General features: G+C 41.5%; 39 protein-coding genes (2 of these 39 running past the window's edge). 17 read left to right on the forward strand and 22 right to left on the reverse strand.

Annotated features, from left to right (window positions below; all coding sequences use genetic code 11):
• Positions 1-1,055, reverse strand: partial view of a fibrinogen-like YCDxxxxGGGW domain-containing protein gene (locus tag J8M01_RS03985; RefSeq protein ID WP_211057091.1) — the 5' portion only. It extends 760 nt beyond the left edge of the window; only the first 1,055 of its 1,815 coding nucleotides appear in the window; its start codon is at positions 1,053-1,055; the stop codon falls past the left edge of the window.
• 300 nt (positions 1,056-1,355) lie between these two features.
• Here J8M01_RS03985 and J8M01_RS03990 point away from each other — a divergent pair, with 300 nt between their 5' ends.
• The 3 genes from J8M01_RS03990 (at position 1,356) to J8M01_RS04000 (ending at position 5,702) form a co-directional block, all read left to right on the forward strand.
• Positions 1,356-4,184, forward strand: a complete 2,829-nt coding sequence (locus J8M01_RS03990; protein WP_211057092.1) for a reprolysin-like metallopeptidase — start codon at positions 1,356-1,358, stop codon at positions 4,182-4,184.
• A gap of 49 nt (positions 4,185-4,233) precedes the next feature.
• A complete protein-coding gene (locus J8M01_RS03995) occupies positions 4,234-4,569 on the forward strand; it encodes a hypothetical protein (protein ID WP_211057093.1) in 336 nt (111 codons plus the stop codon).
• 158 nt (positions 4,570-4,727) lie between these two features.
• On the forward strand, positions 4,728-5,702 hold the full coding sequence (locus J8M01_RS04000; RefSeq protein WP_211057094.1) for a sensor domain-containing diguanylate cyclase: 975 nt from the start codon (positions 4,728-4,730) through the stop codon (positions 5,700-5,702).
• 47 nt (positions 5,703-5,749) lie between these two features.
• Here J8M01_RS04000 and J8M01_RS04005 read toward each other — a convergent pair whose 3' ends face one another.
• Positions 5,750-8,350, reverse strand: a complete 2,601-nt coding sequence (locus J8M01_RS04005; RefSeq protein WP_211057095.1) for a TonB-dependent receptor — start codon at positions 8,348-8,350, stop codon at positions 5,750-5,752.
• A 139-nt stretch (positions 8,351-8,489) separates the two neighbouring features.
• Here J8M01_RS04005 and J8M01_RS04010 point away from each other — a divergent pair, with 139 nt between their 5' ends.
• A complete protein-coding gene (locus tag J8M01_RS04010; RefSeq protein WP_211057096.1) occupies positions 8,490-10,613 on the forward strand; it encodes a winged helix-turn-helix domain-containing protein in 2,124 nt (707 codons plus the stop codon).
• On the opposite strand, the gene J8M01_RS04015 is transcribed toward J8M01_RS04010, so the two are convergent.
• The 3 genes from J8M01_RS04015 to J8M01_RS04025 all read right to left on the reverse strand — a co-directional run bounded on the left by J8M01_RS04015 (position 10,594) and on the right by J8M01_RS04025 (position 16,236).
• Entirely contained in the window at positions 10,594-11,940 is a 1,347-nt protein-coding gene (locus tag J8M01_RS04015) for a TonB family protein (RefSeq protein WP_211057097.1), read from the reverse strand. The two genes, J8M01_RS04010 and J8M01_RS04015, sit on opposite strands and share 20 nt — an antisense overlap.
• Before the next feature lie 216 nt (positions 11,941-12,156).
• Positions 12,157-14,715: a TonB-dependent receptor gene (locus J8M01_RS04020; protein WP_211050018.1), complete on the reverse strand. Its 2,559-nt coding sequence runs from the start codon at positions 14,713-14,715 to the stop codon at positions 12,157-12,159.
• A 294-nt stretch (positions 14,716-15,009) separates the two neighbouring features.
• Positions 15,010-16,236, reverse strand: coding sequence for a threonine/serine exporter family protein (locus tag J8M01_RS04025; RefSeq protein WP_210998139.1), 1,227 nt, complete (start codon positions 16,234-16,236; stop codon positions 15,010-15,012).
• 354 nt (positions 16,237-16,590) lie between these two features.
• Between J8M01_RS04025 and J8M01_RS04030 the strand changes: the two genes are divergently transcribed.
• Complete coding sequence (locus J8M01_RS04030) at positions 16,591-18,549, forward strand: methyl-accepting chemotaxis protein (protein WP_211057098.1); 1,959 nt, start codon at positions 16,591-16,593, stop codon at positions 18,547-18,549.
• A gap of 63 nt (positions 18,550-18,612) precedes the next feature.
• On the opposite strand, the gene J8M01_RS04035 is transcribed toward J8M01_RS04030, so the two are convergent.
• Both J8M01_RS04035 and J8M01_RS04040 read right to left on the reverse strand, forming a co-directional pair.
• A complete protein-coding gene (locus J8M01_RS04035) occupies positions 18,613-19,839 on the reverse strand; it encodes a glycosyltransferase (RefSeq protein WP_211057099.1) in 1,227 nt (408 codons plus the stop codon).
• Positions 19,836-20,846 carry a LacI family DNA-binding transcriptional regulator gene (locus J8M01_RS04040; protein WP_210998136.1) on the reverse strand — a complete coding sequence of 337 codons (1,011 nt, stop codon included), beginning with the start codon at positions 20,844-20,846 and terminating at the stop codon, positions 19,836-19,838. Before J8M01_RS04040 ends, J8M01_RS04035 begins: the two co-directional genes overlap by 4 nt.
• 178 nt (positions 20,847-21,024) lie before the next feature.
• Between J8M01_RS04040 and J8M01_RS04045 the strand changes: the two genes are divergently transcribed.
• From J8M01_RS04045 to J8M01_RS04055, 3 genes are all read left to right on the forward strand, one after another.
• On the forward strand, positions 21,025-23,517 hold the full coding sequence (locus J8M01_RS04045) for a prolyl oligopeptidase family serine peptidase (RefSeq protein WP_211057100.1): 2,493 nt from the start codon (positions 21,025-21,027) through the stop codon (positions 23,515-23,517).
• A gap of 115 nt (positions 23,518-23,632) precedes the next feature.
• Positions 23,633-24,043: a hypothetical protein gene (locus J8M01_RS04050; RefSeq protein WP_211057101.1), complete on the forward strand. Its 411-nt coding sequence runs from the start codon at positions 23,633-23,635 to the stop codon at positions 24,041-24,043.
• Between the two features lie 58 nt (positions 24,044-24,101).
• The gene (locus tag J8M01_RS04055; protein ID WP_211057102.1) at positions 24,102-25,082 is read left to right on the forward strand and encodes a S41 family peptidase; all 981 of its coding nucleotides are present in this window, start codon (positions 24,102-24,104) and stop codon (positions 25,080-25,082) included.
• 142 nt (positions 25,083-25,224) lie between these two features.
• On the opposite strand, the gene J8M01_RS04060 is transcribed toward J8M01_RS04055, so the two are convergent.
• The 3 genes from J8M01_RS04060 to J8M01_RS04070 all read right to left on the reverse strand — a co-directional run bounded on the left by J8M01_RS04060 (position 25,225) and on the right by J8M01_RS04070 (position 28,017).
• A complete protein-coding gene (locus J8M01_RS04060) occupies positions 25,225-26,079 on the reverse strand; it encodes a DMT family transporter (RefSeq protein ID WP_192509951.1) in 855 nt (284 codons plus the stop codon).
• 152 nt (positions 26,080-26,231) lie between these two features.
• Positions 26,232-27,041 carry a class I SAM-dependent methyltransferase gene (locus J8M01_RS04065; RefSeq protein ID WP_211057103.1) on the reverse strand — a complete coding sequence of 270 codons (810 nt, stop codon included), beginning with the start codon at positions 27,039-27,041 and terminating at the stop codon, positions 26,232-26,234.
• Positions 27,042-27,123: 82 nt separating this feature from the next.
• Positions 27,124-28,017 carry a LysR family transcriptional regulator gene (locus tag J8M01_RS04070; RefSeq protein ID WP_211057104.1) on the reverse strand — a complete coding sequence of 298 codons (894 nt, stop codon included), beginning with the start codon at positions 28,015-28,017 and terminating at the stop codon, positions 27,124-27,126.
• A 179-nt stretch (positions 28,018-28,196) separates the two neighbouring features.
• Here J8M01_RS04070 and J8M01_RS04075 point away from each other — a divergent pair, with 179 nt between their 5' ends.
• Positions 28,197-28,916 (forward strand): SDR family oxidoreductase, encoded by a 720-nt coding sequence (locus tag J8M01_RS04075; RefSeq protein WP_211057105.1) that lies wholly within the window; start codon positions 28,197-28,199, stop codon positions 28,914-28,916.
• A 465-nt stretch (positions 28,917-29,381) separates the two neighbouring features.
• Here the strand turns inward: J8M01_RS04075 and J8M01_RS04080 are convergent, their stop codons facing one another.
• The 3 genes from J8M01_RS04080 to J8M01_RS04090 all read right to left on the reverse strand — a co-directional run bounded on the left by J8M01_RS04080 (position 29,382) and on the right by J8M01_RS04090 (position 31,900).
• Positions 29,382-30,461: a methyl-accepting chemotaxis protein gene (locus tag J8M01_RS04080; RefSeq protein WP_192509955.1), complete on the reverse strand. Its 1,080-nt coding sequence runs from the start codon at positions 30,459-30,461 to the stop codon at positions 29,382-29,384.
• Positions 30,462-30,575: 114 nt separating this feature from the next.
• A complete protein-coding gene (locus J8M01_RS04085; RefSeq protein ID WP_211050034.1) occupies positions 30,576-31,418 on the reverse strand; it encodes a GGDEF domain-containing protein in 843 nt (280 codons plus the stop codon).
• A gap of 56 nt (positions 31,419-31,474) precedes the next feature.
• The gene (locus J8M01_RS04090; protein ID WP_192509957.1) at positions 31,475-31,900 is read right to left on the reverse strand and encodes a DUF3429 domain-containing protein; all 426 of its coding nucleotides are present in this window, start codon (positions 31,898-31,900) and stop codon (positions 31,475-31,477) included.
• 284 nt (positions 31,901-32,184) lie between these two features.
• Between J8M01_RS04090 and ahpC the strand changes: the two genes are divergently transcribed.
• Together ahpC and ahpF are read left to right on the forward strand one after the other, a co-directional pair.
• The gene (gene ahpC, locus J8M01_RS04095; RefSeq protein ID WP_211057106.1) at positions 32,185-32,754 is read left to right on the forward strand and encodes an alkyl hydroperoxide reductase subunit C; all 570 of its coding nucleotides are present in this window, start codon (positions 32,185-32,187) and stop codon (positions 32,752-32,754) included.
• A gap of 66 nt (positions 32,755-32,820) precedes the next feature.
• Positions 32,821-34,392 carry an alkyl hydroperoxide reductase subunit F gene (gene ahpF / locus J8M01_RS04100; protein ID WP_211057107.1) on the forward strand — a complete coding sequence of 524 codons (1,572 nt, stop codon included), beginning with the start codon at positions 32,821-32,823 and terminating at the stop codon, positions 34,390-34,392.
• A 79-nt stretch (positions 34,393-34,471) separates the two neighbouring features.
• Here the strand turns inward: ahpF and J8M01_RS04105 are convergent, their stop codons facing one another.
• Positions 34,472-34,975, reverse strand: a complete 504-nt coding sequence (locus J8M01_RS04105) for a DM13 domain-containing protein (protein WP_211057108.1) — start codon at positions 34,973-34,975, stop codon at positions 34,472-34,474.
• A 468-nt stretch (positions 34,976-35,443) separates the two neighbouring features.
• Here J8M01_RS04105 and J8M01_RS04110 point away from each other — a divergent pair, with 468 nt between their 5' ends.
• The 4 genes from J8M01_RS04110 to J8M01_RS04125 all read left to right on the forward strand — a co-directional run bounded on the left by J8M01_RS04110 (position 35,444) and on the right by J8M01_RS04125 (position 45,807).
• Positions 35,444-38,605 carry a glycosyl hydrolase family 18 protein gene (locus tag J8M01_RS04110; protein WP_211057109.1) on the forward strand — a complete coding sequence of 1,054 codons (3,162 nt, stop codon included), beginning with the start codon at positions 35,444-35,446 and terminating at the stop codon, positions 38,603-38,605.
• Positions 38,606-38,674: 69 nt separating this feature from the next.
• Complete coding sequence (locus tag J8M01_RS04115; protein WP_211057110.1) at positions 38,675-40,267, forward strand: lytic polysaccharide monooxygenase; 1,593 nt, start codon at positions 38,675-38,677, stop codon at positions 40,265-40,267.
• An 82-nt stretch (positions 40,268-40,349) separates the two neighbouring features.
• Positions 40,350-42,992 carry a glycosyl hydrolase family 18 protein gene (locus tag J8M01_RS04120; RefSeq protein ID WP_211057111.1) on the forward strand — a complete coding sequence of 881 codons (2,643 nt, stop codon included), beginning with the start codon at positions 40,350-40,352 and terminating at the stop codon, positions 42,990-42,992.
• 76 nt (positions 42,993-43,068) lie between these two features.
• A complete protein-coding gene (locus tag J8M01_RS04125) occupies positions 43,069-45,807 on the forward strand; it encodes an Ig-like domain-containing protein (protein WP_211057112.1) in 2,739 nt (912 codons plus the stop codon).
• A gap of 134 nt (positions 45,808-45,941) precedes the next feature.
• Here J8M01_RS04125 and J8M01_RS04130 read toward each other — a convergent pair whose 3' ends face one another.
• From J8M01_RS04130 to J8M01_RS04140, 3 genes are all read right to left on the reverse strand, one after another.
• Positions 45,942-47,945 (reverse strand): TonB-dependent receptor, encoded by a 2,004-nt coding sequence (locus J8M01_RS04130; RefSeq protein WP_211057113.1) that lies wholly within the window; start codon positions 47,943-47,945, stop codon positions 45,942-45,944.
• Between the two features lie 96 nt (positions 47,946-48,041).
• Positions 48,042-49,391, reverse strand: coding sequence for a sensor histidine kinase (locus tag J8M01_RS04135; protein ID WP_211057114.1), 1,350 nt, complete (start codon positions 49,389-49,391; stop codon positions 48,042-48,044).
• The gene (locus J8M01_RS04140; RefSeq protein WP_192509967.1) at positions 49,384-50,070 is read right to left on the reverse strand and encodes a response regulator transcription factor; all 687 of its coding nucleotides are present in this window, start codon (positions 50,068-50,070) and stop codon (positions 49,384-49,386) included. Before J8M01_RS04140 ends, J8M01_RS04135 begins: the two co-directional genes overlap by 8 nt.
• 174 nt (positions 50,071-50,244) lie before the next feature.
• On the opposite strand from J8M01_RS04140, the gene J8M01_RS04145 reads away from it, so the two are divergent.
• Positions 50,245-51,318, forward strand: coding sequence for an SGNH/GDSL hydrolase family protein (locus tag J8M01_RS04145; protein WP_211057115.1), 1,074 nt, complete (start codon positions 50,245-50,247; stop codon positions 51,316-51,318).
• Between the two features lie 127 nt (positions 51,319-51,445).
• Here J8M01_RS04145 and J8M01_RS04150 read toward each other — a convergent pair whose 3' ends face one another.
• The 5 genes from J8M01_RS04150 to J8M01_RS04170 all read right to left on the reverse strand — a co-directional run bounded on the left by J8M01_RS04150 (position 51,446) and on the right by J8M01_RS04170 (position 56,581).
• A complete protein-coding gene (locus J8M01_RS04150) occupies positions 51,446-51,901 on the reverse strand; it encodes an NfeD family protein (RefSeq protein ID WP_192509969.1) in 456 nt (151 codons plus the stop codon).
• Positions 51,902-51,906: 5 nt separating this feature from the next.
• Positions 51,907-52,860, reverse strand: a complete 954-nt coding sequence (locus tag J8M01_RS04155; protein WP_210998117.1) for a slipin family protein — start codon at positions 52,858-52,860, stop codon at positions 51,907-51,909.
• Between the two features lie 187 nt (positions 52,861-53,047).
• Complete coding sequence (locus tag J8M01_RS04160) at positions 53,048-53,233, reverse strand: hypothetical protein (protein WP_211050058.1); 186 nt, start codon at positions 53,231-53,233, stop codon at positions 53,048-53,050.
• A 69-nt stretch (positions 53,234-53,302) separates the two neighbouring features.
• Positions 53,303-53,752 (reverse strand): dihydroneopterin triphosphate diphosphatase, encoded by a 450-nt coding sequence (gene nudB, locus J8M01_RS04165; RefSeq protein ID WP_211057116.1) that lies wholly within the window; start codon positions 53,750-53,752, stop codon positions 53,303-53,305.
• A gap of 2,124 nt (positions 53,753-55,876) precedes the next feature.
• The gene (locus J8M01_RS04170) at positions 55,877-56,581 is read right to left on the reverse strand and encodes a hypothetical protein (protein ID WP_211057117.1); all 705 of its coding nucleotides are present in this window, start codon (positions 56,579-56,581) and stop codon (positions 55,877-55,879) included.
• Between the two features lie 561 nt (positions 56,582-57,142).
• Here J8M01_RS04170 and J8M01_RS04175 point away from each other — a divergent pair.
• On the forward strand, positions 57,143-57,671 hold the 5' portion of the coding sequence (locus J8M01_RS04175; RefSeq protein ID WP_211057118.1) for a hypothetical protein. 20 nt of this gene lie beyond the right edge of the window; 529 of the gene's 549 nt are visible here — the first part of the coding sequence; it begins with the start codon at positions 57,143-57,145; its stop codon lies beyond the right edge, outside the window.

Consider the following 57,671-nt stretch of genomic DNA (forward strand, 5'->3'; position numbering starts at 1 on the left):
GCTATCACGTTACCAACCACTTCTAATGGGACTGAAGGGGTAAGCGTGCCTATGCCTACGTTAACATGAGTGACAACGCTATTTGTGAGGTCTTGCCATGACGATGTTCCTGCGACTCCTTGTATCCCTTGAATTCCTTTATCGCCTTTAGCACCGGCATTACCGGTATCTCCTTTGTCTCCTTTGATACCAACGGCACCTACATCACCTTTGTCTCCTTTATCACCTTTATCGCCTTTATCACCTGCAGGTGCTGCGGCTACTTGCCACGATGCACCATCGCAAAATTGCAGTTCAGATAAGGCAATTTCATATTTTAAAATGCCAATACTAGCGTTATCACATGAGGTTGAAGTTACGACATGCGTTGATGTAGATGGTGTGCTACTAAACAAGCTTGGGTTTGATTGGCCGACGTATTCAGCATAGTTTGAGTAGCCATCTCCATCTAGGTCAGAATATTTATCATCATTACTGTATGCGTTAGTCGCATTGGTATTTTCCCAAGTGTTGGGAATACCGTCTGCATCACTATCAGTTTGCATTCCTGAAAGAGAAATATTATCGATAAATACAGTGGCATTATTTGAAGTGTTTTTTATTGAAAGTGAAGCTTGTTCATGCGTTGCAAGTAGGCTTTTAAGTGGTTCAGATACTGTTATTTGGGTATGAAATTGAGAGAAAAGGTTTGTTTCTTGTAAAGAAAGAGTGGATAGCAAGACATATTCATTATTGACGTGGAAACCAATTTGAAGATGTTGCGCTTGAATGTCCTGAACATGCAACTTAGCGTCAAACCTTAACCAGTACTGCTCATGAAATAGTTGTTTTGTTTCGATAGTTTGCGCCAATGAAGAATGTGGCGGTAATTCGGCAATATTACCAAACTTTTCATGTGCAGAGATCGAGACATTGTTGGTGAATATTGAGCTACTCCAGTGTTGGGATGCTTTTTCAAAGGCACCATTGTTCAGTAACTGTTGTGCATTTGCCACTGGAAAAAGGCAGCAGGTCATAGTTAGGGTAATTAAATTCAGTTTTAACTTTGAAGTCACTATAAAGTCCTTGATTTATTTACGTTAAATAGCAATTTTTGAGCGGTTTAATTGCGTATTATAATATATAAAAGTATGAATTAATTTATTTTATTTGAGTCTTTAGGCTGGTGTTGTGTTGAGTTTTGGGGAGGAGGTAATACTGCATTGTGAATCTATCAAATTGTTCTATATATACTTTTTATGTTTTTTTAAAAAGCTCAGGCAATTCACTTACAGGCTTCTATACTGATTAAGTTAAATAAAATGTTGGAATCAATAATGAACATAGTTGTGTACAGTCTAATAATAGGCGGCAGTATGTCTACCGCTTTAGCCAATGAGCAAAGTAACTGGTCATGGCAAGCAATAGACGGCAGTTTATCAAAAACTGCCATGCAAAAAGGTACTGTCAATCCGAGCGAGCGATATTTCTCAGCAGATATTCAAAAGGCACAGAAAGATTTGATGGCTGTGGCACTCAATGACAGCTCAATACGCATTAGTTTGCCAACGTTAAGCGGCAAATTTGTACAGTTTTCTATCTCACATGACTCAATAATGGCGCAGGCGCTGCAAGAAAAGTTTCCATCCATTCGCAGTTTTGCAGGTTACGAAGTAGGTAATTCAAGTAATAAAGGTCGATTTGATATCGGGCCAAATGGCGTGCATGGCGTTTATTACATTAATGGGGAGCGTCTATATTTAGATCCTGCGGACAGCGGTATTTTAAAGCTTTATAAAAAAACCGCTAGGCAGCAGGCGTGGAGCGATGAGGTGCTCACGCCTGAACTGGACGCATTAACACTTAAAAACACACAGTCGCGTGGACCCTTGATTGGTAATGGTGGCAACGTAGATTTTGTGACGTATCGTTTAGCGGTAACAACCAGTGATGAATATACTGCTTTTTTTGGTGGCAAAGTGGGAGCAATGAATGGCATTGTGACGACCATAAATAGAGTGAATCAGGTGTTTAAAACCGACCTTGCTGTTAAATTAGAGCTGATCGCGAACAATGATGCCCTTATTTTTGAAGCCAATGACCCGTATGATAATGGCAATGCAGACGACACTTTAGGCGTTGTTCAAACTCAAATAGATACCATAATTGGTACGGCGAATTATGATGTAGGCCATCTTATGGCCACAGCGGGGGCCGGTCTAGCTGGTTTAGGGGTTGTGTGTTCGGAAGGTGCAAAAGCATGGGGGATGACGGGGATTTCTACGCCTCAAGGTGATGCATACGATGTTGATTATGTAGCGCACGAAATTGGGCATCAGTTTGGCGCTAATCATACCTATAATGGTTCAAGCGGCTCTTGCAATACGCGAGTGGGTTCTGCGGCGTATGAGCCTGGCAGTGGCATAACCATAATGAGCTATGCAGGTATTTGTGGTGACGATAACTTGGCTCAAAATTCCATTGCCATGTTTCATTCACACAGTATTGATGAAATGAATACGCATTTAACGACGGGATCAGGCTCTACATGTGGTACACCTGTGGGAATTGGTAATAATGCGCCCATTTCAGACGCAAAGTTAGATTACACTATTCCAATCAATACGCCATTTATGCTATCGGGTTCTGCCACAGATCAAAACACTGCAAATACATTGAGTTATGCATGGGAGCAAATGGATTTGGGGGCCACAACTTTAGGGGCATCCCAGCTCATTGATAATGGTGAAGGACCATTGTTTAGGCCTTATTTACCTAGTAGTGGCGCGACACGTTATTTTCCAAAGCTTGAAGATGTGATGAATGGGACGACTACGAAAGGCGAAGCGTACCCAACAACAAATCGAACTATGAATTTTCGGTTAGTCGTTCGAGATGGAGAGGGTGGGGTAAATTATGACGCAATGACCGTTACCTCCACAACGTCTGCGGGTCCATTTGCAATAACATCTCCAACCTCTTCAACTATGTTAGAGGGAAGTAATTCAGTCAATGTGCAATGGAATGTTGCCAATACAGATCAGACGCCCGTTTCGTGTGCAAATGTTAACATTATGCAGTCGTCAGGCGACACATCATTCGAGCAAATGTTACTAGAAAATACACCGAATGATGGTTCTGAAACGGTTAGTTTAGCAGGCAGTGCCGATAATAAAGCCCGAGTAATGGTGAAATGTAGTACAGGGATCTTTTATGCATTATCTCAAGAGTTTCAACTGGGCAGTATTATTTCTATTACTGCACAAGACACATTGAGTATGAACGAAGACGCAAGTCTATTGTTGACGCCAGCGATGTTTACGGTCATTAATCAACAACCCGATTCGACATTATCCGTTACGGTTTCGACAGGCACAAACTATACAGTTAATGGTGAAACAATTACACCTACGTCCAATTTCTTTGGTGAATTAACCGTTCCCGTGAGTGTCAGCGATGGGAATAATTCCAGTGTTAACTTTTTAACCAAGATTAGCGTAGTCGCTGTGAATGACGCCCCCACAATTACAGGTCAACAAGATATAACGGTTAATGAAGATGCGTCGTTAACGTTAAGTTTAACGCATTTTAATATTGTGGATATCGACAGTACGAGCTTCACCTTGACCGCACAACAAGGAGATAATTACACGTTAGACGGTTTAAAAGTAACACCCTCCGCTAACTATAACGGTGCATTAACGATTCCTATTACTGTTGCTGATGAGTTAGGTGCTTTGGTTGATTTTAGTGCTCAAGTAACCGTCACAGCAATTAATGATGCGCCAGTGGCAACGGCTGATAGTGGTACGGTTGTTCAAGGTGAAACCGTGGAATTGAACGTGTTAAACAATGATACAGACATAGACAGTACTGAACTGAAAATAAGCATGGTTGATTATAGCGGGACAGGCACTGTAACTATTAGTGGGGCGGTGCTCATTTACCAGGCAAGTGCTGACTTTACAGGGCAAGAACAATTTAGCTATGAAGTCGACGATAATAATGGTGGAAAAGGAATAGGTACAGTTACTATTGATGTTACGGAAGCTATTGTTGAGCCAACGCCAGAACCAACACCCACAGTGCCAGTTACACCTGCGGAGCCTGTATCTGATTCAGGTGGTAGTAGTGGTACTTTGTTCTTCTCAGGGATCATTTTAATGCTTATTGCCTTCAGGCGGTTTATTTCATGGAGGTTTTAAGATGTTGAATTACAAGCATCTCATCTGGATTTGTTTACTAGGTGGTTGTGTGGCGACTAACTCAACAGATAAAAGTGCTACACCTGAGCTCGTTAATGAGCTCAGGGCGTTAGCGTGGTTTGGTGAGCAGCGTGTTGAAGAGGTGATCCAATTACACCAACAGCAAAAAGTATATGGCTTAATTGCGTTAAATAGACGGGGGTATTTTTATCCAAAAATTGGCATGTCTCGAAAACCACTTAAATTGAAAGCAGGCTGCATGACTTGGTTGTTATCTAGTTCATCTGATGTCATAACAAGTGATAGTAACAAGGAACTTAGGGTTTCACAGCAGAAGTTTTCAAGCCGTTTTAACGAAGCCATGGCGCCAAATTGCTTGGAATAAAGGTCTCTTTTAAACCATATAAAAGTGGTGTTGCACAATAGGTCAAACAGGGGACGTTTGGCCTTTTTTATTGAGAAAAAATATCTGATCATTGAGTGGGTCAACGCTGCTTTGTTGCCAAAGTTAGCTATAGTTACAGGAGTGCTTGAGGTAATAATATGATCGATATTAATAATTGTTTTGTGAAACACCCCCATCCTTTTTTCGATTGTCAAAAATGGCAGCAGCTGGTTAATACACTTGCAGAGCTATATGACGCGGCCAGTGGTACAGTTGTTCAGCTCAGAGAAGATGAGTTTAATGTTGTTGCGACCAGTTCTAATGATGATAATTTTTTAGCTCAAAATAGTAACTGGCCTTGGGAAATGCGCAGTTTTTGTCGACATATGATGGAAACAAAGCAATCATTGTATGTTGGTGATGCGGCTAATCATGCCATGTGGTGTCAAGTACAACCTGTGAGCGAAGGGCCTGTGCGCTCATACTTAGGTTTTCCACTGTTTTGGCCTGATGGTGAACTGTTTGGCTCGATTTGTGTTATCGATACTAAAGTGACGGATTACCCACCAATTTTGGTGCAGCTCCTTTCGCAATTTAAAACAATTATAGAGGGGGATTTACGGCAAATTGTTGATTATGAAAAAATAAAGTTACTTGCGTTAGAAGATGAACTCACCGGTATAAATAATTTACGTGGATTTAATGTACTCGCAAAACAAAGGCTAAAAGATGCGCATCGGTTTATGCAGCATGTTGCCATCGTCTATCTTGATATTGATAACTTAAAGCAAGTGAATGATGAATATGGCCACCAAAGCGGTGATCACTGTATTGTTGCATTAGCGACGCTATTGAAGAGTGCAAGTAGAGATGCTGATATTAAGGCACGGGTTGGTGGAGATGAGTTTGTAGTTATGTTGTTATCATCAAGCGACGCGTTTATTTCGCACTGGTGCAAGAGTATAATAGAAAAATATGCAGGGGTGTTGAAAGATAAGCCCTATACTCAACTTATAGGTGTAAGTGTAGGATACAGTATTTATGACCCCGTTGATAAAGTACCTTTAGAAGACATGGTTGAGCGAAGTGATAATGCTATGTATGCGAATAAACAAGCTAAAAAGCGTGCTTAACCTCATTTTCATGGGCATAACTGGGCCCTATTTGTATTCGTGATAATTTACAGTTGGTAACGAACGCCAATATAGAAACGTCTTCCATTGCTGTAAATTCCTGTTGGTGCAAACATATTTCTTTCGTAGCTATATAAAATTTCGTTGGTTAAATTAATAAAGTCGAACGTGACTTTGATTTTTGGGGTTACCGAAAGAGTGACGTTACCGTCGAGTTGACCATAATCATCAGTTATCGTTTCGCCAACACCGGTGGCAAATTCTGTCCGAAAGTTATAAGCAAGGCGCGTACTGATAAAGTGATCTTCATAATAGGCTGTGATATTAAAACTATGTTTTGAAGTGCCTGGTACTCGGTCTTTTTGCGAGGTGAGGTTTTGTACACGAGTGCCATCGACGTAAGTATAGTTGGTAATTATGCCAAACCCATAAGCGATGTATTGTTGATAACTTAGTTCGACTCCTCTGACACTTCCGCCGTTACCATTGATAGGTCGGTCAATTGACATTAAAATATTTTCATGGCGCTCTAACTCTCTTTTGAACTCGATAAAGGAGTCGACATTTTTATTGAAAACCGCTGCAGAAGTAAGACCTCCTTCTTGAAAGTACCATTCAATACTGGCGTCAAATTGTGTGGCGCGATAGGGGTCTAAATCAGGATTTCCTCCTTGGCCTTGTGCTTGGGTCACATTGTAGTTAGTTGATGGCATTAGGTGGTTAAATTGTGCTCGCGACATGACCCGAGCAAAAGAAAATCGAGATACAACATCATCTGCCAGTTCAATGTTGAGGTTGATACTGGGTAACAAATCTAAATAGGATTTTTTGTCGTTAACCCATTTAAGTTCAGTATTCACTGAATTAACTGGGAGCTGTTTAAGTGCTGCGGCATTTTGCCAAGTCGAAACGGCTCTAACACCTAAATTTAATCGATAAAAATCACTGTCTAAAGCTAATTTAAAATACCCAGCCAATGTTCGTTCTTCGATGTTAAATCGACTGGCTCGCTCCACGGTTTGTACAAAACCGAGTGACTCAAAGTCATTGTTTAATTGCGCAATATTGACAAAGCTATATTGTTTCAGTGTTTGTTCGTTGCCGATATCGTGTAGGAAATCATTCGCAACAGCTGCAGGGTAATTTGCTAACGTGGTGTTTAATTGTCCTGCAAGTCCATTTAAACCGCCATTGATTGACCGTAGGCGACGGAAATCTCGTTGATGTTCTCGATACTTAAGGCCAACTTGAATACTCGATATAACTGGGTGCTCAAGTTGATAAGTAGAGTCAATTTGTGCGAAGTGTGCTTTGTCATCACCATGCTGCGCATCTTTTCTTGCTTCGGTTAGGAACCAGCGCTGTGCATCGAGAGGGGAAATGTCATATTGGGCTATGATGTTTTGTTCTTGTCGTGTATCGACACTAAATTGGGTATTTGCAGAAAATTGTGATGTGCTGTCTTCGCTGGTTCCGCCTTGCGCGTGACTGAAACCTATTTGGTATTGAGTTTGCCACACTGGGCCTGAATATAATAAATCGAAATGAATGCTCTGTGTTCTTATTTTAGAATTACGCCAAATGGCCTCCATGCTGGTATTGAACATTTCATTCTCTAGTTGGCTATATTGTCCGTAAGTCAGTGTTTTTTTGTTGAGGACAGCCCCTTTTATCTTGCCACCTAAATCTAAAACTTTTGCGGGTTGCCATAAAAAGTTTTGATTTGTGTTGTCGGCTTGTAATTCTGAGTGAAGTAGGTGTGTGTTCAACTGCCAATGGTGGTTGAACTTATATGCGAAATTGGCTGAGACAGTTGATAAAATGCGCTCTTGATTAAATATTGCTGAGCCCCCTCCGCCTGGCGTCCAAATATTTGACAGGTTTTCATTTGCGGCTTTTTTAACTGGCACTAAATCATGGTTATTATCAAATTGGTAATTTCGCTCATGCCAGCCCCATGACTCTAAACCATCACGACGAAGCTGCCTTTTATTTTGAGTGGCCGTAAATAGTGCTGCGAAATCTTCATTGGGGTTTTTATAGTTAAAAATTACGGACAGTTGAGGGTCAAGTTCTTTTGATAAATCATTATACTGTAGCTGAGTATTTAGCACCAAAAAGCGGTTATCAGTGAGTAAAGGGTCTAACGTTTTGATATTGATAGCTCCGCCTAGAGAGCCCTCGTCTTGATCTGCTTGTGGGGTTTTATATACTTCGAGAGAAGCAATAATATCGGCAGGTAACAAAGTAAAGTTAAAGCCACGATTTGGCTGAGATGAAATCCACCAATCAGCAGATGCTAAGTATTGACCATTAAGGTAGGTTCTATTTTGTTCTGGCGTTGTGCCCCTAACGCCGACTCTTTCACCTTCACCTTGTATTCTAGATAAAGATATTCCGGTAATACGTTGTAAGGCTTCTGCGACATTTTTATCTGGAAACTTACCTATTTCTTGGGCGCTAATAGAGTCTGTTATTTGATCACTAAATCGCTTATTATTAAGAGACTTGACAACGCTGTCATGAAATCCCCTAATTTGTATTTTTTCAAGCGTGTTGTCACTCGTTTGCTGCGGTGTATTTGCTAATAGAAGTGTAGGAAAGAGCAATATTTTTAATAAGAATAATGAATAACGACGATGAACCATTTAGCTTCCCCATACAGCTTTGGGTAAATAAACCCGTTTTTGCGTATTGTACTATTGATAATCAGTGTATTATTAATGCCAAATATCATACTCTTTTATTACGGTTTTAACCATACCTTTACATTGTACTTAGGACACTATGCAGCAGAATAGGCCCAAAAAACTGTTAATTAATGATGTTGAATTAGACGTTGTTGGGTTACGCGTCAAAGTGGCTGAGCAATGGCGTACGATTGAAGTAAAGCAATTGGCACTGCTACAGCTATTGTTAGACAATGAAGGTAAAACAGTGTCGCGTGATACCATTATCACAACGTTATGGCCTGATATTATCGTCAGTGACAATTCAGTCAGTCAGTTGGTTGTTCAACTGCGTAAAACGCTCGGTGATGATAAAAGTAGGCCGCAATTTATAAAAACAGTTCCTAGGGTTGGTTATCAGTTAATTGCTGCCGTAAATGATGTGCCAGACATCGCCTCGAAACTCATCAGAGCACAAGAAAATAGACCTATCTACTGGCTTTTAGGGGGGCTGTTATTTGGGGCTGTAGGTTATAAGGTTACCGGGGCTCTGCTTACAACCCCCGCTCAAACTATTGACTATAAATATCAATCTAGGCTAACAGCCTCACCGGGGGCTGAAGTTTATTTACGCTATTCTCCCGATGGGCGTTATTTGGCATTTAGTCACGTGGGTAATAATCAAGAACAGTTTGATCTATCCGTCATTGATATGAAAACTCAGTCTTTACATAACTTAAAGAGTACAGGGTATAGCGAAGAAGCGCCGGTTTGGTCCGCAGATGGAAAGTGGCTTGCTTATTATCGGTATGATCCATTTTCATGTACTGTCCGCGTATTTTCTGTGGATAGTACAATAGAAATGTGGCGTTTGAGTCCTGAAACGACTTTATTTGAATGCGATCCAGCGCAAGGGCCTAACCCTTTATTTTGGCCAAAAGAAACTGCAATTTATGCGCAGCAGTGGCGCGACGATGATGTAAAAATTACGCGTTATCATATTGAATCTGAAAATAGCTTCATTATCACAAAAGAGACTGAATACTCAGATAGCCAAGGTATGCTACATGATGTAAATCCAAACAACCAAATGCTGCTATTCTCGCATGCTAAGCAGGGGAAAAACCAACTGCTATCAAAGCGTGAATTTCATGGTGATCTAAATAAAAGGTTGTTGAGTGCAGATGCCAAAGGCCCTGTTGTATGGGGAAGAGAACGTGGTACCTATTGGACAGGTGATGACTCATTAAGTCTTTCAGATATTGCTGGGAAGTCGCAAAAAATACATACGCCAAATGGCGTTATTACAGATATTGCGGTTGACTTTAATCATGGCCATGTCGCGCACTCAGAAGGGATTTCTCAGGTCAATTTGTATCATTTAGATAAATCGAATGAAAGTGACAGTTCTGATTTAATCGCGATTTCTTCTGCGGCGAAACTAGACATACTAGCGGAGGTTTCACATGATGGACACTGGTTTGCGTTTGCTTCTTATGATCAGCAAATAAAAAGCCAACGTGCGCAAGTTGAGATCTGGGTTAAGCATAGACAAAGGCCTACCGCGAGCTTACTTGCGTTGTTACCAAGCCAAGTATTTCCAAAACAGTTGCTTTTCTCACCAAAAGGGAACAACTTACTGATTGTTTCTAATCGTGGTGATACCTACTTAATTAATTTGTTTTCTAAGAAACTTGTCACCATCATTCAAGATTACAATAAAACACGGAATATGGTTTGGAGTGCTGACGGGCAATCAATCAATTATCAAGCGAGACATTCAGAGGGCACTTGGCAGTTATGGCAATACTCATTGAATGAAACGACAAATCGATTGCTGTCCAAGGATGTTCAATCTATGGATGTAGATGAGTTAGCATTGGCGTCTAAAAATCAGAGTTTTACAGGTTTTTTGGATGATGCTACGTCCTATTTGTTGAAATATACTGCACAAGATATCGACCCAAATCAGCTTCGTGCTTCGCTTCGTTTATATCAGCCAGCCTTATTTGAGAAAGGTATTTATTACGTATTACGTCAGGGTCATCAGCTGTATCTGTATTGCTATTACACTGACAGGCAAGAAAACGTGAGAGTCAGAGCGTTAGGTACGTATCTTTATGATATTAACGTTCCACTTTCGCTAAGTACTGACTGGCGAGGAGAGCATATACTTATTAATAAAGTGGATGGAATAGAAACGGACATTGTGCTGCATCACTTTACTCCAAAGACGCAATGAACGAATCAATCTCATGAGTGGACCATGCTCTAGAAAGAGCCGATTTTTTGGCCTTTAACGCGAGTGCTTTAGCTGCAGATTGAACTGGGGCTAGTTGCGCTTGATAAAGTAGTAGAGTGGGGTGGTCATTATCTAAAGCGCGTGCTTTGTTTATCCATTTATGTATCGTTTCACTTGCGGTGTTATTGCGTATCAGCTCCTTGATGAGTGTCAACTGAGCTCTGAGGTGTTGCTGTTGTGCTGCACGCTTAAGCCATTTAATGCCTTTATTTGGTGCATAATAACTTTCCGTTTTTTGTAAATAACTAAGTCCGAGCCTGAATTGCGCTGCCGCTAGATTATGGTCTGCGGCTTTATGTAGCCAATTTAGGCCAACCAGTTTATTCGGATGCGATGTTTCTGTGCTCATTAAGCTGGTGGCGAGTTTATATTGAGCTAAAGGATAATTATTCTTGGCTGCGGCTAATAATAAGGCTGCATCTGCATTATCATCTCGCCAGTGATATTTTAATAGCCTGCTTGCATTATACTTATCAGAGTTTAACCATTGAGAAATGTAATATTGTATTTTGCCGTTTCCTTGTTCCGCAGCATCAATGTGTCGTGTTATTTCTCGTTGATACTCTTTTCTTTGTGACCCCAAACTTTTGTCATATTGTTTACCTTTGAAAGTGGTGAAATGGTATGTCAAAGAACGATTGAATATCGGGGTTGTAACATCGTATTTCCAATGTGTTAAAGCATTCAGAATACTGGCTGTAAAGGTGTTCTTTGGGTGACTGTCAACAATAGATATATCTGTGACATTACCATTGTCGTCAATATCAAATTCGGCCCATACCCAACCTTCAAGTCCTAGTCGCCGAGCTTCATCTGGATATTTTGGGGGAACATAAGTTGTTCTAGACAGAGAGGGGGAGGGATTGGGCGTCAAAGCAGGAAAGAGCAGTTTAGAAATAACATCGTAAGAATAGAGCTTTTGTAATGTTTGGTACATATCGGTCATAGCATGAGGGTCATTATAACTTTGTAATACCAGCTGTGCCGTTTGTTGCGCATCGTGTGAGCCAAACTCACCAGCAAGCATGAACCATGCATAAGCACGAGGTTTACTTTGTGTGACCCCTTGACCATGTAAAGACATGACGGCCAAATTATACATCGCATCAGCATTACCTAACTGTGCCAATTGCTCGAATGAGTTATACGCAGAGCGGTAGTTTTTATTCTGGTAAGCGACAGTAGCACTATATAAATCTGCAAATACGACTTGGCTTTTAATTACTAAGCAGATGCTTAGTATGACAATCAGTCGGTTGAAATTCATAGTGCCTTATTGATTTATGATGAAAAGATAACAGGGCGGGTAACCCAATAATTTCCTTACAATCGATTGTACTGTTTTATTTTATAAATACCAGTTTCCGAGCCTATATCAGGTGGATAAAAGAAAAAGCTGATAGCAACTGCTATCAGCTTTTGCCCCGGGCAAGGAGCGTCCATCCATGGATAGTCGAATCTGTGTTAGCTAAACAATCTTCGACTAGAAGTTAAATCTAATACCAGCAACAAAGCGACGGCCATCGGCATACACACCCGTGAGAGCATGCTCGACGCCCTCTTCTTGGTAACTAAACGTATGCTCGTCTGTTAAGTTAACAGCTTCAAAAACAGCGGTAATATTTTCAGTAACGTTGTAACTCAGTGTTGCGTCAATTTGGCCATAGGCATCTTGATATCCTGGCCATGCTCTACCAGTATCATACCCTGTTCGGTAGTTGTATGAAATTCGACCGCTATATGTCTCTGTTTCATAATAAGTGCTAAAGTTGAACGTACTTTCAGATATGCCAGGAATAAGAATATCATTACCGTCAACATCTTTGGACTCGCCATCTACGTAGGTGTAATTGGCTGAGATACCGAACCCTTCAGATAGTTCAGTTTGAAAGCCTAATTCTAAGCCTTGCAAGGTGCCAGACGGACCGTTAATCGGACGACTAATCTCAATAGGCACACCGTCAAATATTTCTGTTTGCGTATTATTCCCAAGTGTTGATTGCAAATCCTTATAGAATATCGCCGCTGAGAATATGCCAGCTTCAGAGAAGTACCATTCATATCCAATATCAAATTGCGTGGCACGATATGGATCAATTTTTGAATTGCCACCAGTTCCAACACGCGTTTCAGTATTGTAAGTTGTGGCATTGGTCATTGCTGCATAGTCAGGGCGAGTCATAACTCTCGCTGCGCCAAAGCGCAGTAACATATCTTCATCAAGGTCAATGGCAAGGTTAATACTGGGTAAAATATCAAAATAGCTGGTGTCTTCTTCTTTCCAAACTTTAGCATCAGCCGGACCGACATAAGCACCGGTAGTCTGTTGTGTTTCTACCAACCTGACACCAAGGTTACCGCGCATACCTTCAACATCTATATCTGCTTTAATATAACCGGCCAAAATTTCTTCTTTGATAGCGAAGTTACTATCGTGAAGCAATCCGTATTGCCAATCTAGCGCATCGCCAGCCGCACGTGTTGTAGTGAGGTCTGTCATTGCATAATTTCGTAACGTGTCATTTGTACCAATGCCAGATAAAAAGTCACTGGGGGAGGCGAATGAATAGTCAGCTAAACTCCAGTTTAAGTCCGTTCGTGTTTGTGAACGTAAGCGAACATTTTCTCTTTTATGGTCTCGATACTTAGCACCTATCTTAATTTTGCTAAATACAGCTAAGTCAACCGGTCGTTCAAAATCAGTTTGAAGGTAGTATTCTTTATCCAATGCATCGTTGCTGTCATAACGTAAGAAGCCGAGGTCCCATTTACTGCCATCAGCAGGGTCATTGGCATAGCTGGTTCCAATGCTTTCTTTTTGTGATGCATTAAAACTATGAACGGCATTGCCTTCCCATCCCACACTCCGGTCTGTTTGTGTTCCACCAGAGCCTTCTGTGACACCTATGTGGTATGAAGAACTCCATAGTTCACCTTCATGATCTAATTTTAAGTCATATGATTTGGTTTTGAGCTTTGAATTACGAATTTTCGTTTCATCAAGAATATTATTGCCGTCAGGAGAAAGGCCCATTGTGCCCGCTTGTGCAAACTTCCCTACTTTGTCGTGTTCAACAACGTCTAAAGAGGTGTATTGAGAGTTACCATAGCCTGGAAGCCAGAGAAAGTTCTGGTTTGCATTGTTAGCCTCCATTGTTGAATCTAGCGCGTTGAAAGTAATATCTGTGTTGTCAGATGGACGATACTGAAGTGTTAAGTTGAACCCTGTTCTAATGCGTTCTTGAGTGAACATGGCTGAGCCACCACCACCAGGCGTATACACATTGTTTATTTCAGTACCATCTTCTAAGGTAATGTCACGATGTGACCAGCTCCATGCTTCGATACCATCACGTCGTAAGTTTCGTTCTTGCCTAAATACGGAAATTAAGGCTCCAAACTTTTCTTCACTGTCTTTCCAGCTATACAAACCCGCTACTTGAGGGTCTGTTTCGCCAGAAATTTCACTGTGCTGCATAAGAACTGAGCCCGCAATTTTATTGGCATCAAGATCGAGCGGTTTTCGAGTACGTACAATCACTGTACCACCAATAGACCCCTCATCGATATCGGCTTCTGGTGATTTGTATACCTCAAGGCCTGAAACAATTTCTGACGGCAACATGGTGTAGTTAAAGCCTCGGCTGGCTGACGAGTCGACCCACCAATCTGCAGAACCAACGGCTTGGCCATTTAATAGGGTTCTATTTTGATTCTCTGATGTACCTCGGATACTGATGCGCTCGCCTTCACCAAAGTTTCTACTCATTGATACACCGGTAATACGCTGTAGCGATTCGGCAACATTTTGGTCTGGAAACTTACCTATGTCTTCAGAAGTGACGGCATCGACGATAGAATTTGCGTAGCGCTTAGTATTGATTGATTTAACCACGCTGCCACGAATGCCTCGTACTTGAATTACTTCTACTTCATCTGTTTTTGCACCCGTTGCATGTGCAAATGAAGAAACTCCGGCTGTTGATGTCATTAACAGACTGCTAATGATTAAAGTGAGTTTGTTTTTCTTATTGGTGAGCATGTTTAGTCCCCTTGGTTGCATTTTATATATGTAATTGGTATTGCGACTAAGGCTATTAAACACGCTGTAAAAAATTAAATCTTGAATTGAAATGATTAATTATGAAAGATGGCTTTTTTGTTTTTAATATAATTAAAGTTAATAATATTAGTTATTTGTGTGAGTGTTATTTTTATTTTTTGCTTTTTGAGTAATATTACCCAGGAAAAAACAGTGCGCACGGTGGTTGCTTTCACAAGTAAAAATAGCGATAAGGAGGGTTTAGGCCGCTTAACGCTATTTCACATAAGTGAGTTAGAGACTCTTTTTAGGAGGAAGCGCGACATTGGCAAATATAAGTCCTGCCACTAACGACATGAATATGAGGAATGTCTGTTGTCCTATATGGTCTGCGTGTAAAAAGCTTTGTCCTTCAATAAGAGAGTTTAAACCGATATACGTCTTTGACCCAGGAACGAGTACAATGAGACCTTGCATTGCAACAATAGAAGCGGGTGCATTCACCATACGATTGAAGAAGTTACTAAACACACCGACGGCAAAGGCGCCCACAAAGGCACCGATTGAATAATCAAAATAAAGCGCTGCGCTGACACTGGCACCATAGGCTATAAAACCAGAAGCGATAGACCAACTAGCATGCTTTAATTTGGTTCGGAAGATCACGATGAGACTGGTACACAGAAGTAAAATGGCTAACCAAGCAGTCCATTTTGGTAACGGCTCAGGCTGAACAAAGTCGGTAATGCCAAAAAGAGCAAAGCCAAGACTCATTCCGAGGAATGCGCCAAAGTAGAGCTTGAACAATAGCATGAGGGCATCCATAACACGTGCTGTACCAGATACCAGATGTCTTGCTGACAGTTCAGCAAATGCGAGCGCGAGCGCTAAGCCTGGAATAAATACAATAATGGCCGAGAGCACCACGAGTCGGATATTAATGCTTGGGTCGATATAGCTACTGATGGCACATGCGCCTAATGCTGCAACAATTGCAACGAGCGGTTCTAACATATGCGTGACGCGTTTGGAGCGAGCAGACCACATTACAAAAATAAAGACTAGAATTGAGAATAACCCAGACCATAAAACGTCGTTCCAACTAGTGCCCATTAACATGGCAAAAGCAGCACCAGAAATAGAAAAAGCGGTACCAGTGAGGAGTTTACTGTATGGATTGAGCTGTTCATTAATATTGTCTAAACACGTATCAGCTTCATCAATTGATAGCTCACCAGCCAACATACGAGATACAATTTCGTCGGTATCAGCAAGACTACCTAAATCGTGGTCGCCCGGTTCTACTCGTGCGACGTGAGTGTATTCATCCTCATGGCCTTCAGACCAAATGACAAAGGTGACTGAAGTTGGAGACATAACAAAAGCCGACTTGAGATCTAAGTGGGTTGCGACTTCCATTAAATGTGCTTCAAGGCGATAAGCTGGCGTGCCATATTTATGAAGCATCTTGCCAAGTTTCACAATAAGCTTTCGTTTTTGGGTAAAGGTAGCTGTGTTCAACGGTGTTAAACCTAAAATGATAAAAAGACTACGCAATTCGTTGCGTCGCGATACCTTATATAGTTTAGTTAATTATAAAAATTAACTCTAATAATGGTAGATTTCTGCGCATTCTAATCGCTTTTATCGCAAAGTCTAGGTCATTTATCGAATTTAATTTGCATTTTTATAAGGTTGATAAATTACCCGGGTAAATATGCGCTTTCAACCTTAAAATATGCAGTTAATTTCATAAATTTTATTGTATTAACCATATGAAAATAATTGAATATTTTGCATTTATTTGATTTGGGTCCAATTTTATTCTCAATCTTCACTTATACTAGTTCTAATAGAATAGTCGTAGGGGCGAATATGTTAGGTATGATTGAAGGTATGGCGCTAGGTAAGCAGTTAAGATTGTCATTCTCATTGCTAATTATTTTGTTAGTGGTGGTCAGTGTGTCTGGCTATTACGGTTTAAGTTCGGCGCAAAGTGGCTTCACCAGTTATCGGGGCTTAGCGCTGGAAACGAATTTATCGGGCCGGATGCAAGCGAATTTACTTTATGCAAGAATTAGCGTGATAAAATATCTATCAGATAGTAGCCCTGCAATTGTTAAACAATATGACGAACGAATGGACAAGTTACAAGGTTTCTTCGTAGAAGCGCAAACGAAAGTGACCGATCGTCAGCGTCGTCAAATATTGGTAAAAAGCAGTGATTTGCTCACAGAATATGACCGCACATTCAAAGAAGTGCAAGGGCTCATCTCGCAACGTCATAATGTTGTCAATAATGAGCTAAACCCGCAAGGGAAAGACATTCGAGAGCAGTTTACACGATTACTAGATAAACTAAATAATGAACAACGTTCTCAAGAGTTATATGCCATAGCCAAAGCCGAAGAATTTTTACTTTTGGGGCGCTTGTATGTTGTTAAATACTTAGTGACGAATAGTGATTCTGATAGAAACCGTGCAGAAACTGAGCTCAAAGAAAAATTGATGCGGGCACTTGATAACACTGTGAGTCAATACCCTGAAATCTCACCTGAGCTGGCTCAAATTAAATCGTCTGTAAGAAGTTACCTCACGTCTTTTGACAAAGTTACCAGAATTATCTCAACAAGAAACGGTCTTATTTCTGCAAAACTGAATCCAATTGGTGCCGAAATTGCTGAGCAGTTAGAGGAGCTAAAACTGGGTGTCAAATCGAAGCAAGATGAAATAGGCCCAAAAGTAAAAGGTACAACGGAGTTTCTGTTGAGCTTAGTGAGTATTATTTCTGTTATAGCTGTGATTGGTGGCATATTCTTGGCCATTGTATTACCCAGAGTGATCCGTAAACCGATTGGTGGAGAACCAATTGAAATTGCGGCCGTAGCTCAGCGTATTGCTAATGGTGACTTTACGCAAAAGTTTGATGGAAAGTCTGAAAGTACCGGTATTTATGCGTCTATGGCGGCTATGTCAGATAATTTAAGCATGGCCATTTCAGGTGTGGTAAGCACGGGACACCGATTGACTGAACAAGCTCAGTTATCAGCGATGATCGCTGGTGAAACGCAAGATGTGGTGTCTCAGCAAAAAGATCGCAGCGCGCAAATTGCCACAGCTTTAAATGAAATGGCATATAGCATCCAGGAAGTCGTTAAGCTTTCAAGTAGCTCGGCATCCTCGGCGAATGAAGCAAAAGTTTCAGCTGAAGGCGGTTTATCATTGATTGAGCAAATGGTATCGGCGATTGAGCGATTATCTTCAACCATAGAAAACGCGATGCAGGATATAAAAACACTGGCCCAAAGCAGTCAAAATATTGGTGCTGTGGTAGAGGTTATTGGTAATATTTCAGAGCAAACGAATTTACTTGCATTGAACGCCGCAATTGAAGCAGCAAGAGCTGGAGAGCAAGGCCGAGGCTTTGCAGTGGTGGCAGATGAAGTAAGAAGTCTTGCTAAACGGACTCAAGATTCAACGACCGAAATTCAGACCATGATAGAGTCTTTGCAATCAGGTACTAATAAAGCGGTGGCGAGCATGAATGAAAGTTCAAGTGAAGCGTTGAATACCGTGGAGCTGTCGTCTGAAACAAAAGAATCACTGGATAAAATATTAGGTAAAATTAGTGTGATTAATGATATGAATAATCAAGTTGCAGTTGCCATTAATGAACAGTCGACAGTGTGTGAGGATATCAATCAAAACATTACATTTTTAACTGATTCAGCTGAATTGAGTGAGCAAACGAGCAATAAATCAGCGGCAGCCAGTGAGGAGCTCAAAGGGTTAGCAGGTCAGTTACAAGACATTGCTGGCAACTTTAAAGTGTAAGGTAGCACATTACTGAAGCATAACTCCACGTGTTAGGCTTCAGTAATACATATCTATGTATGATCAATGCTTGTTTTTGGCTTCGATCCATTGGGCCATATACTTGGTGCTTTGCATGGTGTGATGTTTGAGCATTTGACCGGTAAAGTTTTGGTTTCGGTGCTCGTTTAAGTGCGCAATAGTGCGTTGAATTTTTTCAAGTAATTGAGCTTCTAATTGCTGGCTATCATAGTGATGTTCGAGTAACTTGTTGCCGGCATTTTGAGCGTCATTGTAGCGTGTTGGTGATTGATACAAAGCAATGGCTTGTTGGGCAAACTCTTCTGCTGAATCAGCTATGGCGCCATGCCATGCTAGAGTTCCATGCATACCTTCGGCACCAATACTCGTCGTAACACAGGGGGTTTGCGTGATCATTGCTTCAAGCAGCTTGCCTTTAATACCTGCACCGAAACGAAGAGGAGACAAACACACTCTACTTTTTTGCATAACTTCCAGTGCGTTTTCAGCCCATCCTTTAACCAAAAAGCCCGTTTTAGTGTTGTTAAGGGCTGTGGCCTTTGGGGGAGGATAAGAGCCATAAATATGTAATTCAGCATTTGGCAGCGATTTTCTGATCAGAGGCCAGATCTCTTGTAAATACAGTACGGCATCCCAATTCGGCGCGTGACGAAAGTTGCCAATGGTCATAAAATGTTGACGCTGTTCAAAGCTTGGGACATTTTTATTTATTTTATCCAAATCGACCATAAAAGGTAAATGATGCAGTAATGTGTTATCCACTTTAAAAACAGACGCCAATAAGGTCATTTCATAGCTAGAAATAATCAAGCTCACGTCGCAGCGTAATATCGCGGCAATTTCTCGCTTCGCGAGTGAACTCATTAGGTCATTGTGTGTAAATGAGCGCTGAGCTTTATGGGCATCATGGCGTGCATTTCGTAAGCATTGTAAATCTTCAGTATCGAGGATTTTAAGCGCGTTAGGTGCATACTTATCAACTCGCCAGCCAAATTGCTCTTCCATCATAAACCGATCAAACATAACGATATCAGGTACGAACGATTGAATATACGCATCAAAGCTAGCACAATTAAGGGTAATACTCTTGGTGGTTATGTCTTCATATGATAAGTCAACCATATGCTCTGTTACTTGAGCTGGGCTGGCAAATTCAACCTGCCATTGTTGTTTTTTGAAAAACCGCAAAATAGACATCATATGACTACCTGCAGCTGATGAGTTAGGCTCTGGCCATACATAACCAATCACCAATACTTTTTTACTCATAGTGACGATTCACGTATTTGAACTGAAACATCAACAAGTGTCCTGACTGCTGGCTGCGCTTTATTAAGTATCTCACCCAGTGTCTGACAGGTTCTTTTTCCTATATCATTGGCATCAATACGCACAGATGATAATGCAGGCTGCATCAGACATGAATCTGCTAAATCATCAAACCCGACGACTTTCACGTCTTTTCCTGGGGTTAAATTGTGCTGACGCATAGCTTCGATAGCGCCATAGGCAATTACATCGCTGAAGCACACGATGGCTTTGGTATTTGGTGCTTGTGCAAACAAGGTATTAAACGCTTCTCTGCCACCTTGTCGGTTGGTAGGGGCTTCAATGATGCGCTTTTGGTCTGTGATACCTTTTAACTTTAAGGCGGAATTAAAGCCTGCAATTCGTTCATGGTAATCAGAAATATCAGCAATACCACCAAGAAACGCGATATCTGTAATACCTTGCTCTAATAAATGTGAGGTGGCTAAATGCGTACCTTTTTGGTTGTCGGGTAAAATGGTGGGCGCACTAGAGTAGGGGATTTCACGCATGATATTGATAACAGGAAATCCACTGTTGATTAAGTTATCTACCCATTCACGATCAGTACCAGGTGCAGGGCACATGACAAATGCTGCCACATTATATTCTTTTAAGGTGTTTACCACTTGTTGCTGGCGCGCGAAGCTTTCGCCTGTATTCACTAGCATAGGTACCATGCCAAGTGCATAAATGTGTTTTTCAAGCCCGACCGCTAATTGTGCTGAATAAGGGTTTGTTAAATCGTTGATCACAACAGCTACTAGATTTGAGCGTTTACTACGCAGCGCTGCGGCATCGCGGTTATAGACATATCCAAGTGTTTCAATGGCTTTTAGTACGCGCTCTTTACTCTTATCACTGACCTTATCACTTTGTGTTAATACTAAAGAAACAGTAGATTTGGAGACTTGTGCTTCTCTAGCTACATCGAAAATGGTTACTTTTTCTGGCTTATTATTTTTCATAAGAGACGGTATTTGCCTAAAGTAGGTGCTTGCTGTTGACGAAAATGCATTTTAGCGTAAATAAGAGCGTCAAAAAAGTAGTAGCGAACGTTAAAAATCCCTTATTTGGCTGCATTTTTCTATTATTCACGTATATTATGGCCAAGTTAGTCATTTTAAGTGCAGGGATTTTTACAAAATGAGAAATTGGTTGTTTTATTGCGTTATAGGGTGGTGGAGTATTACCGCTATTGCAGCAGAGCAAAGCGCAGGTTATCAAAGCCCTTCAGCAGAACTAATGAACATTGTCGATGCGCCGCTTATTCCAAAAAGTAAGTTAAGCGCTGATGGCCGCTGGTTAGCACTACTAAAACGCGAGCGAGTTGTCCCTTTAAATGAATTAAAATTACCTGAAAAAGCACTAGCAGGAGTTAAATTTAATCCCCTTACGTTTATGCGAAAATCATCGCGAGTGTATTCAGAAATAGAACTGAAACATGTAGAAACGGGTTCCATTGTCAGTCTTAAAGGACTTCCCAATGGAAAGTTAAGAGATGTAAGCTGGTCATCAAATAGTCAATATATTAGCTTTATTGTAGAACAAAAACACAGTGCTACTTTGTGGCTATATGACATTAAAACTCGTCAAACAAAACAAATGACAACAACATCTCTCAATGGTGTTGTTACTAAAAATGCATATAAATGGTTGCCTGATAGCAGCGGCTTTGTGGTGAACTTTGCGGTCAATCATGGAAAGCCGCTAATGTCTGAGAAAAGCCAAAAATTAGCGCCGATTGTACAACAAAGTAGCGGTGTGAAAGCGCCAATTCGTACTTATCAAAATTTGTTGAAAAACGCACAGGATGAAGCCGAATTCAAATTTTTTGCGCAAGGTCAACTTGCAAAATTGCGCTTGAATGGTCAAGCAAAAGTCATAGGTAAGCCAACTTACTTAAAGTCATTTTCGGTTTCTCCTGATTCGACCAATTTAATCGTGGGAATGATTGATACGCCTTTTTCTTACCAGCTACCGTACCAGCGCTTTGCATCAGTCTGGCAAGTGTGGGGAATGACGGGGTTTCCTCTTTATCAATTGGCGCTGCAGCCTTTGGCCGACAATATACCGCAAGGCTTTGATAGTGTACGCGTTGGCGCAAGAGATTTTCAGTGGCGCAAAGATAAAGGTGCAACGGTATTATGGGCTGAGGCTCAAGATGGTGGAGATATGAAAAATGCTGCTGAATATCATGACCATCTTTATACCATAAGTGCACCTTTTAAAAGAGAGCCAGAACTGTTTGCTAAGGTTAAAGACAGATTTTCCGGTATTCAGTGGGTGGATGATAATATTGCGATGCTTACAGAGTGGCAGTTTGCTAATCGTATGGTTCGTACATCTGTTATTTCCCCTCGCAATGCAGATGATAGACGAGTGGTTTTTTCAGAGCGTAGTTACAATGATGCGTATAAGCACCCAGGGCGATTTGTGACAGAGAAAAATGACTTAGGGGTTGATGTCTTAAAGCTGGTTGGAGGTCGCTATTTATTTTTGCGGGGTGATGGGGCAAGCAAAGAAGGTAATAAGCCATTTTTAGATAGATTTGATGTAAAAACCAATAGCACCACTCGGTTATGGCAGTCAGAAGCGCCGTATTATGAACGGGTACGCGCTTTATTAGATGACGAAGGAATGCGTTTTATTACGTTACGAGAGTCTAAATTGGAGCAACCAAACTTCTTTATTCGTGATCTTACATTTGATTCATTAACGCAGTTGACGCGTTTTCCTCATCCTTATCCCAAATTTAAAGGGGTAACTAAGGAGCAGCTTAAATACCAAAGAAGTGATGGTGTCGAGTTAACAGGGAATTTATATTTGCCACTTAATTATGATCCATCAGAAGGGCCTATCCCTGTACTCATGTGGGCATATCCACTGGAATACAAAAATAAAATAGTTGCTTCACAAGTAAGAGAGTCTCCATATGCATTTCCATACATTGGGTATTGGGGACCAATGCCTTATTTAGCGAAAGGAATAGCGGTGTTTGATGACCCCAAAATGCCAATTATTGGTGAAGGTACACAGCAACCCAATGACAGTTTTAGAACTCAACTCATTGCAAGTGCAAAAGCCGCTGTAGATATACTGGTTGATCAAGGTATCGCAGATCCTGACCGTATTGCGATTGCAGGGCATTCATATGGCGCATTTATGGTGGCAAACTTATTAGCACACTCTGATTTATTTGTGGCAGGTATTGCTCGCAGTGGGGCATATAACAGAAGCTTGACGCCATTTGGTTTTCAAGGAGAAGAACGTGACTTCTGGCAAGCACAAAATCAATACAACGACATGTCTCCTTTTTTTCACGTAGATAAAATTAACGAACCAATGTTAATGATCCATGGAAAAAAAGATCCAAACTCTGGCACGTTTCCTATGCAATCAGAGCGTATGTATGCTGCGATGAAAGGGCTGGGAAAAGAAGCGCGATTGGTTATGTTACCTTATGAAGGACATAGTTACCGAGCTCGAGAGAGTATTTTACACGTCCTATGGGAGCAAGAAAAGTGGATAGAAAAATACTTGTTACCGCTGCCTAAGGTGGACGAGATCAACAATATTGATTCAACTTTACTCAATGACATGGTAGATGCGGGTGAGACGGGCACTGACGTACTTTAAGTTACTCGCAGTTACGTGTGTGGTATAAGGCTATGTACGTGATTATAACGGTTGGCTTGAATTTATGGTAAGTGGCTGCATTATACTTAGTGGATGATCATGTTGGGTGTTAACGGTGCGTTTAACTTTATTTAAACATATGACTATATCAATCAATTGTGCTGTTTTGGTACTACTGATTGGACTGTTGTGTCTTAATATTGATAACAGTGCTGCCAGCAGGTTTTTAGCAGAGCCAATGATAGAGCAAACTCTATCAAATGTAGCATATGATCATCCCAGTATTGTTACTTCGAGCACAAATGCAGCCCTATTCATTCACGCTGTTCAACTATATGTTGAATTTTTCGTTATCCTATTATTGGGTGCGATGGGGTGTTTATGTAAACGTTATCACGTTTATGCACATTTAAAACATCCGCCATGGTATTTAAAGCTTGGGCTTCGGGCTGTGCATCGAGTGGGTATATGGCGAGATTCAAATGTATTAGAGAAGCAAACTAAGCATGGTTTACGGTCATTTTAATTTTTTGATTTAACACGTTTATAACGACATTCAATTAATTAATTAATAAAGGCATACCATGAATTATTTTTATCTTTTTTTACGCTTACTTGTTGTCATCCTGAGCATCTTTTTAGCGCATTATGCAGATGCCTGTGATGATCGGTTGACTATAGCACAACGTCAAAATGCCATTGAGGGTATTGGTCACGCCATGCGTGATACCTATGTTTTACCAAAAGTGGGCGAATCTGTTGCTCAGAAAATGGTTCAAAAACAGATCCAAGGTCAGTTTTCTCACATTAATACTAAACTTGATTTTATCAAAGAAGTCACTGAGCTGTTGCAAAGTTTAAGTGGAGACCGCCACTTGAGCGTTCAACTCGTTCCCAAAAGTGGTCGCGTATCACATGTGCTCAAAGAGGAGGATGAAAAACGAGTTAATAACTTTGCTTTTGAGCAAGTGCGGATATTAACAGGGAATGTAGGATACATTAAAATCCATAAGTTTCATCCTGACCATATGGCAAAACAAGTTGCTTCTGAGGCCTTCGCATTTTTATCTAGAAGTAATGCGTTAATTGTTGATTTACGAGACAGTGGTGGGGGGTCCCCTTCTTTAGTGCAGCATATAATAAGCCACTTTGTACCACAGGGCACCATTCTGTGGGATTTGCATGGAAAAGGTGGTGAGTTAGAAGCTCGAATTACCAGCTACTATATTGAAGGAACGAATTCTTTTAAAAATATTCCGCTGTACATTTTAACCAGTGATCGCGTTGCCAGCGCGCCTGAAATATTAAGTTATACGTTGAAACATTTAAAAAGAGCCATTGTGATAGGTGAGAAAACAGCGGGTCTGGCGCATTATACAGGGGCTCAAAAAATAAATGATTGGCTATTCATTCGCATTCCAATGGGTCGCCCGGTAAGCCCGATAACAAAAACAAATTGGGAACAAAAAGGGGTCAGCCCGCACTATAGAGTAGATGCAGACTCTGCACTAGATTGGACTATTAACTATCATTTATCGTCACCTAACAACAATGGCGCTGAGTAGGGTAATTAACTGCCTATTTTATGACCGTGAATATGGCGATAAACGTGCGGTACTTTGCACTTTTTAGACGTTGCTGTGAGTGGTTCATAATCACTAAAAGTATCATGGTCTATACTCCATGATACTTTTTATCAAACTAAGACTATGATGATTTTGAGCCTGACATAGAACTGCCCAACGAGGCTATTATTACCATGAATACCGCTGTCCATTGCAGGAGTGTGAGCATTTCTGCCAATATTAATAGTCCAGCCAGTGCGGCAATTGCGGGCTCTAAACTCATCATTATGCTAAAGCTCTGTGCCGACATATTTCGTAGTGCAACCATTTCTAAACTGTATGGAAGGGCGCTAGATAATAAACCAATCATGATACCAAGAGGGAGCAATTGCCAATCAAGTAATGCACTGCCTTGCAAAGCCACACCATAAGGGACGAGTACAATTGCAGCTACGGTCATACCGAGAGCAACTGTTGCGCCTCCTGAGCCTTGGTTACCTGTTTTTTTACCAAACAATATATATCCTGCCCAGAATGCACCCGCCACGAGTGCTAGAATAACGCCAACAGGATCAAGACCATCAGCACTGTTAATATCAGGCAGCAAAAGTACGATACCTAACATAGCAAATGCGACCCATAAATAATCGCGTTTACGTTTTGAGGAAAAAAGCGCGACAGCAAGCGGCCCAGTAAACTCTAATGCGACGCCAATACCAATGGGGATCCGTTCAATTGCATAATAAAATGTAATGTTCATCCCACCTAGGCATAGGCCATAAATAATAATGGGTTTCCAATTGCGAGGCAGGCGTCGCCACGGGCGAAAAATAAGGCAAAGAATGAGTGCTGAAAACCCTAAACGATAAGCTGTCGTGCCTTCTGGACCAACAAATGGGAATAGCTGTTTGGCGATTGATGCACCGGATTGAATAGTGATCATTGCACAAAGTAAACACGCAACTGCAAATAGCGCATCTTTGTTAATTGTTGGCATAAACGTACTCTAAGGACAAAGCGTAAAACAGGGCGCTAGTCTACTGTGAGATCAGCGACGCCTCAAGCATATTGTATACCTTGTTGTAAAGTTTAACTTTTGTTGTTCTGTGCATTTACAAGGTGAAACTTTTGGTTTTCTTTTTGTTTATTTTAAAGGGTTCGATTTTCATAAATTTCACTCAATCCTAGGTGTTTATACCAATCATTTTGATGACGCAACATAGCACGGTGCTTCTTAGAATTTAAGTGCGCCAGTTGATCTTTCGTGGTCATAAAAGGTCCAGCACGACAAAACGTGCAATGATTATCGGCTAAATAATAGGGTTTTGTGAGCTTGTATTTTAAGTACGGATTACATTTTCTAGACCAAACATACGTTGTGCCGCTGGTGTCTTTTACATGCTTATCTCTATCAACATTACGAATTTTATAACCATCGAACAGGGTAATATCAAATGGAGATTGCCCTAGGTATTTAATATCAAGGCCAATATTTAAGGAAGATTCTAAGTCCCACTCACAATAGGGTTTCACATCTTTAGAGGTGATGTAGCATAGCATTTCTCCATGAGGGTCTAACGCATAGCGGTCTGCAAACTGTAGAAAATATCGCAGTAGTCTGCGGTTTAACGTATTAACGGATAACGCTTGAGCATCAAATTCTCCTTTACTGGTAAAACCAGGGATCAGTGGAAACTGAAAAATCACGACATCAAAGCTTTGTTGTTTTATACGTTGCCAACTCTCAGGCTGAGTGACATCAAATTCGGTATACACTTCGATATGGTTTTCTTGAAGGACGTCGAGTGCATGAGATTGATATTTCTCTCTCAACTGCAATTCACTGTCGTATATGCTTGCCGTTAAATGCTGTGGGTGTAAATTGTTCAGTAAAGCCAGTGAAAAGCTTAAGTCGCCATCACCTACGGTTAATATCCGCCATTGCTTATTTAATATCATGAAATGCCATACTCAGTTTATTCCTAGCAAGTATATCATTTCCTTTATAGGCACGGTTCAATTTATCGGTGAACGGAGTGTATTAGGAATTTTTGAACCGATTGATGATAAACTCCTTAAAGACTCTCAGTCTTGCTGGTTGATGTTGGTCTTTAACATACATTAAATAGAATGGCGTAGAGTCTATATGCCAATCGTCGAATAATGGAACCAATAGTCCGCTATCGAGTTCGGCTTTACAGTATATTTTGGGCACTCTGATAACACCATTGCCAGCGACGGCAGAAGAGACCATAATTCTGCCATTTTTGCAGGTTAAACTACCATTAACGAACACATCTAATTTGCGGTTCGTTTTGCCATGGGTAAAGACCCAATTCTTAATACTTCCGATGATACACTTATGCTGTGTTAACTCTTTAGGTGAAGTAGGCTTGCCATACAAAGATAAATATTGTGGGCTTACATACGTATCGATTTTAATATCTGTCAGTTTTTGTGCGATAAGCGCTGAATCTTCAAGTTTCCCCATCCGAAACACAAAATCAAACTCACCGGATATGAGATCGACACGTTTACTTGAAAAATCAATTTCAATATTAATATGTGGATATGTGTTTATGAAATCGTTTATCAAAGGGGCGACAACATCTTCACCGATATAGCCGCCGATGCAATTGATCTTTATGCTCCCAGAGAGGGAGTGTGAGCTATCTACCACAGTGTCGATTGCACCAGAAATACCACTAAGTGCATTACTACATTGCGCAAAGAATATTTCACCTTGCGCTGTAAGGTGCTGAGTTCGAGTTGTTCTTATTAATAGGGTAACTCCCAGTGCAGACTCTAACTGAGCTAACTGTTTTGAAATGTACGACCGTGAGCAGGATAATTTCTCAGCGGCTTTTGTAAAGCTACCGACTTCGGCCAATACCACAAAAACGTTTATATCCGTCAAGTTTACTTGTTTGTTCATATAGACCTTATTGTTAATAAACCAAACCCGTGGTTAGTGTATGGAACTATAAGTGGTACGGTGGAGTTTATTGTCAACTAATAGGACTCAATGATGTGAATTCTAGGCTATATATCGTCAAATACAATGTCTTTATTATACTTCCCTGTAACACAAACAGTTTAATGAAAAGGTATAAGATGAAAGGTTTAGTCGTAATTACAGGTGCGAGTTCTGGTATTGGTGAGGCTTTGGCGAAGAAAATGAGTGAATTGGGTCATCCGCTTTTACTGATTGCAAGACGTGTTGAAAAGCTGCAGGCGCTCAAGCTACCCAATACACTATGTGCAAAGGTAGACGTAACGGACTGCACATCATTTCAAGAAGCCGTGAATTTAGCGGTACAAACATATGGGCCTGTGGATTTACTGGTCAATAACGCTGGTGTAATGTTACTTGGTCAGATCAACAATCAAAGTACAGCTGAATGGAAAACGATGTATGACGTTAACGTACTCGGATTACTCAATGGTATGCAAACAGTACTATCAGCAATGAAATCTCAAAATACGGGAACCATCGTTAACATTAGCTCGATAGCTGGGCGAAAAACGTTTGCTAATCACGCAGCATATTGTGGAACTAAATTTGCTGTTCACGCCATATCAGAAAACGTCAGAGAAGAAGTAGCAGAGAGTAATGTTAGAGTGATAACGGTGGCGCCGGGGGCGGTCGAGACTGAATTACTGTCGCACACGACATCGACTGATATTATTACGGGTTATGAATCATGGAAAGAAGATATGGGTGGTGCGCTGGAGCCTAATGATGTTGCCAATGCCATTTTATTTGCTTACTCGCAACCTCAGCATGTGTGCATTCGAGAAATAGTTTTGGCGGCAACGAAACAGCAGCCATAGTATGTAAGTTAAGTCGATTTGTTAAATGATATGAAGTGAATCGTTGTGTTTTCTAGATAACCTCAGGTTTGGATAAGGGTTTTGGAATAGAAAATGTTTTGAAAACAAACTTACGTACAATCCAATGATGATATTTTGTTCAATATCAAGGCGCTTTTATGCAGTAATAGCGGGCTATTACAAATGAAAGCAACGCTGAGAGTGAGAAAAATAGCTTTATTGGGCAAATTCGCTTATCCAGCGCTGAGGTTAGATAGCAAGTTACTTAATAGTAAGGTGTACGTTTGGTGTAAAGTTGCGCTACAGTCAGCATCTTGAACGGGGGCTATAGCGCTATTTAGCTCGAAAATAAGCGTGGTATTCTAGTAAGGCAAGTATTGTTTCGTATTCTATTTTGTAAAACTGACTTAGTTGATGAGACGACTAAGTCAGTTCACATTTGAACTGTAACGGCGAATAGGGGAATTATGTCAATTGGTCAAGCAAGGCCATCACTTCGTTACTCGCATTTTCCATTCTGTTGAGCTGCGCGATAGCAGCTTGTTTATCTCCGGACGAAAATAACATCATGGCTTCGACACCCGCTCGGTGCACTTCTTTATGTGGAGTATCAATACGTTTGAACGCGTTTGAGTTGCCGAATTTTTTGGCACCTTCACCTTTTAACCAACGGCCTAGACGACAGCTGGCATGGTCAGCAAAACTATCGATCGGTTGTTTATCAGCACCAATTAAGTGATTATATACATCGCCTTTCCATACAACGTGATCAAGTTTGACTGTTTGAATAAAGGTTTGTGTGGTCGCATTCATGATCGTATTTTTCATTGAACCACAGCTACTAACAATGTCTTTATATTCATCGTTTAAGTGTGAAATGCTGCCAGAAAGGTTCTGGTTTGAATCTTGAATAATGCTTACAGCATTCACGGTTAACTGTGTGGTATCAATAATTTTCTTAACTAAGTCAGATACCTCATTAGCAGATTCATTGGTATTATTGGCCAATGCACGAACTTCATCTGCGACGACGCTGAACCCGCGTCCTGCTTCACCAGCACGAGCTGCTTCTATCGCTGCATTTAAGGCCAGTAAGTTAGTTTGGTCAGATATTTTAGAAATGGTTGTCACGAACGTATTAATGTTATCAGCCATTTGTGACAAACCTGAAATATTATCTGTCATATCACCCATATTGCCAGCCAAGCTCTCCATACCTTGGAGAATATTCTTTAATGAATTCTCTGAGGTTTCAAACGACTTGTTTACTTGCGTGATAGATTGGCTTTCTTGATCAATATCAGTGAAGCTTTGCAAAACTGTTTCGCGGATCCCCTGGACTTGTGACAGTCCATGCATAGCACATTGGAGTAATTGGTTATCGGTATTATCGTTGAGTTGCGCTTGCGTTTGAACGAGCTTTTCAGTTAGGTCATCATTGTCGGCTTTGAGTTGCGTATTTTCACGAGTCAGCTCTTCGATTGAGCGCTCTAGATCTGCAATTTTTTGTTTTTGGTGTTTGTTACTAAATAGTTGATCTAACACGGCCGATATCCCTGATTAAACAATTTTCAATGCTGAGGGTATCAGTGAATTAGCTAAAGTGCTACAACAAGTCACTTAGTTATTGAGGTAAATCTATTTTGAGTTAACTAAAACTTAATTTTGGCGCGGTCGGGTTCGAACGATTTTACTGGCTTTATCAGAGTACATACTAGAATCTGCACGCTGGACTATAGTATCGGGTTGTTCTTGTGGGTTTGTTTCTGCTGTGCCTATACTCAATCCAACGCCATACTCAAAAATGTGCTCGAGTAATAAATCTCTTAAGGCTGAAACATCTAAATGGGTATTATCAGCAAAGGCAACGAATTCATCTCCTCCAATTCTAAAGCAAAATGCGTCTCCAAACTCTTTGACGAGTGAAGTAGAAAACGCCTTGAGTATATTGTCACCAACGTGATGGCCATATTTGTCATTTGCTTGCTTAAAGTCATCTAAGTCAAAATAGAACAACAGAGATTTTTTGTTACTCACGTCATTAAATGTTTCAAAACAGGCTTTTCGATTGCCAATCTGGGTAAGGGGATCATGATTGGCTTCGTAACGCAATTGTGCTTCCAGCTTTTGCCGTTGTTCGATTTCTTGGTTGAGTAAGCCAATGACACTGCGTTTGGTTAAGATCATAGCAAACATGCCATAGCAGGTAATTAAAAAACCAATATTCTTTAAGGAGGTATCGAGTACGAGTAATGGGAAGGTTGCATCACTGATAAAATCATCCGTTATATCAAGCAGCAATCCCGCGCAGTATAAAGCCCAGCCAAATAGCAGTAATTTATTTTTGAAGTGAGGCAGGCTAAGTGCAATTAAAGATGTGGTCAAGCCGAACCAGAAAATTTCCTCAAAGGTATCCCAATAAAAATCAGGCTGATTGAATTTCCACACAGTGAATAGTGCGACAATTAACCAGATCAGTACGAGGAGCCCTCTAACCACCATATGCATGCCTTTCAAATATCTTATTTATATGTATAGCAGATAATTTAAAAAATAGGCTATAACCGCGTTAACTCAACGCTTTGCGCTAACATAAATAAATGACACACAAATACCACAGAGGTTAGAACATACCGCATCTTGTGGTAATCCTTATGGTAATTTTGCCAAGTAGGCATACCACGTTCAAACACCAACAGCGTAGGATACGAAACAGCGAGGTAGCCCAGTACTGTCGGAGCATTAAAGAGTGCGAGCAAAGGAAACGGGATCACAACCAGCACAGCCATCACTGCGTGCGTGTAAGATTGTTCTCCCGCACGCCACAATGTCCCTGCCATAAACGCTAATATGCCTAAGCTGTAATAGATAAATGTGTCGATGGCTATGACCGATGTACCTAGCAACAATGGCCAAAACACGCAAGCCAAAAAGGGTAATAGGCCAAAGTAGCCAAGTTGGATATGGTTTATGAATGGGTGCATTGTTGACTCTTTATTATTTAAGGTATTCATGTTGTACGTGATCAGTATACCTTAGGCACAATGCTTACGGTACGTTTTGTCTACTTCATTGGTATTTTCGCACGAAAGGGTGACTGTTGTTTTATTTCATCCAAAATATCGATTGAGTTAATCTAAACAATCAATTTTATTTGTTACTCACAAAGCTCTATCTTAGTTACCAAGCAAAGCGAACAAGGTTAGTAACGCTAATTATTGTTCGCTAACACACTTGAATAACAGTAACTAAAAGAGAGAATTTAACTATGAGTACTTCTTTGATAAATACAACAATTAAGCCTTTCAATGCAACTGCTTACCACAATGGTGACTTTGTAGAGGTGAGCGAGCAAGACTTACTTGGGAAATGGTCAATTGTGTTTTTCTACCCTGCAGACTTCACATTTGTTTGCCCAACTGAATTAGGTGATGTTGCTGATTATTACGCTCAACTACAAGAAATGGGTGTAGAAGTTTTCTCAGTATCAACTGACACGCACTTTACACATAAAGCATGGCACGATACGTCTGACACGATTCAAAAAATTAAATTCCCAATGGTAGGTGACCCAACAGGACGTATTACGCGTAACTTCGGTGTGATGATTGAAGCAGAAGGGTTGGCACTTCGCGGTACATTCGTGATTAACCCTGAAGGTGAAATTAAAGTGATTGAAACGCATGACTTAGGCATTGGTCGCAGCGCAAAAGAGTTACTACGAAAAGTACAAGCGGCGCAATACATTGCAAGCCATGATGGTGAGGTATGCCCAGCATCTTGGCAGCCAGGTGAAGAGACACTTGCACCATCACTTGACTTAGTTGGAAAAATCTAACGAGTAAGCTGTTTATTGGGGTGGTCTCTTCACCCCTTTATTTTTATTGCTGTGAGGATCTCAAGCATGCTAGACCAAAATATTAAAAACCAATTAAAAAGCCATTTTAGCGCTATAAAAACACCAATTGAACTGGTTATAGCACTTGATGATAGTAAAAAATCACAAGAAATCAAAGTACTAAGCGATGATTTATCATCATTGAGTGACAAGATCTCTGTGATTGAAACTCACCAAAATGGTATACGTAAGCCGAGTATGGTTGTACGGTCACCGACGAAAAATACCCATATTGAATTCGCTGGGGTGCCTATGGGACATGAATTTACCTCATTGGTATTAGCACTATTGCAAACCGGAGGCCACCCAGCTAAAGCGTCAGATGATGAAATCGCACAGATACAAAGTTTAGATAGGCCACTCAATTTTGAAATATATATTTCTTTGAGCTGTCAAACTTGTCCGCAAGTTGTGCAAGCGCTGAATCTAATGGCGGCAATAAACCCAACAATATCAGCAACGATGATTGATGGGGCGTTATTTCAAGATGAAGTCAATGAGCGTAATGTATTAGCTGTCCCAGCAGTGTATTTGAATGGAAAGTTATTTTCACAAGGCGCTATTGGCTTAACGGATATTCTCAATAAAGTGGACAGTGGCGCACAACAGAAACAAGCAAAGAGGCTCAGTGAGAAAGCGGTGTTTGATGTCTTGGTTGTTGGTGGTGGTCCGGCAGGTGCATCGGCCGCAATATACTCAGCCCGAAAAGGACTGAATACCGGCGTTGTTGCTGACCGCTTTGGTGGCCAAGTATCAGACACGTTAGGCATAGAGAATTTCATCTCTGTTAAAGCAACAGAAGGTCCTAAGTTGGTAGCTCAATTAGAAGAGCATGTGACGCAATACGATGTTGATGTTATGAAAGGTCAGCGAGCAAAGCACATTACCCGAGATGATGTATTAACCATTGAACTTGAAAATGGTGGACAGTTAAAAGCTAAATCGATTGTTTTGGCGACAGGGGCTCGATGGCGCAGTATGAATGTGCCAGGTGAAGCTGAATATAAGGGCCGAGGTGTCGCATATTGTCCTCATTGTGATGGTCCATTGTTTAAAGGTAAACCTGTTGCAGTGATTGGCGGGGGAAATTCAGGCATTGAAGCGGCGATAGACCTGGCTAATATTGTCGAGCACGTAACGGTTTTAGAATTTGCGGATACCTTGCGAGCAGATGAAGTGTTGATAAGAAAAGCCAACAGCTTAGCGAATGTCACCATTATCAAAAGCGCTCAAACCACACAAGTTATTGGCGATGGTAAACGGGTAACTGGCTTGAATTATACAGACAGAAACTCGGGCAGCGAACATCAACTTCCATTGGCCGGAATTTTCGTTCAAATTGGGTTAGTACCCAACAGTGAGTGGTTGAAAGAGTCTGGTGTTCAGCTCAGTCAGTTTGGCGAAATAGAGATTGACTCTAAAGGGTCAACTTCACTGCCGGGCGTTTTTGCAGCCGGAGACGTAACAACCACACCATTTAAACAGATTATTATTGCCATGGGCGCAGGGGCAACCGCGAGCCTCGGCGCATTTGACTATCTTATTCGTTATGATAGCAATACAGAGCAAGCGGCTTAATGACTTAATTTTTACAGATCATTGCATGTCAGCTTGCTGACAACACCCAGCAATGCAAAGCCATTTGGTTTTTAATAAATTAAATGGCTTTTTTTACAACGGGTAGTGCGTTTGCTGACTGATATTGCGCGGCAGAAATAAATTGTCCAAAACTTTCACACCAAATAATGACAGTGTTAAATTCTTCAATATTAATTGCATCGGGAATGGGGACGATGAAAGAGTCGAATGTTTTAATGTCCCCAAGGTGCGCCATACTACCTTTGAATGTATGGAAGTCAGCTTCAGTTTCAATGAAGCGTTTCGCTAGATAGAGTTGGTAATCTGGACCTGGCGCAATATTGCCTTTAAAGGCTATATTATCATTGGAAACACTGACGTCACCTTTAGCAAAATGCAACAGGTCAGAATCTTTTAAAGTAGTGACAAACTGCCCTTTATATTTTGTATGTTGCGTCGCAGTCGCCAGTTCTAGCATACTGGGGCTGTTTGGTGCACTGATAATGGGTAAGGCATAAATACCACTTATGAACCCCAACACAAAAGTCAAAATAATGCATATTGACAGTTTAAATATCCGCATCTACTGATCGCCTTTCATCATAAATTTTATAGATTATAGCGTAAAGCACCTATCAAAGTGGTGCGTTTTATTTATGGCATCACTTCGGAAAAACAGATAAACCACCATAAATGATGGGTATTTTGTTTTTTTCTAGTGTTTTTATCATAGTTTAAACTGGTTTGATTAGTTTGTTTTGTAACGATTGAAATACATGGTTTTGTCAGTTGGTCGTGTGAAATTTGTGCTAATAGCAGGTTTTATTATTGTTATTATCTTGTTTTAATCAATAAAAACAATGGGTTTCGGTATATTTTATAGTTTGAGATTATTTTATTTCTAATCCTTTTTTGTGTGATTTTTAAATTAAACCAATCCCTTGTGGTTGGTTTTATCGAGTGTAGAATTCTGCGCCGTGTCTGGCTATCGGTACATATGTAATCTTTTAGTAGCGCAAATAACAAAAAACATACAAATTAGGAAGGGTTTATGTCGTATTTCTACGAAAATAGGCGTGTTTTTCAATTTAGTGCAATAACGGCTGCCATGTTAAGCAGCTCAGCGTTCGCAGTAATTGATTGTGCACCGCTGGATAAATGGCAACAAAACACCGTTTACACCAGTGGTGACCACGTTCAGCAGGACAAAGTTGCTTATAAAGCAAATTGGTGGAATAAAGCCTCACCAAAGCTTCGTTCAGGTCAGTGGCAAGAGTGGAGCAAATTGGGGGTATGCGCGTCTTCAGGGACGGCAAATAAAATTCCGAGCGTGCACTGGTTAAAGCCTGCAGCTGATATTGCTTTGGTTGAAAATGACAGCGTTATCATTGAGTTTTCAGCTACAGACTTGGATGGTTCTGTTAAGCAGGTAGCGGTATATCATGATGACGAGCTCGTACGAGTGTTAGACAGTGCGCCGTATTTGTTTACTTGGCAAGCAAAGGTCGGTGAGCATCAATTTCATGCGGTGGCATTGGATAATGAGGGTGATACGGGGCGTTCAATTAGTCGCAAAGTAACAGTAAACACGTTACCAAAAGACACTAATAAAGCACCGACTGTGCGTCTTGCAGCGCAATTGCCTTCAGAGTTGGAAGTTGGCGCGAGCATTGGCTTTACACTTCAAGCTAACGACTTAGATGAGGATACTCTCAAGCAAGTGTTGCGTCTTAATGGCGAGATACTGGTTGAAACGACTGAACTAACACATCAGTTTGATTGGCAAGCGAAAGCTGCAGGCCGTCAGGTATTTACGTTAAATGCTATAGATGAACATGGCGCTGAGTCAGAAGTGGTACAACGTGTATTTACTATAAAAGAAAAAGGCGACCAGCCAGATAGCCATGAAAACTGTCGTCCTGCCGGTTTGTATCAAACGCCTGATGTAACCCCTGCTTACTGCGATATTTACGACAGTGAAGGTCGCGAAAAAATGGGGGTGGATCATCCTCGTCGTGTTATTGGTTACTTTACGAGCTGGAGAACGGGTAAGAATGATCAACCGAGTTACCTCGTTAAAGATATCCCATGGGACAAAATCACCCACATTAACTATGCATTTGCTCATGTTAATGCCGAAAATGAAATCAGCATTGGTAACCCAAACGCCGAAAATAACGCGGCAACTAATATGACTTGGCCGGGGGTAACGGGTGCTGAGATGGATCCTGCGCTCCCTTATACGGGTCACTTTAACCTCCTAAATAAATACAAGCAGCAATATCCTCACGTAAAAACCATGATCTCTGTCGGTGGTTGGGCTGAGACTGGCGGCTTCTTTGATGAAACAGGAAAACGTGTTGCCAGTGGTGGCTTTTACACCATGACAACCAATGAAGATGGCAGCGTCAATCATACGGGTATTAACGCATTTGTTGCCAGTAGCGTTGAGTTTTTACGGACCTATGGCTTTGATGGCTTAGACGTAGATTACGAATACCCATCGTCAATGAAAGATTCAGGCCACCCTGAAGATTTTGAGATCAGCAACCAACGTCGTGCAGGGCTGAATAAATCTTATCAAGTACTGATGAAAGCATTACGTGAGGCCCTTGATAAAGCCGGTGAAACTGATGACAAGCATTATATGTTGACCATTGCTTCACCGTCATCAGGCTATTTATTACGTGGGATGGAGACTTTTCAAACTGCGCAATACTTAGACTTCGTGAATATTATGTCATACGACTTACACGGCGCATGGAACGACCATGTGGGGCATAACGCACCGCTATTCGACACGGGTAAAGATTCAGAGTTGAAGGTGTGGAATGTATATGGCACCAAAGAGTTTGGGGGTATTGGGTATTTGAATACCGACTGGGCGGTGAATTATTTCAGAGGCGCATTACCGTCAGGGCGAATTAATATTGGCTTACCCTATTACACCCGAGGCTTTCAAGGTGTTAATGGTGGGGAGAATGGCTTATGGGGTCGTGCACCGCTGCCAAATCAAAGCGATTGCCCTAAAGGCACTGGCATTGGCGACAAAAACAAATGTGGTAACGGCGCGATTGGCATCGATAACTTATGGCACGACCTTGAAAATGGTCAAGAAGTGGCCGCTGGTAGCAACCCGTTATGGCATGCTAAAAACTTGGAAAATGGCATAGTACCCAGTTACTTAGCTACCTATGGCCTGACGCCAGAGTCTGATCCTGATGATGTTATGACGGGCAAATATGAACGTCATTACGATGATGTGGCAGTTGCCCCTTGGCTGTGGAATTCGCAGAAAAAAGTGTTCTTATCAATAGAAGATACTGAGTCTATGAAGACAAAGTTAGATTACGTTATTGATAAAGACTTAGGCGGCGTGATGTTTTGGGAGCTTGCCGGTGACTATGCATTTGATGCCAATAAGGGCGAATACTTTATGGGCTCGACGATGACATCGTTGGCGTATGACACTTTTAATCAAAGTGGCAAAGCATATGGAGCGCACTTAGGGGACTCGCAGTTTACACCACCTGAAACGACGGTCGATGTGAGGTTTGTTGCAAAAGACTTCCCTGTGGGTGACCAAAACTATCCGATCAGACCTACTTTTGCTTTTACGAACCACTCAGAAATCGATTTAACAGGGGCAAAAATATCGTTCAACGTGCCAACGTCAACGTCTGCTATTTTCAAGTCAAATTGGAATGCACAGAAAAAGCTTGGGATGCAAGTTGAATTAGACAACTCAAATACCTCAGGTAACAACATTGGCGGATTTGAAAAAGAATTCCATCGCTTTTCAATCACCTTAAAAAACCAATGGGGTGGCCAGCTTGAGTCTTTCAAAAAAGGCGAAACAGTCAATGCGCAAGTGATGTACTACATGCCCATTACTGGGCCAGTAAATTTCGTTATTGAAAAAGGCGACAAAAAATATGCATTTGCTACCGAGTACCCAGCACTACCTATTGCCAGCAACGATACACCGGATCCCGGCGATGGCACCCCCCCATCAGACAAGCAATGTAATGGCATTGATGTATCAACGCTTAATACCTATCCAAACTGGCCGCGTACTAATTGGGCTGGTCAACCAAGTCACGCATTAGGTGGCGACCAAATCATTCACAACCAAGCTGTATTTAAGGCGAAGTGGTGGACCAATAGTGCGCCGTCAGACGGCGGTGCGTGGCAAAAAGTGTGTGATATTTAACCATCCTAGTTTAGCGAGCGAAAAACACACAGTCTAATTCAAGGGCCGCTGGCGGCCCTAGGGAAACTTATGAAAAAACAATTAACACTAACAGCGGTGGCGCTGGGGATCACTGTGGCTGCAATACCGCAGGTGCACGGCCACGGATATATGGATAGCCCGAAAGCACGGCAAACCATTTGCCAAGAGCAAGGGGGTTTTTGGTGGCCAAAAGATGGTAGCAATATTCCCAATGCGGCATGCAGAGCTGCCTTTGTGAAAAGCGATCATGTACAGTTTATTCAAAGGCATGAATTTGCAGCGAATGTGGCAGATTTTAATAATCAAACTGCGGTTGAATCGGCAGTGCCAAATGGCAAGTTATGCGCCGCTGGCGATGCCAATAAAGCCGGTATGAATATCGCATCTGCTGACTGGCAGCGCACGGTGGTTAAGCCAAATAGTAACGGCGATATAAAAGTCCGATATCGCGCCACTACACCCCATAACCCCAGCTTTTGGCAGTTTTATTTAACCAAACCAGGCACACCAATTAGCACAGAATCACTTCGCTGGGACCAGCTTGAGTTGGTGCAAGAGCATGGCAATGTGGCATTTTTTATGGCACCCGATGGCAAACGATATTATGAAATGACAGTTGCTATACCTGAAAAGTTTGACGGTGACGCAATTTTATATAGTCGTTGGCAGCGAGATGATGTGGTTGGTGAAGGGTTTTACAACTGCAGTGATATTACCATTGAACGCACAGATAGCACGCCTGATCCGGTGGTTTGGCACTCAGCTGGTTTTTACTTAAAGCAGGGGCAAGACGCATTAGCAGGTGACACTGTATGGCTGCGTTTGTTTGATGCAAACGGGCAGGAGCTAATTCAACAGCAATTTAAAGTAACAGAGCAGTCATTAGATTGGGCGATGCAATTGGCTCAGCAGGTTGTGCAAGATAACCCAGATTTACTTCAAATTGGTATTAAGTCAGCATCAGGTGATGTGACATTCGATCATCAAAACCTGTCGTCAAATCAAGTTTTTGTGAGTAATAAAGCGCATAGCTATAACTTAAGCGTGGTAAAAAAGCCCGTTAACACAGCACCGACAGTTCATACGCCAAAGCCATTAACAGTAGAAGAAAATACCAGTAAGCACTTGCATGTTCATGCTTTTGATGATGAGCAAAGCACGCTGACTTTTGATTGGCAGTTGCCCAATGCGCTGAGCTATACAGGGGCGGGTTCAACAATCTCAGTCAGCGCACCTGACGTGGCTGCAGACACTGAGTACACCGGGCAGGTTACGGTATCTGATGGCCTGTTAAGTAAAACGGTGCCACTTCATATCACTGTTACCAACAAGGTAACCCCGCCAACGCCACCCACACCGCCAGAGGGTGACACGTGGCAAGCAAATAAAGTTTATACCGCTGGTGATACTGCGGTTTATAACGGCAAAACCTATCGAGCTAAGTGGTGGGTAAAAGGCCAGCGACCAGATCAAAGCCAAGCGTGGCAATTAGTGACAACTGACGATAGCAGCAATGCGTGGAATACAAGTACGGCTTATCAAGGGGGCAGTATTGTGACCTTTCAAAACCATAAGTACAAGGCGCGCTGGTGGACTCGAGGCCAACAACCAGGCAGCAATGCGGTGTGGCAGAAACTATAACCACCTTATAAAAAATTAAATTTCATTGCTTTAAAAAAGCTTTAAATAATAACTATCAAAACAACATACTATAGGAAAAACTATGTTTAAATATTTACTCTCAGCGGTTGCTGTTGGGGCTGCGCTGGCAAGTGCAAGTACTGTAGCAGCACCATCAACACCCAGTATCACGTGGAAGCCACAAAATTACTCCTTTGTGGACGTGAATATTTATGGTCGTGGATCATACAAACAACTTATTCAAGCAAAAGACGAAGTAAACATTCAAATTGAGTGGAACGCTTGGTCTGGTAAAGGCGGTGATAGCTATCAGGTATATTTCGACAATGAACTCGTCAATGAAGGTCAGTTATCGCCTGGTTCTAAAAGTGGCGTGATCAGCTTCCCGTATAAAAAATCGGGTCGTCATCAACTGCAAATTGCACTGTGTGATGAAACAGGCTGTGTAAAAAGCGCCACTAAGCCGATTGTGATTGCCGATACTGACGGCGGGCATTTAGCGCCATTACCATTAAACGTTAACCCAAATAACAAACAGTTTGATACTGATCCTAATACGGTTGTTGGTGCATATTTTGTTGAATGGGGTATTTATGGTCGTAAGTTCGATGTGACGCAAATCCCAGCTGATAACTTAACCCATTTACTCTATGGTTTTATTCCAATTTGTGGTCCAAATGAGTCACTGGCTGAAATTGAAAACGGTAACAGCCTACGTGCATTAAATCTGGCATGTGGGGGATCCGAAGATTACGAAGTAGTGATTCACGACCCATGGGCAGCAGTACAAAAAGCACTGCCAGGTGTAAGCAGTAGTGATCCAATTCGTGGTACCTACGCACAGCTGATGGCGTTAAAGCAGCGTAATCCAGACTTAAAAATCTTACCTTCTGTCGGGGGCTGGACGTTATCAGATCCGTTCTTTGACTTTGACAATAAAGCCAACCGTGACACGTTCGTTAAGTCGATGCGCGAATTCTTAACCACTTGGAAGTTTTATGATGGGATTGATGTTGATTGGGAATTCCCTGGCGGAGATGGCGCTAATCCGAACTTAGGCAGTGACAAAGATGGTGAAGTTTATGTGACGCTGATGAAAGAGCTGCGCATTATGCTTGATGATCTTGAAGCGCAAACTGGCCGTGAATATGAACTAACCTCTGCGATTGGTTCTGGATGGGACAAAATTGAAGATGTTGATTATCAACAAGCTGCGCAATATATGGATTACATTTTTGCGATGACGTATGACTTTCATGGTGGTTGGAACAACGTAACTGGGCATCAAACAGGTATTTATTGCGGGTCGCATCTATCAGCAGATGAATGTAATGGCACAGGTGTAGATGAAAACGGTGAGCCGCGCAAAGGGCCTGCTTATACATTAGACAATGCGGTTAAGTTGTTGCTTGAACAAGGCGTGCCAAGCGAAAAGCTAGTAATAGGTGCTGCGATGTATGGCCGTGGTTGGGAAGGGGTGAAACCTGAAAATGCGACTATTGCAGGCAACCCTATGACGGCACCAGCTAACGGTAAACTACGTGGTTCAACGTCTCAGGGCGTGTGGGAAGTGGGCGTGATTGATTATAAGGGGCTCAAGTCTCATATGATTGGTGCAACCGAGCAGGGCGTGAATGGTTTTGAGGTTGGCTATGACGAGCAAGCACAAGCCGCATATGTGTGGAATCAGCAAAAAGGCACATTGGTTACGTACGATAGCCCACGCTCAGTGCAAGCAAAAGGCCGATATGTACGTGAGCACAATCTAGGTGGCTTATTTGCGTGGGAAATTGATGCAGACAACGGTGACATATTAAATGCGATGCATGAAGGTCTTGCTGGAAAATCAACGCCAGTTCCTCCTAAAAACCATGCGCCAACGCTTGAGTTAATTAACGAAGTAACGGTTGCATCAGGTGAGACGGTTCAACTTGTTGCGACAGCAACAGATCCAGAAGCAAAGCCTCTGACTTACCTTTGGCAGGGAGACAGTGCGTTAACTTTGACTGCTAATAATGAAACACTCGTTATTACAGCGCCAGAGACCACAAAAGATGCCGTCTATACCGTGAATTTAACGGTATCTGATGGAGTTAATGATGTAACTGCATCGGTCAAAGTAATGGTAAGTGCACCTGTCGTAGAAAATAAAGCGCCGAGTGTGGCAGAAGTTACAGACATTGTTGTGGATGAAAACAGTGAAGTTGCACTGAGCGTGGTGGCTTCTGACCCAGAAGGGAAAACATTGAGCTATAGCTGGCAAGTACCCGGTCATAGCATTGTCGGCTCTGGCAGTGAAGTGGTATTGACCACCTCAGAAGTAGAACAAGATCAACGTGTAACAGGCGCTGTTTCAGTCTCTGATGGGGTGAATACGGTTGAGCGTAAGTTTAGCGTGACGGTGAAAAATACAGAAACTACGCCAGATCCTACACCGGAGCCAGATAAAACAACATGGAATGCAAACACCGTGTATGTGGGTGGCAACATCGTTTGGTATAACGGCGTGCAATATAAAGCGCGTTGGTGGACCAAAGGCGCTGTGCCAGGTAATGGCGGTGTATGGCAAGAGATCATTCCTGATGACGGCACGGTTCGAGATTGGCGCAGTGACTTAGTCTATACCGGTGGCGACCAAGTTAGCCACAATGGCATTAAATACCAAGCACGTTGGTGGACACGAGGTCAAACACCGGGCAGCAATGCTGTTTGGCGCAAGCTATAACCTAAAGTCTATTTAACTAACACACGATTGGGGCAAGGAGGCCCTTTTTACAAAAACAAAAATTATAGAGATCATTATGTTCAAACTAACCCCAATCGCGCTACTGGTTGCTGCCAGTAGTTTCCCGCTTTATGCCACTCAAGCTACGCAGATACATACAAATGTAGAATTAAAGCAAAAGCTTATGGATGTTTTTTCACCTCAGCAAAGCCAGTTCTCTGCTCAGGGTAATAATGAAACGTCGTTACAATTTAAAGCGCATCAGCGCTCAGCAGATGGCAAACACATCCGCCGCAGTCAACATTATCGCGGCGTGCGTGTGTACGGTGGTGAAGTTGTCACTCATCATGACGCTGAAAACTATGTAGGCGCATTAAATCATCGCCAAGGTACAATTAAGTCAGTGAGTGGCAGCGTGGTTGAAAATGTCTATGTTGACGTGACTGCTCCGAGCTTTGACGAGTCGCAGGCCATTGAGTATGGTCGTCAAAATGTGGCGAATATACAATTTACCAATGATGAACACGCAGAGCTGGTGATCTATCCGTACCAAGAGAGCTTCCGTCTTGCCTATATTGTTACATTTTATGCAGAAACGCTTGAGTATCCGACTCGTCCCGAGCTGGTGATTGACGCGCAAACAGGTGAAGTGTTAAGCCAAAAAGAAATGCTAGCCCATGCAAAAATCGGTATGGGACCAGGCGGTAACGAAAAAACCGGTAAATATTATTTTGGTGAGTCAAAAGCCAAATTTAACGCGACCGACTTAGGTAATGGTCACTGTGCAATGAAAGATCGCGATATCCGCGTTATCGATATGGAGCACGGTACAACGAATACCCATACTTTTGAATTCCCTTGCTTTGAAAATACCCACAAAACCATCAATGGCGCATATTCACCACTCAATGATGCGGTATTTTATGGTCAAGCAACCCTAGATATGTTTCATGAATGGTTCGATAGTCGCGCGTTGAGTAGCGATTTGGTGATGCGTATTCATTATCGTCAAGACTACCTAAACGCTTTTTGGAATGGCAAAGAAGTCACGTTTGGCGATGGCGATCATCGTGTATATCCATTTACGTCCTTAGGTGTTATTGCCCATGAGGTTGCGCATGGTGTGACACATCAAAACTCAAAACTTGTATATAGTGCACAATCTGGTGGCGTTAACGAATCGTTTTCAGATATGACATCTGAAGCGTTGGAATGTTATCTGAGTGAGCAAGCTGATGGCAGCTGTGTAGTTGATTGGAAAATTGGCGCACGTATTTTTAAAAACCTTGATGCGATGCGTTATTTAGATATGCCAAGTAAAGATGGTCGCTCTATTGATCATGCCAGTGAATATAAAAATGGATTAGACGTCCATTATAGTTCAGGGGTGTTTAATCGTGCTTTTTACTTGCTTTCTACGACTGAGAATTGGGGCGTAAAAAAAGCGTATGAAGTGATGCTTCATGCTAATAAAAATTATTGGGTTTATAACGGTAATTACGAGTCGCTAGCGTGCGGTGTTACCGCTGCAGCAAAAGACTTTGGTTATGATATCCAAGCGGTAGGGGATGCGTTTAGTAAAGTGGGTGTATTTGCTTGTACCGACAATAAAGCGCCAACCATTGATATTACCAGCCCAGTTAACAACAGCCGCCATATTGTGGGCACGAATATCGAGTTAAAAGCACTCGCAGAAGATGAATATGGCGAAGTATCAAAAGTGGTATTTAGCGTAAATGGTCAGGTTTATAAAACACTGACGTCAGCACCTTACACAACACAATTTCAAAGTAACACGAAAGGTGAGTATGTCGTCACAGCAACCGTCACCGATAATGAAGGACTAACAGTTAATGCACCTACTGTGCTATTTAACTTAATTAACCCAAGTGATTGCGATACGGCGCAGTGGCGAGCTGGTCAAGTGTATACACAGGGCAATAAAGTGGCCTTTGAAGGGTTTGAATATACCGCCAAATGGTGGAACCGTGATCAAAGCCCAGCCACAAATGCGAATGCATGGGGGGTGTGGAAAAAAGGATTAGAGTGTGGCTCAGATTCAGAACAACCGAATCAAGCACCGAGTGTACGGTTTATAAGCCCAAACACGACTAATAGTACCGTAACGATGGGCGACAATGTGACCGTAAACCTAGCTGCAAATGATATCGATGGCCAAGTGGAACACGTTAAAATTAGCGTTAATGGCGTCCTAATGACGAACTTAAATACAGTACCTTATCGTTTTAACTGGCAACCTGATGCAGTCGGTACTTATCGTATAAGCGCTGAAGCAATGGATGATAAACAGACTAAATCAGACATTGCAGCTGTGACTGTGGTTGTTAAAGAGGCTGACTCAACGCCAACTGCACCCAGTGTTACTTTACTCTCCCCTAGTAATGGCAGTGTGTTTGAGCAAGGCAGTATTGTACCTCTGCAAGTAAGTGCAACTGACAAAGATGGGGACTTAAAACAGGTGATTTACTATGTTAATGGGGTTGAAGTGGTGAGTCATGAAGGTCCATATTGGGCGAATATTACACTTGATAGCAATGGGCAATATCAGGTCTATGCGATTGCAACAGATGCCCTTGGGTTAGCCTCTCAGTCGCAAACACATCAATTTAGTGTGGTGGCAAAACCAACTGATTGTGAGCTTGATAGTTGGCGAGCGGCCACAGTTTATACTGCGGGTAAAAAGGTCAGTCACGAGGGCTTTATTTATGAAGCAAAGTGGTGGACGCGCAATCAAAACCCAGCCAATTATTCATCTCAGTGGAGCGTGTGGAAAAAGCTAAATAGCTGTAAATAGAAGCAGGTTATGAGTAGAAATAATTAGTAGGAATGTAAAAAAGCGCAGTGTTTAAACACTGCGCTTTTTATCGTTACAACAAGTAGCATCGGTAAATATGACACTAATGTTGCTATTTAGTTCAAATTGAAATATTAAAACTTCCAAACAAGTGTTAGACGGGCATCTCTGCCTGGCTCAGCTAAGCCAGAATCAACTGGGCCAAGTGCTGCATAGGTCGCGTGGTCATAGTAAAACTTATCAAAGATATTTTTGACTGCGGCTTCAACTACCAGCTCTTCGCTACCCATGACATACCAAGTTGCCTGTAAGTCATGTGCAGCATAGCCTGCTTTTTCAGGGAGAGCTTGGTTGCTCCACACATTCACCCCAGAATTGGTTAAACGTTGCACAAAACGGCTATTCCAGCTCACCTCTAAATCATCCGACACGGTGTAATTAATACCAGCAGTTAAAGTATTACCAGAGCTAGTGCCAATTGACCAATCTTGGTCACTAATTGCAGTGCCACTGAGTGCCGGGTTAACGTGGTTTTCCCATTTAGGCTTACTGTGGTTATAGTTTACATTAATGCTTGTATCGTCAAAGCGGTAACGTGCTTGCAAATTATAACCACTATTTTCTATATCACCCACATTGGTAAGCAGCGTGTGCTCAATTGAATCGTTATTTTTAACCGTTGAAACAGCATCTTTAATGGTTGAATCAAACACATTACCCGTGACGGTTAAGCGATCGCCTAAATATTTAAAACCAACTTCGAAGTTGTTAGCTTGCTCTTCTTTTAAATTGATATCGTTGTCATAATAACCAAGTACAAACAGTTCTTTTACTTTTTGACCGCGTAGCGCTTGAGCAAAGCCTGCATTGAGGGAGAAAGCATTGGTAATGGCGTAGCTCATGTTGATGTTAGGGCTAAAACCGTTGGAATTCATTGTCACACCATTATCGTCAACCAGCTCGTAATTGTCGTAACGTACACCTGTGCTAATTTGAAATTGCTCTGTGATATCAATGTAGTTTTGCACATATAATCCAAAAACTTTACCTTTTTCAAGGCCTTCTGTTGCAGCGTTGGTACCTATGTTCTGTAGTTTCGCCTCATCTGAACGATAATCAACTCCTGCAACAATTTTTGTATTGCTCAGCTGTGCGGTATTACGTAAGTCAAAACCAGTTGAGTCATACACTGCGTGATAGGTGTTTTGAACCCCTTTATGTAGTGGATGAGCGTGCGTAATGAAGTTTTCAGTATCAAATACATTGAGGTGTAAATTGATCAGCGCGTCATTTGGGTTGTATGTATAGTTAATTGTGCTGGTTGTACGCTCACTTTCTTGTGGTAGGGCGTAATTTTTTCTGCTCGGATGCCAATGTGCACGCAACAAACGTGTACCATTGTCTTGGCGCATGTCATAACTGGCTGAAATAGTTTGTGTATTGCTCAGTTCACCGGTGATTTTTGCGAATCCAACTTCTTGCTCTGACGCTGTGTAAGCAATGGTGTTGCCTTTGCCATCTTCCATGTCTTTAGTATCGCGTTTTAGCACAGTTACTAAGCCAGACCAATTGTCATTAATATGACCATAGGCGGTCAGGCTGGCTTTAAAACCTTCGCTGTTGCCATAGTAGCCAAGCTTAATATTACCACCAAACTGCTCATCACCAGAGAGTAAGTCGCTGGCATCTTTGGTTAAAAAGCGGATCGCGCCCCCTAATGCACCTGAGCCAGACGTCGCATCACCAGCACCTGCAACGATATCTACTTGCTTAAGTAGTTCAGGCTCGATAGTTAATCGGCCTTGATGGTGAAATAAATAACCCGCTTGCAAAGCACCGTCAATAGACACATTTAGCATGGTGTCTTCTAAACCACGTACATAAATCTTTTGTGCAATAGGATTTGAACCACCCACTGAAACTTCGGCTTGGCTTCTAAATATGTCGCCTAAGTCATTGGCTTGAAGTTGTGCCATTTGAGCTTGACCGATGATCTGATCAGCATCAGATACTTTGCCATGAACTTCAATGATTTCCATTTTATCTGACTGTTCATCGGCCAGTACTGGGGTGCTAACAAGAGCGGCAGTGGATAAAGCTGCCATTGCGATATAAAGAGGAGAGCGAGAGAACTGCATGTGAAATTGCCTATTTTGTAAATGCGAATAATTATCAATGTCGTGTATTATTCATTGTTTATAAGGGAACCGAAAGGACTTTTACAACTGTTACATTTACGGTGACAGTTTATTGAGCGATATCGAAATGGTTAAGCCACCTGCATCTTGATTATGAGCCGAAATATGACCACCTAGGTGGTGTATGTGACGTTTACACAGTGCTAATCCAAGCCCAAAACCATTGCTCTTTTGTGCTGAAGTTACGCGATAAAATGGCTTAAATATATCGTCTAATGCATCGTTTGGAACGCCGCACCCATTATCTGTAATGTGTATTTCATGCGGGTTGGGCATGGTTACCGTGATGTGGTTTTTTGCATAGCGGCTGGCGTTTCTTAACAGGTTTTCGATAACTTGGCCCAAAATGCGACTATTACTGTGTATTTTTAAGCTGCTCGCACAGTGTGTGAAAAATTTTATGTGGGGTGCTTCAAATTGCACATCTTCAATAATGCTATCAATGAGGTCGATTAAATCAAAAGTATCCAGATCAATATCTTGACGCATTGTGGCTGATTCATTTTCTAACCAAGTGAGTGTCAATGTATCTTCGGCGAGTGTACGCATGGCTGTGCAGTCTTTGCGAATTCGGGCTAACATATTCTGTGTTTCTATAGCATGCTCCGCACAATTCAAAGCGGTTTCGACTCTCGCAATGGGGGTACGGATTTCATGGGAGAAATCAGCAATAAACTGCCTTTGAGATTCGATGGTATGTTCAATACAGTCAGCCATTTGATCAAATGTTGCGGCTATTTTCTTAAATTCACTGTCGGTAGTTGAAATTTTATCACTGATACGTGTACCGAGTTTACCCGCAGCAAAGTCTTGCGTGGCATGTTCTAGTTGTTTTAAAGGCACCATAATTGCGCGATATATGAGGATGCAAAATCCGGCTAAAAAGATCATGGGCAAAATAAACTGCAAGGTTAAGTATGCGAGCTTCCAATAGTCTCCCGGTCGCATATGGGCTGGGAGTTGAATAAGAAAGTGTGTTTTTTTATCGGCAAAAGGCACGTCCATAATGGGATTGTAGTTAAAGTATAAGTGTATTTTCCAAGAGACATCGCGGCCAAGAGAAATATGGTCGCTAAATAAGGGAGTAAGCGTGCTGTTTGCCACGGGCGTGACTTGTTTTTGCACCACGGCAGCCCATGTATTTTCATTTTGCTCAATTGTGTCTACGTACTGTTTCAGTGTTTCTAAGTCACCAGCCAAATATAGCTTTTCGGCATGCTGACCATAATGTCGTAGCGTGTTTTGATGGCGCATTTCAAGTTGACTCATTTTAATTTCAGTGTAACTGGCCAGTACGTCGATGAGCCAAAAAAGAGAAACCGCGCCGGCAATAATGAGCAGACACAGTTTTGTAAAAAAAGAATGTGTTTTTAACGGATTACGCATTAAAAGAGTAACCCCGGCCATGTAATGTGGTGATTGATTCAGCACTCATACCGACGGCAATGAGCTTTTTTCTAAGCCGACTAAGGTGCATATCGAGACTGCGGTCATAGCGACTGAACTGACGTTCTAACACTTGTTGGTATAAGTAAGGCTTACTGAGCGCTTCACCGGCATGTTCAGCGAGGTGCCAAAGCAGCTTAAATTGTATGGCGGTCATTTCAATGTGTACGTCGTTAAATTGGGCATGAAGCTGACGTTTGTTCAGTGATAGCCCATTTGTTTTAAGAACATAATTATTGGGGTTTTTTTCTGTGTGTTGCGAGCGACGTAAAATTGCTTCAACACGCAGTATTAACTCTTCAATATTGAAGGGTTTAGGTAAGTAATCATCAGCACCCATACTTAGGCCTTTAATTCTATCTTGTTCAGCCCCGCATGCTGATAAAATCAGTACTGGGGTTTGTTTACATTTACGCAATTGTGACAGTACCTCATAGCCCTCTATGATGGGGAGTCTAATATCGAGAATGATGAGTTCATAATCATGTGCTAATGCTTGCGTTAAACCCTGTTCTCCATCGTGGACACAGGTTACGTTAAATCCTCGTTTTTCGAGTAATGCACACACTTGCTGATTTAATAAAGGATCATCTTCAATAACCAAAATAGGGGCTGACACGATACAATTGCCTATCTAAATAATAATGATTGTATTTTACGTGTATTGTTCGGGTGCAATCAACAGTCGGTTTCAGATAATTGAAATTCAATAAAAATCAAGTTGGTAAGGCTTGCGAATTGTTCATGTAAAAACTAAGTTAACTAGTTCCGAATGCAATAAAGGAACAACAACATGTATAAGGTAATTTCTAGTTTATTAGCGCTGGGTATTGCGGCGACCGTACAAGCTCAGTCATTACAAGCAACCCATTATGCAGTTCAGTATGAAGGGCGTATTGTTAAAAGTTATGACAGTGGACAAGTCCAATTTAATTGGCCTGGTAGTTATTTTAAAACCAAGTTAATAGGTCGCAGTATCGACATTGAATTGACGGGTTATGGCGATCAATTTGATATATTGGTTAATGGTCGTTTTCATAAAAAAATAGTGACAGACTATTCAGGTCAACCACAGTCTTTTGAGTTATTTAGTCAAGAAACTGCCAGTGAAGTGTTGGTTGAGGTGGTAAAAAGAACTGAAAATTATGAAGAGTTTGCCACAATTCATGGTTTTAATGTTGACGGCCGTTTAGAGGGCGTGTGGCAAAACCAAAAGCATATTCTCTATATTGGAGATTCAATCAGTGCGGGGTTTGGCAGTGAATCAAATAAACGCCAATGTACTTGGAGTGAAGTGGTTGAAACCAGCAATGCCCGTCTGGCGTTTCCTTATGTTACATCGAAGGCGTTGAATACCAGTTTTACTCAAGTCTCTTTTTCTGGTTTAGGCCTTATTCGTAATTGGGCCGGCAACCAAACTCACCATGATTTAGCGTATTATTATGACCGAGCGGGTGGCGTATACGGCACGAATAAACTCTATCAAGATACATATCCTGACTTGATAGTTGTAGAAGTGGGTACTAATGACTTTAGCACAGACCCTCAACCTCATGAACCATGGGATGATATAACGCAGGTGCAACAAGCATGGGTTGATGAAATGGTGAGCTTTGTAGGTACGTTGCGTAGTCGTTATCCAGATCGAACAATTGTATTTATGCCACGTCCTGCCTATCCATATGATGTGATTATTTCATCTACAGAACAAGCCATTAAACGGTTGCAGCAGCAAGGGGAGTCGAATCTATATTCTCATAGCTTTAATTCTCAACTGAGTGGCTGTATTTGGCATCCAACAAAAGCCGAACATCAACAAATAGCGTCTGAGTTAGTAAAGTTTATTCATGACAAAGAGTTACTGTAGGTTTTTTTGTTCACAAGGTTAGCTGTGGCATAGCATCGAGTGCTATATAACAGATGCGGCAAGCATGTACGTCCCTTTTTCGTACACGCGCCGCATTTTTACTTATCGGGGAATGAGCACATTTAAATTAAGGTTTTGGTTCTACCCACAATACACCCACTTCTTTTTTAGTTACTCGCACCGCAGTCCCTTTTGAAATGGGGTTTTCAGATTTTAGCTGCCACTGAATACCTGAATAAGCGTGCTGTACGTTAGCTTCATGGTTTAATTCATGCTCTAACGTGAATTCAATATCAGCAAAATCACTGTTAACTTGCTTACTGTCAACATTCTCTTGCATACGCTTTAGCGGTTTCCACAATAACAGTGCAAAACCAAAAGTCAGTATGGCGTTAACCCACAACGCATTAAGCCAGTTGGGTTCGAGTAAACCTGCATACATCATACCGCCAGAAAACACCAAAGAGAGCCCCAGAAACAGCAATACAAAAGTGGCAAAACCCAGTACAGCTACTTCGATGATCAAAGCCAGAATTCCTAGAATGACTAATGCTTGTGCAGTATTCTCAATAAAGTAGCTCATACAACTTACCCCTTTTGTTTGCTATTAAGGCTATTGATGATCGACATGCCTTGAGCAACAAGTGAACTGGCATCAGTGCCGTTTTCTGGTAGCAATACCACAGAAGACTCTTTAGCAATGGCTTCTTTTGCAGCAATGGCTTTGGTCGCCAAGTCGAGCTGTATGGCTTTTTGACCTTGTTCTGTATCTGCGGCTTCACCTACTTTACGTAACGCAGCGGCTTGTGCATCGGCAACGGCAATAATAGCTTGAGCTTCACCTTCAGCGGTGAGGATTTGCTCCGTTTTATCAGCTTCAGCTGCTAAAACTTGTGCTTGCTTTTTACCTTCAGCGACGTTGATGGCAGATTGTCTATCACCTTCAGATTCTAATATTTGTGCACGTTTGACACGTTCAGCTTTCATTTGCGCTTCCATTGCTTCCATAACTGATTGAGGTGGGACAATGTCTTTTATTTCATAACGTAGTACCTGAATTCCCCAAGGCTCTGATGCTGAGTTAATGGCTGACACAATATTGGTATTGAGTAAATCTCGTTCTTCAAATGTTTTGTCTAGCTCCATTTTACCTAACTCACTACGCATCGTTGTTTGCGCAAGTTGCGTGACGGCAAAAATGTAGTCGTCTACCCCGTAAGTTGCTTTATATGGGTCTAATACGCGAAAGTAGAGCACACCATCCACAATAAGAGAAATATTGTCTTTGGTTATTGCTGATTGAGAAGGTACGTCGACGGCTTGTTCTTTTAAACTTCTATCTGCAGAAATGCGGTCAATAAATGGCACGATAAAGTTAAGCCCTGCTTCTTTTGTTGATTGATATTTACCAAATCGTTCAACGACCCATGCTTTATTTTGAGGAACGAATTTTATACCGCTTTTTAAAACGATGATGACAAAAATAAGTAGTGCAACTTCTATATTGAAAAGAAGATTAAATATTTGCGAGACTGGATCCATAATGTTCCCTTATATGTTATCGAGTGTATGTTCAGTTGAAAATTATAGAATGACTGAACGTGAGTAATACCGAGAGTTTACGTTACCATTGGCAGTTTGAAACGCCAACTTTAGTTGTGTGTTGGGTCGTGGTAGCAGAGCATGTAAATAGAATAGGGCATTATCAGTATAAATGCCCTATGAGTTTTTAGTTATGTGTATTAGCTGTACAGTTTGACGGGCGAGAGTTAACGGCATTTAAGCCAATTGCAGTACATAAAGTTGGACCCGAATGTTTACCTGCGCCGGCAATCAGCATGGTTGCTTCTTGTGGTAATAGTGTCTTATCGTTTGTGAGTGTTTTTATATTTTTTTTATTTAAAGATAATTTCATCGTTCAGTCCTTTATATCGGTATAGAGCTTATATTGATAACGTAATTTATTTATGAAAACAAGGATTATTTAGCTTTTAGGGTTAAAGGTAATCGCTAAAATTTCTTGTTTGTTACTGTCGGACCAAGCCAGTTCAGCGGCGTTTGATTGTGGCAGCCATTGATAAGCGGTATGTTCGTTTGGGTCGAGTACAACAGGGGTTGCTATGGGCACACAGATGCTAAATACGTACTCTGTATTTATTGTGGCATTGCTAATATAGCGATGTCTCCAGCACTGTCTTATTTCGTAATTATTTGTTTTATTATGGTTATAAATATCTATTCCGAGTTTTAGCGCATCAATGCCTGTTTCTTCTTTGAGCTCTCTATACGCAGTTTGTGTTGGTGTTTCATGTTCATCAATTCCTCCAGTTACAGATTGCCAAAAAGTAGGGTCGTCGGTACGGCGGATCAATAAAAATTCGTTGTTTGTATTGTAGATCACGACTAAAACAGAATAAGGCTTGCGAAGCGTCATTATTGAGGACCATGCAGAGATTTAGCTCAGTTTACCTTAAAAATATCTAAGAAGGGTAAACTTTACATGATTGTTGGAGAGCAAGATAACGGCTTTCTTTAAGTGAACTGGGTAAAAAAAAGGCAGGCCATAGGCCTGCCAAACATAACTACACCCTTTAAAGTGTGCTAAGGAAGATAAAAACCAGCCAACGTCCTTGTTGACTAAAACTCTACTCATTGAAGTTCACTAAGTGCCTAGAGAAATATGCCCTTAATGTGGGACACATGCTAAATTAATGATGATTAGTTGTAAACAAAAATAATCAATTATTTTAATTGTGTGTTTATTTGTTAACCTATTGTGCTGTTTTTTGTACTGTTAATTATCATGAAATTGCTTTTTGCTTGTTTTAAGTACAGCTAACCATATGTTTTTCTAACTTTTAAAGGTTTTTTTCAAACATCTTGGAAAATTCGTTGATGTGTAAATGTAAATTACTTGTATTAATGCATGAACTTGGAAACATATCGAAAATATTTAGTTGGTTTTGGATACTGTTTTTACGATAAACATCGTGTTCTTCATGATTGTTCCATAATTTATTACTACAGTGGCGGCTGTAACGTAGCAACACTCATTATGAGAGTAAGCGCATTACTTTTCCTATAGTATGTAGGCTCATGGATGGGCCTTTTTATTGTTTTGTGACTTTAGCGCACTTAATGGAAGTTAAGTGGAAGCAGCGTGTCAATGTGTTTATTCCCTCCAACTCGACTCAAGATCAACACTCATTCGTCCCACACAAGTTCGACACTCATTCGTTTCACACAAGTTCAACAATTCTTCGTCGCCCTGACGTAGGTCAGGGTCCATGTGTATATTGGAACTGATGTGTGCGGATCCTGAACCAAGTTCAGGAAGACGAAGTGGGTTATACTAGGCTTTGGCATGCCTTTTATTGTTGAAACATTCAAGTTTAGCATCTACTCGTCTCGCACAAGCTCAACGCTTCTTCGTCGCCCTGACGTAGGTCAGGGTCCATGTGTATATTGGAACTGATGTGCGTGGATCCTGAACCAAGTTCAGGAAGACGAAGTGGGTGAACTAGGCTTTGGCATGTCCTTTATTGTTGAAACATTCAAGTTTAGCATCTACTCGTCTCGCACAAGTTCGACACTCTTATCGTTTCACACAAGCTCAACACTTCTTCGTCGCCCTGACGTAGGTCAGGGTCCATGCGTATATTGGAGTAGATGCGTGGATCCTGAACCAAGTTCAGGAAGACGAAGTGGGTGAACTAGGCTTTGGCATGTCCTTTATTGTTGAAACATTCAAGTTCAGCATCTACTCGTCTCGCACAAGCTCAACACTTCTTCGTCTCGCACAAGCTCAACACTTCTTCGTCGTACACAAGTTCACACTCATTTGTCGCACACAAGCTCAACACTTCTTCGTCGCCCTGACGTAGGTCAGGGTCCATGTGTATATTGGAGTAGAAGTGTGGATCCTGAACCAAGTTCAGAAAGACGACGTGGGTTATACTAGGCTTAGGGAGGCTTTTTATTGTTGAAACATTCAAGTTCGACACTCATTCGTCTTCCAGAAGTTCACACTCATTCGTCGCACACAAGCTCAACGCTTCTTCGTCGCCCTGACGTAGGTCAGGGTCCATGCGTATATTGGAGCAGATGTGTGGATCCTGAACCAAGTTCAGGAAGACGACGTGGGTGAACTAAGCTTAGGGAGGCTTTCTATTGTGGGTCCTGAACCAAGTTCAGGAAGACGACGTGGGTGAACTAGGCTTAGCGAGGCTTTTTATTGTTGAAACATTCAAGTTTAGCATCTACTCGTCTCACACAAGTTAGACACTCATTCGTTTCACACAAGTTCTTCACTCATTCGTCGCACACAAGCTCAACGCTTCTTCGTCGCCCTGACGTAGGTCAGGGTCCATGTGTATATTGGAGCTGATGCGTGGATCCTGAACCAAGTTCAGGAAGACGAAGTGGTTATACTAGGCTTAGGGAGCCTTTAATGTGGATCCTGAACCAAGTTCAGGAAGACGAAGTGGTCAATATACGTTCAGTGAGGCTGTAACACTGAGCGTAATCGAGCGCGATATCTCAAAATAGTAATTGAGTGCTAAAAATTATAGCTGATGTTCGCTGACGTAATACTGTAGTCTTTGCTATTGAAATAGCGAACATTAGTTGCCCATTGACTGTTGAAGTTGTATCCGAACTCAGCAGATAAAATTAGATTCGTTTCGCTTCCTTCACTTTTTACACGTTTAATATTAACGCTTGAATCTGATTCTGCACCAATACCTGCTTCTAGATAGAATTGATCGATGTATTTTCGATAGTGCACTTTAAACGTTAACAAATCGACTGAATCGCTTTCTGAAAATGGTTCGTCATACACTACGTTAACAGTACCATCTTCAGTAATGTGGGTATAACGTTCATGGCCGTCTACGTCTAATGATATTTTACTAAGGTAACCGTGGATATTTAAATATGATGTGTCACTTAATGTGATCATTTTACCGATGCCAAGCTCAATGAAATCTACATCTATATCAAAATCGCTGCCGCCAGAGATTGATTGTTGATTGTGTTCTAATGCAAAGAAGCCGCGCATATCGGTTGTGAGCTGTCGGTATACGCCAGTTAGATAAAAAGCGGGGAAAGCACTTTTAACTGAGAGCTGTGGGCCTTTTACTTTTAGGTCGTCTAGATCAGATATATTGAGTTGTGAGTAACCAACTTCCAATGAAGTAGAGGGGGTGCTGTGAGCGTGCGTTGCTGCAGCCAAGCAACTGAAACTTAGTATTAACCTTTTCAAAAGTACAAACCTTTATAACATTTAGCCGCACATAATACCGAAGCCGATAGATGCTGTAAATATTGACATAGCCACCTGAAAAGTCGCAACACCTTTTGGCTGGTTTATAGCGCAAAATTGTTGCCAGTTATTTTCATGGCCGCCCTGAAAGCGTTCACTAATTTAACAAAAACGGAATTTTAAATTGGCAATAAATTATGATGTATTTTGCAATATACGAATGAAAGTGCATTGCAAAATGGTGCGGGCCTAAATTTAGGCGCACTATTTTCTCACCATAAACACCGCGTTGTTTAATTATGTTAAGTTTTTTGTTTATGTAATTAGTTGATTTTAATTGTTTTATTTACGTACTGGCCAAACCGTAAAGTGAACACTGATTTTATGCTGTGAAAATGACATTGCTCTGATCACTGGCATGAATATTTAACTGTTGTGTATTACCAAACACCTTTATGTTCCTGCTTTTAACTAAGCGTTGTTGGAACACCTGTATTTATTGGCAAAGCAGAGTGATAACGCTGAGCTTATTGAGTAATTTTATTAGGTTGGAGAGCAAACATGATTTTGAGATATATGTTTATTGCTACAAGTGTATTTTTAGCTGCATGTGGCGGTGGTTCCCAAAGCGATAGCAGCACACCAGCATTAACAACCCCCAGTTCTGGTCAAGATACACCACCACCCGTTGTAGAACCTGAGCCGGTAACTGAACCAGCGCCAGAGCCTAGCATATTGAGCCTCGAAAACGTGACCGTTCCTGCGCAGTTCGATTGGTCTATGTATAAAGACGACGAAGTGAAAATTAAAACCGTCAGCACAACAATGCGGCCCGATGGTGCACTTGCTGGTATTGGCGGCAAGCACTTTATGAAAATTGTGGCGCTTGATGCAAACCGTAATGAAGTTGAAAACCCATTGCAAAAAAGCTTAACAGATAGAACCGGAGAAACACGCACCAAATTAAAATTCCCAAGTGAATGGTATGGGGTAAAGATAGAAGTTACCGTAGGAAACAAACTGTGCAGCAAGGTGTTCAGTAAAGACGAAATCACCGGTGAAATAGAAGTGCCCTGTGATATTGAAATTC

It is taken from the genome of Pseudoalteromonas sp. MMG005, from assembly GCF_018101015.1.
Taxonomy (GTDB): domain Bacteria; phylum Pseudomonadota; class Gammaproteobacteria; order Enterobacterales; family Alteromonadaceae; genus Pseudoalteromonas; species Pseudoalteromonas aurantia.

Excerpts from the sequence above, each read along its gene's own strand:
- J8M01_RS04145 (WP_211057115.1), top strand. The coding sequence starts at position 50,245 with ATGTATAAGGTAATTTCTAGTTTATTAGCGCTGGGTATTGCGGCGACC.
- J8M01_RS04020 (WP_211050018.1), bottom strand. The coding sequence starts at position 14,715 with ATGCTCACCAATAAGAAAAACAAACTCACTTTAATCATTAGCAGTCTG.
- J8M01_RS04150 (WP_192509969.1), bottom strand. The coding sequence starts at position 51,901 with ATGAGCTACTTTATTGAGAATACTGCACAAGCATTAGTCATTCTAGGA.
- J8M01_RS04060 (WP_192509951.1), bottom strand. The coding sequence starts at position 26,079 with ATGCCAACAATTAACAAAGATGCGCTATTTGCAGTTGCGTGTTTACTT.
- J8M01_RS04130 (WP_211057113.1), bottom strand. The coding sequence starts at position 47,945 with ATGCAGTTCTCTCGCTCTCCTCTTTATATCGCAATGGCAGCTTTATCC.
- J8M01_RS04010 (WP_211057096.1), top strand. The coding sequence starts at position 8,490 with ATGCAGCAGAATAGGCCCAAAAAACTGTTAATTAATGATGTTGAATTA.
- nudB (WP_211057116.1), bottom strand. The coding sequence starts at position 53,752 with ATGACGCTTCGCAAGCCTTATTCTGTTTTAGTCGTGATCTACAATACA.
- J8M01_RS04105 (WP_211057108.1), bottom strand. The coding sequence starts at position 34,975 with ATGCGGATATTTAAACTGTCAATATGCATTATTTTGACTTTTGTGTTG.
- J8M01_RS04090 (WP_192509957.1), bottom strand. The coding sequence starts at position 31,900 with ATGCACCCATTCATAAACCATATCCAACTTGGCTACTTTGGCCTATTA.
- J8M01_RS04160 (WP_211050058.1), bottom strand. The coding sequence starts at position 53,233 with ATGAAATTATCTTTAAATAAAAAAAATATAAAAACACTCACAAACGAT.
- J8M01_RS04040 (WP_210998136.1), bottom strand. The coding sequence starts at position 20,846 with ATGAAAAATAATAAGCCAGAAAAAGTAACCATTTTCGATGTAGCTAGA.
- J8M01_RS04055 (WP_211057102.1), top strand. The coding sequence starts at position 24,102 with ATGAATTATTTTTATCTTTTTTTACGCTTACTTGTTGTCATCCTGAGC.
- J8M01_RS04120 (WP_211057111.1), top strand. The coding sequence starts at position 40,350 with ATGTTTAAATATTTACTCTCAGCGGTTGCTGTTGGGGCTGCGCTGGCA.
- J8M01_RS04155 (WP_210998117.1), bottom strand. The coding sequence starts at position 52,860 with ATGGATCCAGTCTCGCAAATATTTAATCTTCTTTTCAATATAGAAGTT.
- ahpF (WP_211057107.1), top strand. The coding sequence starts at position 32,821 with ATGCTAGACCAAAATATTAAAAACCAATTAAAAAGCCATTTTAGCGCT.
- J8M01_RS03990 (WP_211057092.1), top strand. The coding sequence starts at position 1,356 with ATGTCTACCGCTTTAGCCAATGAGCAAAGTAACTGGTCATGGCAAGCA.
- J8M01_RS04045 (WP_211057100.1), top strand. The coding sequence starts at position 21,025 with ATGAGAAATTGGTTGTTTTATTGCGTTATAGGGTGGTGGAGTATTACC.
- J8M01_RS04125 (WP_211057112.1), top strand. The coding sequence starts at position 43,069 with ATGTTCAAACTAACCCCAATCGCGCTACTGGTTGCTGCCAGTAGTTTC.
- J8M01_RS04015 (WP_211057097.1), bottom strand. The coding sequence starts at position 11,940 with ATGAATTTCAACCGACTGATTGTCATACTAAGCATCTGCTTAGTAATT.
- J8M01_RS04000 (WP_211057094.1), top strand. The coding sequence starts at position 4,728 with ATGATCGATATTAATAATTGTTTTGTGAAACACCCCCATCCTTTTTTC.
- J8M01_RS04110 (WP_211057109.1), top strand. The coding sequence starts at position 35,444 with ATGTCGTATTTCTACGAAAATAGGCGTGTTTTTCAATTTAGTGCAATA.
- J8M01_RS04085 (WP_211050034.1), bottom strand. The coding sequence starts at position 31,418 with ATGGTGGTTAGAGGGCTCCTCGTACTGATCTGGTTAATTGTCGCACTA.
- J8M01_RS04030 (WP_211057098.1), top strand. The coding sequence starts at position 16,591 with ATGTTAGGTATGATTGAAGGTATGGCGCTAGGTAAGCAGTTAAGATTG.
- J8M01_RS04070 (WP_211057104.1), bottom strand. The coding sequence starts at position 28,017 with ATGAACAAACAAGTAAACTTGACGGATATAAACGTTTTTGTGGTATTG.
- ahpC (WP_211057106.1), top strand. The coding sequence starts at position 32,185 with ATGAGTACTTCTTTGATAAATACAACAATTAAGCCTTTCAATGCAACT.
- J8M01_RS04135 (WP_211057114.1), bottom strand. The coding sequence starts at position 49,391 with ATGCGTAATCCGTTAAAAACACATTCTTTTTTTACAAAACTGTGTCTG.
- J8M01_RS04115 (WP_211057110.1), top strand. The coding sequence starts at position 38,675 with ATGAAAAAACAATTAACACTAACAGCGGTGGCGCTGGGGATCACTGTG.
- J8M01_RS04065 (WP_211057103.1), bottom strand. The coding sequence starts at position 27,041 with ATGATATTAAATAAGCAATGGCGGATATTAACCGTAGGTGATGGCGAC.
- J8M01_RS04075 (WP_211057105.1), top strand. The coding sequence starts at position 28,197 with ATGAAAGGTTTAGTCGTAATTACAGGTGCGAGTTCTGGTATTGGTGAG.
- J8M01_RS04005 (WP_211057095.1), bottom strand. The coding sequence starts at position 8,350 with ATGGTTCATCGTCGTTATTCATTATTCTTATTAAAAATATTGCTCTTT.
- J8M01_RS04035 (WP_211057099.1), bottom strand. The coding sequence starts at position 19,839 with ATGAGTAAAAAAGTATTGGTGATTGGTTATGTATGGCCAGAGCCTAAC.